This window comes from Pasteurella testudinis DSM 23072 (assembly GCF_900176075.1).
GTDB classification, from domain to species: domain Bacteria; phylum Pseudomonadota; class Gammaproteobacteria; order Enterobacterales; family Pasteurellaceae; genus Chelonobacter; species Chelonobacter testudinis.
Genome location: NZ_FWWV01000024.1, coordinates 1 through 57,671, shown reverse-complemented (window position 1 = coordinate 57,671; position 57,671 = coordinate 1). Strand labels below are relative to the sequence as shown.

The following is a 57,671-nucleotide window of genomic DNA, read 5'->3' as shown; positions in this document are numbered from 1 at the left end:
TCGCCGCCTTCGCTGACTTTCACGACAAAGGCTTTACCGTCCAATTCAACGGTATAAACCGCTGCGCCGGAGGCGGTCGCTTTTGTTGCTGCTGTTGCCGCTTTTTGCGTGGTTTTCGATTGTGACGTTGTCACTTCAACAGGCGCTGGCTCAAAGGCTGCCGGATTACCGCGGTTTTCCAAGAATTTCCAACCGACTTGTGGAAATAGCGCAACAATCAGCACATCGTCTATCGGATCGTCAGACAATGTTATCCCTTTCTCCGCCGCTTGTTGTTTCACTTCCGTTGTCAATTTTTGCATTTCCGGCGGCAAATGATCTGCCGGCCGATCGGTAATCGCCGCTTCGCCGTTTAACACTTTGGCTTGCAGCGCCGCGTCCACCGCCGCCGGCGTGCGTCCGTATTCGCCTTTCAAAATACCGGCGGTCTCTTTGGCAATGGTCTTATAACGTTCGCCCATCAGCACATTGATTACCGCTTGCGTGCCGACAATTTGCGAAGTCGGTGTAACCAACGGTATATAGCCTAAATCTTTGCGTACCCGCGGAATTTCTGCCAATACCTCATCCAGTTTTTGCGACGCATTTTGTTGTTTCAATTGGCTTTCCAGATTGGTCAACATACCGCCCGGCACTTGCGCGACTAAAATACGGCTGTCTGAACCCTTCAGTTGTCCCTCGAAGGCTTGGTATTTTTTGCGTATTTCACGGAAATACGCCGCAATTTTCTCTAGTTTATGGATATCCAGCCCGCTGTCATATTGCGTACCTTGCAAGGTGGCAACCAACGCCTCGGTCGCTGGATGTCCGTAGGTTCCGCTCATCGAAGAAATGGCGGTATCCACACCGTCCACTCCGGCTTCAATCGCTTTCAACAGCGCCATTTCCGCCATGCCCGTCGTTGCATGGCAATGCAAATGCAGGCGCACATCGTAGCGTTTTTTGATTTCACTCACCAATTCATAGGCCGCCATCGGGGTTAAAATGCCGGACATATCCTTGATCACCAGCGAATCCACGCCGATTTCCAACAATTGCTCGGTCACGTCCAACCACGTTTCCAGCGTATGCACCGGACTGGTGGTGTAACTCAGCGTACCCTGCGCGTGTCCGCCCTGTTTGCGCACCGCTTGCAAGGCACAACGCATATTGCGCGGATCGTTCATCGCATCGAACACGCGGAACACGTCCATGCCGCCGGCAACCGCTCTTTCCACAAAACGCTCGACCACATCATCGGCATAATGGCGATATCCGAGCAAATTTTGTCCGCGCAGCAACATTTGCAACGGTGTTTTCGGCATGGCTTTTTTCAGTTCGCGCAAGCGCACCCAAGGATCTTCCCCCAAAAAGCGAATGCAAGAATCGAACGTCGCTCCGCCCCATGATTCCAGCGACCAATATCCGATTTGATCGAGTTCGGACGCAATCGGTAACATATCGTCTAGGCGCAGACGGGTTGCAAACAGGGATTGGTGGGCATCACGCAATACCACATCGGTAATCGCAATCGGGTGTGCTGATCTTGTCATGAGAAAACTCCATTAATGTGATAAAAAAATTAATTATGCTGGCGACGGTGGTGCGCAATTGCGGCGACAATAATCGGACGCAACGCTTCAATGTCATTGACACCAGATGAAGCAACTACGGTAGTGTTTGCGGTAGTACTTGCGATAGTCGTTGCTTTGTTGCGGAGAGGCTTAATCGGTTCAGGAAAAAATCGGTTGGTGAGATAAGACATCAGGCGGATAGCGAAAATGAGAATAAAGAGAAACAGTAATACGAAGCCCATTCCCGAAACCATTAAAGAAATGCCTTCCCCCATCAATTCTGCAGCTGTCATCATAGATAAACCTCAAGAGATTATAAAATTATCGCAGTTGTTATAGCATACTTAAAATTCAATTGACAAATGTTGTGATAGATCAATTCGGCTTTAAGTCTTTACCGTCATTTGATTAATCAATGCCACCCTCTATTTTTATTTACCGCAACTCTTGCTAAAATGCAAATTAATTTTCGTACTCAAATTAAACATCAAGGTCTGACAAAACACTATGGATTTTCAATTTACTTTCGATTATCGCGGCAAGCCGATCGCCCGTTGCAGCATGGATCATGAGGCAGTCGCCAGTTGGATTAACAGCGAAATTGACGGCGATTTAGCGGCGCTCGATACTGTTTTCAGCACAATCACACAAGCTAAAAACAGTACCGTACCGCACTTTGAACAACGTATCGAAGGGCGTGAATTTTCCATTTCGATCAATGCGGAAGAAGTGATGGTGCAAGCCAACAGTTTGGGCTTTGAGATGGAAGAAGCACTGGAGGACGGTTTCAGCTATTACGATCAAGAAAGTCTGGCATTTTGCGGACTGGACGATTTCGAACATTTTTTAAGCCGCTATCGAGATTTTATCCGCAGCAAATAACCGCACTTGGTTTTTGTCAGGTTTTCTACCGCACTTTTAACGTGCACTATTTTTAAATAGTAAAGTTTTAAATAGCAAAGTGCGGTGTTTTCAATTAGAAAAAAACCACACTAAATAACACCACAATATCGCGCATAAAATAAACACACCATCAGAGTGATTTAAATTTAACCAGTCAAAAAACAGACAACTTACGCTTTTAAAATATAAAACAACCTATTCTTTTTAACAAATTATGCAACATATTTAACCATCCCACATTTATATTGTCGGCAAGATCACAAATTCCAAATTCCTTATTTGTATTTAATACCGCACTTGCCTATTATCGCGCCGTCGTAGCATAAGCCTACCAATCAAATTTCATAATTTGATTAAAATTAATTCAAATAAGGATAAGAAAATATGGAACTCAGTGATATTAAGGCAGCACCGCTGGCTGAAAGTAAGAAATGGAATAAATTTGACAGCGCTTGGGTGCTGAATCTTTTTGGAACGGCGGTCGGTGCAGGCGTACTGTTTCTACCGATTAACGCCGGTATGGGCGGATTTTGGCCATTGGTCTTTATGGCGTTGATTGTCGGACCGATGACCTATTTGGCGCACCGCGGATTAAGCCGTTTTGTGCTGTCTTCAAAAAATCCGGGCAGTGATATTACCGAAGTGGTGGAAGAACATTTTGGCAAAACCGCCGGAAAATTAATTACTTTGCTTTACTTCTTTGCTATTTTCCCGATTCTGTTGATTTATGGCGTCGGTATTACCAACACCGTCATCTCTTTTATGGAAAACCAACTCCATCTCGCCGCACCGCCGCGCATAATACTGTCCGTCGTCTTAATCGCCGCATTAATCGCAGTTATGCTGATGGGCGAAAAATTCATGTTGAAAGTAACGGAATGGTTGGTTTATCCGTTGGTTGCGATTTTATTCGCCCTTTCGCTTTATCTGATCCCCGAATGGACAACCGCATCTTTGCAGCAACTGCCTAGCGGCGGCGCATTTTTATCGACATTATGGCTGACCATTCCGGTATTAATTTTCTCGTTTAACCACTCGCCGGCAATCTCTTCCTTCACTTTGTCGCAACGACGCAAATATAAAAACGACGAAACGACCGAATACCACACCAATAAAGTGTTGCGCGGTACGTCCGGCTTATTATTGTTATTTGTAATGTTATTCGTTTTCAGCTGTGTATTGACCCTGACACCTGAAGAATTAGTATTGGCCAAACAACAAAACATTTCTATTCTGTCGTTTTTAGCCAATAAATTTGATAACCCGTATATCTCTTATTTCGGTCCGTTAGTTGCCTTTTTAGCCATTACCAGTTCATTCTTTGGTCATTATTTAGGTGCCAGAGAAGGTTTGGCCGGATTAATCGTTAAAATGAACCGTGATGCGGGAAAAACAGAAATTAACCATAAAAAATTAAATTATATTACCGCACTTTTCTTCCTGATTTCACTGTGGATTGTCGCTACAATTAATCCGAGTATTTTGGGCTTAATCGAATCCTTAGGCGGCCCGATTATTGCGATGATTCTCTTTATCATGCCGATGTACGCCATTCGTAAAGTGCCGGCGATGCAACGCTATCGCGGCAAATTCAGTAACGTTTTTGTCACTGTGATGGGCTTGATTGCGATTTCAGCAATCGTTTATGTCCTATTCCGTTAATGTAAAATTCGCGTATAATCGCGCGGCAACAAACCTCTGCTTATTCGGCGGAGGTTTTATACATAATAAGAACGACATTGGATAAATTATGATTAGTGTTTTTGATATTTTTAAAATCGGCATCGGGCCGTCCAGCTCGCATACCGTCGGCCCGATGAAGGCCGGAAAACAGTTTCTTGACGACTTGGCGCAACAAGAGCTGTTAGCGCAAATCGATCAAATCAAAGTTGATGTCTACGGCTCGCTTTCCCTGACCGGCAGAGGGCACAGCACCGACACCGCCGTAATTATGGGGCTTGCCGGTTATTTGCCGGAAGATGTCGATATCGAAGGCATTCCTGCGTTTATTGACAATCTGAAAAAAACCGCACTTTTAGCGATTGCCTGCGGACAATATCAGGTGAAGTTTGATTTTGAGCAGGATTTGGTTTTTCAGCGTGAATTTTTACCGCTGCACGAAAACGGCATGAAAATTCACGCCTTGCGGCAAGGAAAAGTGCTTTACTCGCAAACCTACTACTCTATCGGCGGCGGATTTATTGTCGATGAAGCGCATTTTAACCAAGTGGTGGAAAACGAAATCAACGTGCCGTTTCCGTACCGCAACGCCGCCGATATTCTGAAACAGTGTAAAGACAACGGCTTGTCGATTTCCGGTTTAATGCTGAAAAATGAAATTGCCCTGCACGGCAAAAGTGCGGTCAACGACTATCTGCAACGCATTTGGCAAACCATGTGGGATTGCATGCAACGGGGTCTGAATACCGAAGGGCTGCTGCCGGGGCCGCTAAAAGTCACTCGCCGCGCGACCGCACTGCGCCATATGTTGGAGTCTAACAACAGCCTGTCGAACGACCCGATGAAAATTATCGACTGGGTGAATATGTTTGCCTTGGCAATCAACGAAGAAAATGCCGCCGGCGGACGGGTGGTGACTGCGCCGACCAATGGCGCTTGCGGTATCGTTCCGGCAGTTTTGGCGTATTATCAACAGTTTATCGCCCCACTCACCGAAGAAACCATCGCCCGTTATCTGCTGACCGCCGGCATTATCGGCTCGCTATATAAAATGAACGCCTCGATTTCCGGTGCCGAAGTCGGCTGTCAAGGCGAAGTCGGCGTGGCTTGTTCGATGGCATCGGCCGGACTGACCGAAATCTTGGGCGGCACGCCGGATCAAGTTTGTATCGCCGCCGAAATCGGCATGGAACACAATTTGGGATTGACTTGCGATCCGGTCAACGGACAGGTGCAAGTGCCGTGTATCGAACGCAACGCCATCGCATCGGTCAAAGCGATCAACGCCAGCCGCATGGCGCTGCGCCGCACCAGCAGCCCGTCGGTCAGTTTGGACAAAGTGATTGAAACCATGTACGAAACCGGCAAGGACATGAACTCCAAATACCGTGAAACCTCCACCGGCGGCTTGGCAATCAAAATTTTGCCGTGCGATTAATGCCTATTTCTCTATTAAAAGCGGTCTGCGGATCGCTTTTTTTTATCTTTGCGATCCCGCTTCCGCTTTTTTTCGCCAATTCTCGCCTTTAACGCTGCGTTCTATACCTACGCTGTTTAACACATAAATTATCAATGATAACAATGGCAATGGACATCTGGCGAGGCTTTTTAACGCAGCAGATGCGTTTTCAGGGACGAAAAACAACCGTAAAATCGAATTGTCAGGAAGCCCTAGCCTCTAAGCATAATGTTAGTTAAACTAGGCACTTATTTTATTTCGTCATCAATCAGAAGCTATGAATACCCTATTCTCCTTAAATTTACCGCAAGCGGCGGCGGATCATAAACGGCTCGGTAATGTTATCGCCGACAGCGATGTATTGGCGATTGCCCAAATCGCAGAGCAACATCAGGGTTTAACGGTGGTCGTGACCGCCGATACCCGTCATGCGTTGAGTTTGGAAAAAAAATTAAGCCGTTTCAGCCAACGCAAAATCTGCTTTTTCCCTGATTGGGAAACCCTGCCTTACGACAGCTTCTCTCCGCACCAAGATATTATTTCCGCCCGTTTAAGCGCGCTGTTTTTCCTGCAACAACCGCAACAAGCGATTTTTGTCTTGCCGATCAACACGCTGATGCAACGCCTGTACCCGCCAAAATTTTTAAGCAACAATGTTCTGTTGATCAAACAGGGCGACAAACTGGTGCTGGACAAATTGCGCCTGCAATTGGAAAATGCCGGTTATCGCGCGGTGGAACAGGTGTTGGAACACGGCGAATATGCGGTGCGCGGTTCGTTGTTGGATCTATTCCCGATGGGCAGTGACGAACCGTTCCGCTTGGATTTTTTTGATGATGAAATTGATTCGATCCGCACTTTTGATGTCGACAGCCAACGCACGCTGCATAAAATCGAGCAAATCAACCTGCTGCCGGCACATGAATTTCCGACCGATGACAAAGCAATCGAGTTCTTTCGCGGTCAGTTCCGCGAACGCTTTGAGATTCGTCGCGATCCGGAGCATATCTATCAACAAATCAGCAAAGGCACGCTGGTTTCGGGGATTGAATATTGGCAACCGCTCTTTTTTGCCGAAATGGCGAATCTGTTTGACTACCTGCCGGACAACACCCTGTTTGTCGATTACCAACACAATGACGAGCGCAGCGAACGGTTTTATCACGATGCGCAACAGCGTTTCGAAAGCCGTAAGGTCGATCCGATGCGACCGCTGTTGCCGCCGGAACAGCTTTGGTTACGCAGTGATGAAATCAATCGTCACCTGAAAAACTACCCTCGTTTAACCCTGCATAACGAGAAATTACGCAATTCGGTGCGCCAAAATAATTTACCGGTCAGCCTGTTGCCTGAGCTGACCATTAACGCCCAACAAAAAGAGCCGCTGAAATTATTGCGCCAATTCGGCGAACAGTTTGACGGGCATATCCTGTTTTCGGTTGAAAGCGAAGGGCGGCGCGAAACGCTCTTAGAACTGCTGCGCCCGTTAAAACTCAAACCGCACTTTATCCAAACCCTGTCACAACATTCCGAACATCATTACAACCTGATTATCAGTGGCTTGGATAACGGTTTTATTGTCAATTGTGACCAAAGCCAGAACCAAAAACTGGCACTGATCAGCGAAACCAATTTATTGGGCGAACGGGTACAGCAACGCAAACGCGATCAGCGTAAAACCGTCAATCCCGACACCTTGATTCGCAATTTAGCCGAACTGAAAATCGGACAGCCGGTGGTACATCTCGATCACGGCGTTGGGCGCTACGGCGGCTTAACCACGCTGGAAACCGGTGGCATTACCGCTGAATACCTGATTTTAGACTACGCCGCCGATGCCAAATTATATGTGCCGGTCTCCTCGCTCTACCTGCTCAGCCGCTATGTCGGCGGCAATGAAGAGAGTGCGCCGCTGCATAAACTGGGCAGCGATGCTTGGAGCAAAGCCCGTCACAAAGCCGCAGAAAAAATCCGCGATATCGCCGCCGAATTGCTTGATATGTACGCCAAACGCGAAATGCAGAAAGGCTTTGCTTTTCAATATAATAAAGAAGAATTCAAACAGTTCGCCGACACTTTCGCCTTTGAGGAAACCCTTGATCAGCAAACGGCAATCAATGCGGTGATCAGTGATATGTGCCAGCCGAAAGCAATGGATCGCTTGGTATGCGGCGATGTCGGCTTCGGCAAAACCGAAGTGGCGATTAGAGCGGCGTTTTTAGCTGTGAATAATGATCGCCAAGTGGCGATTTTAGTGCCGACTACTCTGCTGGCGCAGCAGCATTATGACAATTTTAAAGATCGTTTTGCCAACTTGGCGGTCAATGTGGAAATGCTGTCCCGTTTTAAAACCGCCAAAGAACAAAAAGCGATTTTAGCGCAACTGGAGCAAGGCAAAATCGATATTCTGATCGGGACGCATAAATTGTTGCAATCCGATGTGAAATTTAAAAATTTGGGCTTGTTGGTGGTTGATGAAGAGCACCGTTTCGGCGTGCGGCAAAAAGAGCGGATCAAACAACTGCGTGCCAACGTGGATATCCTGACCCTGACCGCAACGCCGATTCCGCGCACGCTGAATATGGCGATGAGCGGTATGCGCGATCTGTCGATTATCTCCACTCCGCCGGCACGCCGTTTGACCATTAAAACCTTTGTGCGTGAAAACGATGATCTGCTGATTCGCGAAGCGGTGTTGCGTGAAATTCTGCGCGGCGGACAGGTGTATTACCTGCATAACGATGTCGCCACCATTGAAAATTGCGCCGAACAACTGGCGAAATTAGTGCCGGAAGCGCGCATTGTGATTGGGCACGGACAAATGCGCGAGCGGGATTTGGAACGGGTGATGAGCGATTTTTACCACCAACGCTACAATCTACTGGTCTGTTCGACGATTATTGAAACCGGCATAGACGTGCCGACCGCCAACACGATTATTATCGAACGGGCGGATAAATTCGGCTTGGCGCAATTGCACCAATTGCGCGGCCGTGTCGGGCGCTCGCACCATCAGGCCTATGCCTACCTGCTGACCCCGAATCCGAAACGAATGACCAAAGACGCCTTAAAACGTTTGGAAGCGCTGGAAAGTCTGGACAATCTTGGTGCCGGCTTCGTACTGGCAACCCACGATTTGGAGATTCGCGGCGCAGGCGAACTGCTCGGCAGCGAACAGAGCGGACAGATCGAATCGATCGGCTTCTCCCTTTACATGGAATTGCTCGAAAGTGCGGTCAACGCGCTGAAAGAGGGGCGCGAGCCGTCATTGGACGAACTGACCCAACAACAAGTCGAGATCGACCTGCGTATTCCTGCCTTGCTACCGGAAGAGTATCTGGGCGATGTCAATATGCGGCTGTCGTTCTACAAACGCATCGCCAGCGCCATCAATCAGCAAGAACTGGACGAATTGAAAGTGGAATTAATCGACCGCTTCGGTTTATTGCCGCAAGCCGGTAAAAACCTGTTGCAAATCGCCGAACTGCGCCTGTTGGCAAAACCGCTGGCGATCCAAAAAATCGAAGCCCACGCACAAGGCGGCGCATTGGAATTCAAAGCCAATGCAGAACTGGATCCGCTTAAATTCTTGGCGTTAATCCAACAACAACCCAATATCTTCCGCTTCGACGGCCCAACCAAATTCCGTTTCAACAAAACCACCGAAACGGCACAAGAACGGTTGGCGTTCGTGGAAGAGCTGGTGAAAAGTTTGTTGGATTGAGTTGAGATATAAACCGCACTTTTGTGGTCTGAACAGCGACTGATTTTGACCGGAAAGTGCGGTATCTGTAAATATTACAAACGATAAACCAGCCATGCTCCCTGAGCGCACTTGCTGTCCTCCTATGAAAATGGCTTTGGATTTAATGACGTCCTCTTCCCCAAAAGGTTTATATCGTTTCCGACGGTTTATAGCTGTCGTCAATGAGGGTAAAACAACGTATTAAAGCTAATAATAACTACCCTTTTAATCATTTTGCATGGATAAAATAAACCTTTTATCCATACCATTCCCTCCGATTATGTTTTACAATGCAAGTGCTAAATCTCACCGGAATTGAGGAAAAAATTATGTACTTAGAACAAATTAAAGCGGAATTAAACGAAGCAGCAGAGGTATTGGAAAAATTTATCAATGACGAAAACAACATCTGGCTTATTCAACAAGCCGCGTTGTTGCTTTCGGACAGTTTCAAGCAAGGCGGCAAAGTGCTGTCGTGCGGCAACGGCGGTTCGCATTGCGATGCGATGCATTTTGCAGAAGAGTTGACTGGACGTTATCGCGAAAACCGCCCGGGCTATCCGGCGATTGCGATTTCCGATGTCAGCCATTTGAGTTGCGTCAGTAACGATTTTGGTTATGACTATGTCTTTTCGCGCTTTGTCGAAGCCGTCGGCAACAAGGGCGATGTGTTGTTCGGGCTGTCCACTTCCGGCAATTCGCAAAACGTGTTGAACGCGATTGAAGCAGCAAAAGCCAAAGGCATGAAAGTGATTGCGATGACTGGCAAAGACGGCGGTAAAATGGCGGGCTTGGCCGATGTGGAAATCCGCGTACCGCACTTTCGCTACGCCGACCGAATTCAGGAAATCCATATCAAAGTCATTCATATTCTGATGATGTTAATCGAGTTTGAGATGGCAAAATCGGCTTAATATTCCATTAGGCATTTATTTTCAGCAAGGAGAACCGTAATGAACGATTTATTCAGCCAATTACAAAGCCGTCTTGGCAATATGATGAAAGATGAAAATTTTTCCAAAATAGCCAAAAGTGCGGCAGTCGGTGGTCTGGCAGGTTTGATTTTAGGCAATAGCGGCGCACGCAAAGGCGTGGCAAAAGCCGGTAGCTACGCCGCTTTGGCCGGTGCAGCGTGGTTGGCCTATCAAAAATGGCAGCAACGTAAAAACGGTGGCGTGGCACAAGAGTTAGACTTTGATCCGCAAACCCAGCAAGAAGCCATCACCTATGCGAATAATACTTTGTCTGATGACAAAATTGTCTTGTTAACGCAAGCAATGGTTTTTGCCGCGCGTGCCGACGGGCAAATTGATCAACAGGAGAAACAGCAAATCCATAAAGGATTGGCGCAGTTAGGCCATGCCGCTGATGCCGAGCAACTGATTAACCAGTGGTTAAATGCGCCTTTAGATCCGCAAACACTGGCGCAGCAGGTGCAAGATCAGCAACAGGCTGCCGAGGTCTATATGGCGTCCCTTTCGGTGATTGATCCCGATCACTTTTTAGAACAAGCCTATATGCAACAACTGGCACAAGCCTTGAATTTACCGTCGGACTTGAAACAGCAGTTGGAGCTGACCGCTAAACAATAAAATTGTTTCTGTCATTAAAGGGAAGTCGGCACTTCCCTTTTGTTTTTCTGCCAAACAACCGCACTTTTTTTATTCAATTTTATATTTCATGCGCTAAATCTGAATTTTTATGCGATTTTGTTCGCGTTTTATGAGATTTTATTTGCATGACGCATTTTTTATTATTACTATTCCGCATTATTTCTTTTATCCTATTTTAGATACTTTGGCGACATGACGATCAGTATTAAAAACCTCAATTTTTTCTACGGCAGCAAGCAAGCCTTGTTTGACATCAATTTTGAATCCCAAGACGGCGATATTATCGTATTGCTAGGACCAAGCGGTGCCGGAAAAAGCACGCTGATCCGCACGTTAAACCTGTTGGAAGTGCCAAAGAGCGGTCAGCTGACGATTGCCGGCAATCAATTCGAGCTGTCCGCCAATACCGATGCGAAAAAAATCCGTAAATTGCGCAAAGACGTCGGCATGGTGTTTCAGCAGTATAACTTATGGCCGCACTACACCGTATTGGAGAATCTGATTGAAGCGCCGATGAAAGTGCTGGGTTTGAGTAAAACGGAAGCGGTCGAACGTGCCGACGGTCTGTTAAAACGGTTGCGGGTAGAGGATCATGCCCACCGCTTCCCGCTGCACCTCTCCGGCGGACAACAGCAACGGGTGGCGATTGCCCGCGCGTTGATGATGAAACCGCAAGTGTTGCTGTTTGACGAACCGACCGCCGCCCTCGATCCGGAAATCACTGCGCAAGTGGTCGCCATTATCGAAGAATTGCGCGAAACCGGTATTACGCAGGTGATCGTCACCCACGAAGTGGCGGTGGCGCGCAAAGTGGCGACCAAAGTCATCTATATGGAACAAGGTAAAATTATTGAAATGGGCGGAGCGGATTGTTTCCACAAGCCGCAAACCGCCGCATTTGCGCATTATTTATCGCATTAAGTTCGTTTTACTTCTCTCTTTCTTCTGACATTAAGGAGCTTACCATGAAAAAATTACTCGCAACCGCACTTTTGGCAACCGCTTTCTCTGCCAATGCGTTAGATATCACCTTTGCTACCGAACCGACCTACCCACCGTTTGAAAACACCGATTCCAACGGCAACATCGTCGGGTTCGACATTGATATCGCCAATGCGATCTGCGCTGAAATTCAAGCGAACTGCAAATTCCAAAGCCATGCGTTCGACAGCTTGATTCCCAGTTTGAAATTCAAACGTTTTGACGCTGCGATTTCAGCGATTGACATCACCGAAGAGCGCGCCAAGCAAGTCAGCTTCAGCAACCCTTACTATGACAGCTCCGCCAGCTTTATCGTGGTAAAAGATAAAGCCGATTTAAGCAGTGCAAAAAATATCGGCGTACAAAACGGCACGACATTCCAACAATATATTGCGGAAAACGGCAAACAATACAGCGCCAAATCTTACGCCACCTTGCAAAGTGCGATTCTCGATCTGAAAAACGGCCGAATTGACATTATCTTCGGCGACACCGCCGTGTTGGCAGACTGGATGAAAACCGATGACAGCCTGACGTTCACCGGTGAAAAAGTCACGGATCCGAAATATTTCGGCAACGGTTTGGGCATTGCCGTGAATCAAGCCAGCAGCGAGTTACTGGCAGAATTGAACAAAGGTTTGGCGGCAATCAAAGCCAACGGCGAATACCAAAAAATTTATGACACTTGGATGTCAGGAAAATAATCATCATCTATGTTTAGCAATTTTCTTTCGCTAATGCTTTCAGCCACCCTGATGACGTTGGGGTTGGCTGTTTGCGCATTAATTTTAGGTTTGTTGTTGTCCATGATTTTCGTGGTGCTGGAAACCGCCAAATTAAAATGTATCCGTAACACCACCTCGGTGGTGTTAACCCTGTTGCGCGGTTTGCCGGAAATTCTGGTGGTGCTGTTGATCTATTTCGGCTCGACCCAAGTGCTGTTTATGCTGACCGGCGATTTTATCGAATTCAGCCCGTTTTGGTCTGGGGTGGTGGCGCTGGCGATCATCTTCTCCGCTTACGCCTCGCAATCGTTGCGCGGTGCGATTCAAGCCATTCCGTTGGGCCAATGGGAGTCCGCCTCTGCACTCGGGCTAAACCGTGCGCAAGCCTTCATAGCGATTATTATGCCGCAAGTCTGGCGTCATGCTTTGCCCGGCTTGAGCAATCAATGGTTAATTCTGCTGAAAGATACCGCACTTGTGTCGCTGATCGGCGTCAATGATCTGATGCGGCAAGCGGAGCTAAGCAATGCCAACACGCATCAGCCGTTCACTTGGTACGGCATTGCGGCACTGCTGTATTTAGCCGTGACGATTTTGAGTAAAATCGGCATCGCCCGTTTAGAGCAACGCTTCACCCGATTTGAACGGGAGGCGGCATGATCAGTGATTATTTTGCCACGATTGCGCAAGGGATTCCGACCAGCTTGGCATTGACGGCGGTCGCCTTAATCATCTCCTTTATTCTGGCGGTGCTGTTTACCTTTATCCTATCGCTGGAAAACCGCACTTTGAAAGTCTTGGTCAACGGCTATATCACGCTGTTTACCGGCACACCGCTGTTGGTGCAGATTTTCTTAATCTATGCCGGCCCGGGGCAATTCCAATGGATTATCGACAGTTCGGCTTGGTCACTGCTGTCCAATGCGTGGTTTTGCGCAATGTTGGCATTGGCGTTGAACAGCGCCGCCTATTCGGCGCAACTGTTCCACGGCGCCGTGAAAGCGATTTCCAAAGGACAATGGGAAAGCTCCGCCGCCTTGGGCTTAAGCCGCTGGCAGACTTTGCGTATTTTGGTACCGTTCGCTTTAAAACGCGCTTTGCCGTCTTACACCAACGAAATCATTTTGGTGTTTAAGGGCACCTCGTTGGCTTCCACCATCACCATTATGGATATTATGGGTTACGCCAGACAGCTGTACGGCACACAATATGACGCCTTGCTGATTTACGGCATCGCCGGCGCGATTTATCTGGTAATCACCGGCATCGCCACGCTGTTTTTACGCCGTTTAGAGAATAAAGTGCTGTCGTTTGAACGCTTAGAAACCAGTAAAAGCCATTAAATTCAATATGCTTTAAGCTTGTTATTTGCATTTTAGCGGTGTAGTATGGAGTCAGTAGTTAACTTAACTACTTATCAAATCCCTAAAACTTAACGCAGGAGAAGTTACGATGAAACTGATTTGGACTCTGATTTTAGCTGCAACTGTAGGTGTATTATCCGCCTGTAATACCGTAAAAGGCGCGGGACAAGACATTCAATCCGCCGGCGAAGCCATTGATAACAGCGCCACCAAAGTACAAAATAAAATGTAATCGCACAGTATCTTGTGCGATTTACCCGCTATGCCGAACGGAGATCTGTTCGGCATTATTTTTTGCCTTATTTACTGCAATAAACGGCATTTTAATCGGTCAATAATGCCGCCACGCCGATAAACACCGCAAAAATCAGCAACCAGATAAGCTGTAATTTAGCGCTTTTACGGTTAACTTCTTTTTTATGTTCACGCAGGCGTTCCAACTGTTGCTTGTAACGTTCCAAATCCTGCGGATCAAATGAAAAACCACAGGACGGACAAGTTTTGGCGCTATCGCTGACTTTATGCCGACATTCCGGACAACGGGTTAACATAAATCCTCTCCTTACGCTTACCCGCGAGGAAAAATTTCATTTTCACTGAAAAAATACTCAATTTCCCGTTTGGCAGAAGCCTCTGAGTCGGAGCCATGCACCGCATTAATACTTTTGCTGGTGGCAAAATCAAACCGGATCGTGCCTGCCGCCGCCGCTTGCGGATCCGTTGCGCCGATCAATTCACGGTATTGCGCGATCACATTCTCCCCTTGCAACACCGACACCAGCACCGGCCCTGATGTCATAAATTGCACCAGATTGTCATAAAACGGTTTGCCTTTGTGTTCGGCATAAAATCCACCGGCCTGCTCTGCGCTCAAGTGCACCATTTTACTGGCTATAATCGTAAAACGGGCGCTTTCAAAACGGGCTAGAATCGCACCGATCAGATTTTGTTTTACCGCATCAGGCTTAATAATGGAAAGTGTTTGCTGCATAGCGAATCCTTTTGGTTCAGGGAAAGTGCGGTCTGACCGCACTTTCGGCATAATCTAGTTTATTTATATGGTGGTCGGATACAAATTCCCGATCGGGCATTAATCGTTATCGGCCTTGCTTAACAATAAATTTGCCAAGCTGTTAACCCCGATTCCGGTGGCACCGGCTGCCCACAGCGGACTGGCGGATTTCCTAAAGGTGGCGGAACAATCGATATGCAGCCAATTTTTCTGATATTCTTTCAAAAAGTGGGAAAGAAACGCCGTTGCCGTACTCGCGCCTGCCCCCATTCCGGTCGGAAGCGATGAGGTGTTGCTGATATCGGCAAAAGCGGAGCTGACCTGCCCGCGATGGAAACTTTCAAACGGCAAGCGCCAAAACGGTTCATTTTCTTCTTTGGCGGCGGCAAACAGCGCATTGACCAAATCATCGTCCATTGACAACACCGAATGGTAGTCATTGCCGACCGCCATTTTCGCTGCGCCGGTCAAGGTGGCGCAATCAATGATAAATTGCGGCTGTTGCGCCTCGGCATCAATCAAGCCGTCCGCCAACACCAAACGCCCTTCGGCATCGGTATTCAACACTTCCACCGTCACGCCGTTGCGATATTCAATGATATCGCCCAGTTTAAACGCACGGCTGCTGACCATATTCTCCGCACAGCACAAGTACAGTTTCACCCGTTTGTTCAAGCCACAGGCTATCGCCAAGCCTAATGCGCCGGTTAACAGTGCCGCACCGCCCATATCGGAACGCATGGAGTCCATCGAATTGCTCGGTTTCAGGCTGTAACCGCCGGTATCAAACGTGATCCCCTTGCCGACCAGACACGCCATCACCGGCTCGTCCGGATTGCCGCTCGGGTTGAAATCCAGTTGCAGCATTGCCGGCAAATTGGCCGATCCTTTGCCCACTGTCCAAATCCCGTTATAACCGCGCGCTTTCAGTTCTTCACGGGCGACAATATGGTAAGAAACCGCACTTTCCACTTCGGCATGTTGTGCCTGCTGTAAAATGAAATCGGCGGCACGATGCGCCAGTTCTTGCGGCGTGATCACATCGGACGGCAAATTGATCAGCTCGCGTACAAAATCACCGCACTCCAGCAAACGGAACAGTTGCTGTTGATCGGCATCACTCAATTCCGACGGAAATTCAATCGCGAAATCCTGTTTTGCACCGTAAAAGCCTTGATAAAACGCCCAACAAGTTTGTAAGTTCCAGTGTTTTCCGTCCAGTTCGACATCATTAATCCCCTGCGTACGCAATTTGCGCGCCGCTTGCTGGATTTTATGCAAGGATTTCTCGTCCCCGAAATGGACTTTTGCCACGCCGTCATCAAAACTCAACACCGCATTTTTTCCCCAAATGTCGGCGGCTTGTTTTTTAGTTAAATTAATTTTCATATTCATACTGATACTCTCCGTCCTGAAATTGTTATTGTTTATAGCATAAACCCATGTTTAGTAAATGGTAAATGTTATTTTTTTGTAATACTTTGAATCAAATCACCATAAACTGAGCTGTTGTGCCGTTTTTTTGTGCGGCAGGCTGACATTTAAGCCGATTAAACGGACACCGCGGCCGTTCGCACGCTGCCAAATTTGCTGTAGTAATAACCGGAACGCCTGCTCGTTCAGCAGATGTGAACCGCTTTCCAGCGTGGTGGTCTGAAAATCGCTAAATTTCAGTTTGACACCGAGTTTGCGGTAATCGCGCAGCGGAATATCCGGCTGTGCACGCTGCAAACGGAAAATCAGTTTTTGATACAGCGAATGCACAATCTCGACCGCTTGTTCTTGCCGTAGAATATCGTGCGGTAAGGTGGTTTCCACCCTGATCGATTTGCGCTCCCGTTCCGGCTGCACCGCTCTTTCATCAATCGCATGGCTGAATTGCCAGATCCGCTGCCCTAATTTGCCAAATTGATCCAATAAAATATGTTGTTGCTGGCGGCGGACATCGGCGCAAGTCACCAAGCCCATCGCATTTAATTTTTGTGCGGTCACCGGTCCGACACCGGGAATTTTTTTCAGCGGCAGTTTAAGCACAAACTCATCGACCTGTTCAGGCGTCAGCACGAATTGTCCGTTCGGTTTATTGAGATCGGAGGCAATTTTTGCCAGAAATTTCAACGGAGCGATACCGGCGGAAGCCGTCAATTGTAATTCGTCGAAAATCGCCTGTCGAATTTCACTCGCAATCCACGTTGCCGAGCCGTTGCATGCCTGACAATCACTCACGTCCAAATAAGCCTCGTCAAGTGACAACGGTTCGATTAGCTCGGTATAACGCTGAAAAATATCATGTACCTGCTCGGAAACCTGCTTATACAACGTCATATTGCCGGGCAGCAGAATCAGGTGAGGGCATTTTTTTAACGCAAGTGCGGTCGGCATCGCACTGTGCAAACCGAATTTCCGTGCTTCGTAATTACAGGTGGAAAGCACGCCGCGACTCGCCGCCGCCCCACCGACCGCCACCGGCTTCCCTTGCAAACTCGGATCTTGCCGCATTTCAACCGCCGCAAAAAAACAATCCATATCAATATGGATAATTTTACGCATCAGTTTTTGTTCGGGTAACGATATCGCCTGCATAACGGGGTTAAAATGTTGGTAACTATGACGAAATTATAACACAAAATACTGTATAAAAAAACAGTATTAGAATATATTAAAACCGCCCCAACAGCATGACGCCGTTAAATACCAGCGGTGCTAAAACCGAGCTGATAATGCCGCATAATACCAACGAGATTGAGCTGTAAATACCGGCTTGTTGGTCGATTTCCAATGTACGGGCGGTGCCGAGTGCGTGCGACACTGCGCCGATGGACAAGCCGATCGCTTCGGGGTGTTTCAAACCGATTTTTTTCAACAGGACATAACCGAAAATAGAGCCTTGCAGGCCGGCTAAAACCACGCCGACCGCCGCAACGGACGGTACGCCGCCGACGGTTTCGGCGACTGCCATTGCAATCGGCGTGCTGATCGATTTTGGTAAAATGGTGGCGACAATTTCAGCTTCGCCGCCCAATAACAGTGCCAACAGTGCGCCGCTGAACATCGACAGTAGCGAAGCGCTGGTGGTGATCAACAAAATACTGCGCCAACGGCTGCTGATCTGGCGTAGTTGTTCGTACAGCGGCAGCGCCAACGCCACGATCGCCGGTCCGAGCAAACTGTTTAGCGGCGCATTGCCCTGCATATAACCGTCATACGGCAGATCCAGCAACAGCAACACGCCGATTAAGAGTAGAATCGTCAGCACAAAGGAGTTAAACACTATCGACTTCCAGCGCTTGCTCAGCCAAACCGCGGCGAAAAACGCTAAAATCGTCAACAGCGAATAGAGATAAAGCGCCATATCTTGCAAGATTGATAACATCATTTCCTCCGCTTAACCGCGTTGTTTCAGCCGTTTTTTAGCCACTTTGCGCCGTAATTTACGAATGCTGTGGCGTTCGAACAGATAATCGCCCATCAAACCAACCAGCAACAAACTCATCATGGTGCTGATAATATTCGGGATCACCAATTGTTTGGCGTTGGCGAGCAGCAGATCGGCATATTTGACAATTCCGACGCTGACCGGCACGAACAGCAGCGCCATATAACGGATTAACAGGCTGGAGCCGAACGCAATCCATTCGACTTTAATCACTTGCGAGGTTAGGCAAAGAAAAAGAATCAACAAGCCCCAAATACTGCCTGGCACCCCGATCGGAATCAGGTGTTGCAGGAAGATACCGAGATACAAAATTGCATATAAAATCGCGANCGAACGCAGCAAATTTATGATTTTTTGTTTCATCTTGATTTGAGATAACGAAAATGTGTGAAATAATTCTCTCTCAAATTGTGATCAATGTCACTGTATTTCCCCTTTTTTTGCCGGAATAGATAAGGTTTTAAAGTGTCGATAACACGTTTTTTCTTTTTGTTTTCATTTCTGTTACTTTCCGCCGCCTTTGCTGCGGCAAAATCCATGCCCAGCCAATTTCAATGCCGTGTGATTCATATCAGCGACGGCGACACCTTCACCTGTCTGAGCGGCAACAACAAGCGGATCAAAGTGCGGTTATTGGGCATTGATGCGCCGGAAAACGGACAGGCTTACGCCAATAAAGCCAAGCAGTTTTTGGCGCAGTTGATCCATAAACAGTCGGTTACGCTGAAAATCGACGGAATCGATCAATACGCCCGACGATTGGCGACGGTTTACGACAGCCGGCAACGCAATATCAATTTACTGATGATCGAAAACGGCTGGGCGTGGGCATACCGCTTTTATAAAAAAGATCCCCGTTACCCGCAGGCACAGCGGTCGGCACAGATGAAAAAAGCGGGTTTATGGCAAGATGACAAGCCGCAAGAGCCTTATTTGTGGCGCAAGCAACAGCGTTGAGTTTATAATGCGACTTCTTTTTTCGAATGGTGTAAGCAATGTCTAAACTACAATCCGATTTCAACCCTGCCCTATTCCGCCAAGCCTTTCCGTACTTTTGCCAAAACGGATCGTTGACCTATTTGGACTCCGCCGCCACGGCGTTGAAACCGCAGGTGTTGCTCGACAGTACGCTGGCTTTCTACCAAAGCGCCGGTTCGGTGCACCGCAGTCAGCATGAGGCGCAACAGACCGCACTTTACGAACAAGCACGCCGTTTGACCGCCGAGCTGATTAATGCGCCGTCGGTCGAGAGTATTATTTGGACTTCGGGCACGACGCAGGCGATCAATACGGTCGCCAACGGTTTGGCGCACTTCATCGCAGCCGGTGATGAAATCATTATCAGCGAAGCGGATCACCATGCCAATTTCGTCACTTGGTCGATATTGGCGCAGCAGCGGGCGGCTAACTTGATCGTGTTGCCGATTAATGAGCAGTGGCTGATTGAAAGTGCGGTTTTGCAACAAGCGCTGTCGCCGCGTACCAAATTAGTGGCGCTGAATTATGTCTCCAATGTCACCGGCACCGAGCAACCGATTGCCGATTTAGTCAAAACCGTGCGCCGAACTGCGCCGCAAGCGTTGGTTTTAGTCGATTGCGCACAGGCGATCGCCCATCTTCAATTGGATATGCAAGCGCTTGATGCCGATTTTTATGCCTTTTCCGCGCACAAACTCTACGGCCCGAACGGACTGGGGGTGTTGAGCGGCAAAACCGAATCGCTGGAAAAACTGTCGCCGCTGGTCTACGGCGGCAAAATGGTAGATCGGGTCAGTAAACAGGCGATCAGCTTTAGTCCCCTGCCTTACCGCCTTGAAGCCGGCACGCCGAATATTGCGGCGGTCATCGGTTTTGGCGCGGTGTTAAACTGGCTGAAAACCCAAGATTTAATTCAAGCGGAACAGCATGCGGTCACGCTTGCCGAACAGGTTAAAGTGCGGTTGCGGCGCTATGACAACGTGCGCTTGTTCAACTCGCCGCAGTCAAGTTCCGTCGTCTGCTTTGTGTTTGACGGCATTGCCGTTTCCGATCTGAATACGTTACTGAGTGAACAAAGCATCGCCCTGCGCGCCGGCGAACATTGTGCGCAACCTTATTTGACCCGTTTAGGGCAAAAAAGTACCTTGCGCCTCTCTTTCGCCCCTTATAACACCGCTGCGGAAGTCGAGCAATTTTTTGCAGCGTTAGATAACGCTTTAGCGCTGCTGCGTTGAATGGCGTATTAAACACCCTGTTAAATGTGACAAGATAAATATGGAAAATATTAAACAACTTCAACAACAATTTGCTACGTTACCGGGTTGGGAAGAACGCTACCGTCTGCTGATCCAACTGGGCAAAAAACTACCGCCGCTTGACACCGACGAATTGAGCCGGATGCCGTTAATTCACGGCTGCGAAGTCGAAGTGCGGTTTACGGCACAAAAACAGCCCGACGGCGGTTATCGTTTCTCCGCCTACAGCGAAGCACGGATTATGAACGGTCTGCTCTATCTGCTGCTAAGCGCTTTGCAATCGTTGCCGTTAAGCGAGATTCGGCAGTTTGATATGACCGCACTTTTGCAATCCTGCGGCATTGCCCCACGCTTGAGCGAAACCCGCTTAAACGGCTTGAAAAATATTGAATCTTTGCTACACCAATTGGATTGACACCATGAAAAAAACCGTTTTGATTACCGGCTGTTCCAGCGGCATCGGCTATGCGACCGCACTTTACCTGCAACAACACGGTTGGCAGGTGATCGCCAGTTGCCGCAAGGCGGAAGATGTGGTCAAGCTGCAACAACAAGGGCTGGAATGCGTACAACTGGATATCACCGATTCGGCACAAATTCGGCAAGTGCTGCAAACCCTCAGCGCCGAACGCACCTTAGATGCGATTTTCTGCAACGCCGGTTACGGACAAACCGGTGCGGTGGAAGATATTTCGCGCGCTGCGTTGCGTGAACAGTTCGACACCAATGTGTTCGGCACTTGGGAATGTATTCAACAGGCAATGGCGGTTTTCCGCCGCCAAGGGCACGGACGGATTATCGTCAACAGCAGTATTTTGGGCTTTGCCGCGATGCCGTGGCGTGGGGCGTATAACAGCAGTAAATTTGCGCTGGAGGGTTTGTGCGATACCTTGCGAACAGAGGTGCGCGACAGCCGGATTTTCGTCAGCCTGCTGCAACCCGGTCCGATTACCAGTAAATTCCGTCCCAATGCGCTGGAAAAATTTCATCAGCACATCGACTGGCAAAACAGTTTCCACGCAAGCGCTTATCAACATCAATTGCAACGGCTGAACAGCAAAGGCAACGCCAATCCGTTCACCTTGCCGGCGGAAGCCTGTGCCAAAGCGGTGTTGCAGTGTCTGAACAGTGCCAAACCGAAAGCCCGTTACCAAGTCACCTTTCCGACCAAATTGTATTGGTGGTTGCGGCGTGTGCTGCCGACCCGTGGTTTCGATTGGGCGAACTGGCAGGGCGGGAATAAATAATCGAGCAAAAGTGCGGTATGCAAACCGCACTTTGCCCTATTGCTGCAAGATATTATCCTCTGCCAAAATCCGGCGAGTATTATCATCGGTTTCGATTTGAATTTTGTGCTCGACTTCCACATTCATGTTAATCGTGATCCCCTCTTTCGGGGTTTCCAGTTGGATTTTCGGCACGCAACCAAGCAACACAGGCAGGCTGAATAAAAGTGCGGTAAACTTGAAATTGAATAACATAATCGCTCTCTATTGTTCGCGTCGTTGATATAAACGGTATTCTAAATTTTGTTGCAGTTCCGAACCAAAATTAATCGACTGCCACAAATCAAAGGCGTTCTCTTTATGATTGTAATTCAAAAAGATCGGATTTTGTAACGCATTATTGGCTTTGATTTTGGCATTCAGCAAACCCGTACCATCTTGCAACAAATTCACGTTGATATTGGAATCGTACACGTCCATCGTTTCCATCAGGTTAGTCAGAATCCGCTCGGTAATACCGCCGCCCTGCTCAATTTTACTGATCAATTCATCGCTTAAATGAATCCGCCAGTCGCTGCCCTGCTCAATCACGCCGTCACAAATGATACAAGGCGAATTTTCAATCCAAAACGGCAGATCGGCATTGACTTTTCCGACCATTTCCAATTGGTTATATTGCATTAACTCTAAAATCTCGCTTAATTCGATATTGCTCAAACGCAAATAAGCCGGATTGTGCTGCGGCAGGGAAAATTTATCCACATTCAGCTCGCCGCCCAACAGTTTTAAATTCAGTTTGGTCAGGGATAACGGACTTTTGCGCGTGTAAGGATAATAGCCTTGCACCTGTAACGACACGTCTTTTAAATGCACGCCGTTATCCAAGCTGGCAATTTTCACTTCGACCGGCTCTTTCACCCCCAATTGGAAACGTTGGTTTTGATAGCGGTAGGGTAAGGAGAAATTGATACCGCTGATTGCACCGTTCGGCAAGGCGATACTGCCGTTTTCAATGGCAATATGTCCACCTGCGATCAAGCCCTTTTCCGGCGTAATCGAAAAGGCGGTTTGGCCACGAATAGAGCCGCGTTGAATCAGCCAATTCCAACGCTTGGGAAAGAGCGGTTGAAACACATTGGAAGACTGCTGCGGCCAATAAACGTTACCGCGTAACGCACCCTGCTGATAGGTGGCGAACAGGCGGATCGGCCCTAAGCGATCTGCAGTCAACTCGCTTTTCAAATTCAAGTCGGAAAAATCTTTACCCTCTATGCCGACACTGATATCCGGTTTTAAAATCTGCCCGCCGTAATCCAATTGGATTCGCGGCGTGTTGACCGCCAATGCACCGCTCAGGCGCTGCTGTTGGTAATCCCAGCTGATGGTTTGCGACAACGACAACAGCAGTGGTTCGACCTGTACCCCAGGCAACGCGAAACGCCCTAGTTCGCCGTCTAATAACTGAATATTAATCAGGTTGTCATGCCAAAACCCACGCCCGCGCAAACTGACCACATTGCGCAGGCTCGGAATATCGGCATAGCCCCAAAAATTCCAGTTCCAGCGGTTTGTTGCCGCAGCCGCCGACAAACGGGACGGCACTTCTTGCGCCGAACGAATGTTAAAAATGGAGTGAATACCGGCGATAAACTCGTTAGCCCGTCCGTCAAGCCGCAAATCAATCCGTTCAAACTGACGGGTTTTACCTTTTAAAATCGCCTGCAACCGCCCTTTGATCCCGTATTGTCCGACCACCACGCCCGCAAGCGGCAAACGTAACTCTGCGATATCAATGTATTCGGTGTTGCCGGTCATACGCAGCAGTGAGCCGCTCAAAAAACGCAAAATCGGATCGTGTAGCGGGCCTTCGATCCGCATCGGCAAATCGGTATAAAAAATGCTGTCGAAAGATTTGACTTCTCCGTTAACCTGCAACGGAATCTGCAAGGCTTGCCGATCAATTTTGCCGTTTAAACCTTGAATCACAATCAAGCCTTTACCTTTGTCACCGCTCGACAACAAAGAAAGCCGGAAATTGATATTGAGCGGAAAACTGTTCCAAAAAGTGCGGTCAGGCTGCTCCGCTTGCAAATCCAGATCGAGAAAACCGTTCATCGGTTGCGGCAAATCTTTTGCCCAATTAAATTGCGCCTTGCTGACTTGTAACTGTCCGTTTTTTATATCAAAAGGCAAATCCAGCAGTTGATGCTGTTCCTGCCCCGCCACTTCGTACAGCTGCAACTGCGCCTGTTGATCTTTCCATGTCAGGCTGATACCGCCCTGCGGAATAATCATGTCGGCAGAACGCCAACGGTAATCCAGATCGGCATTCAGCGGCAGCTGTTCGAAACTGTCCGCCAGCTCGGCATTCAAAGTCACTTGATTGTATTGGTGCTCATCCGGCTGATAAATCAGAAAGGCCGTCAGTGTATTTTCAAATAAAATCCCGTCCAGATTTGCCAGCTTACGTGTTGTATCGGCGTCTTGTTGTTCCGTCGCCTGCAGCTGCAGCCGCAATTGCGATCCTTGCCGAACGGCTCTGGCATGGGTTGTTGCGTGGAGAAGTTGTTGCAGTTGCGGATGGGTTACCGCTTCGGCGTTCTGCCAATCAAGCCCGGCAATTTCAACTTCCCCTAGCGGCAACAAGGCGAATAAGCGAGTGAGGGTAAAAGGTTGGCTATCGATCGATTCGTTCGGTTGATTCATCAGCTGTTGCAAACAGGCGTAATCCAACCGCACTTTTTCCAGTGTCAATTTGCGCTGCCACCACGCCAAACGGATCTGTTCGCCGTCAACCAAACGGCAAGCCTGATGCGCCGAATTTTGCGCGCCGGCGACAGTGATTTGCGGCAGTAAAATCCCGTCCGTATCGATATCAATCGGCTCAGCGAGGCTGATGTGATAATCCGGCGCCAGAAAATAGTTCGCCGTGGTTTGTATGCCGTTGCCGAATAGCAGCCAAACGACTGTTGCCGCCAACAGCAACAGAATGGCAATACACACGGCAAGGCATTTTTTCCACATAAATAAAATCAGGTTAGAGGTAAATTAATAAAAACGGTAGCCCCATGCTCAACAGCAGCAACAGCGATAACCATGCTAAATCCAATGTTTTACGGCTTGAAATCAGCCAAAACAGCAGCGCCGCCAACAGCAAATGCAGCGCAAAATAGCCGGCAAATGCGCCGGTGCTGAGGGGAAGCAGAGTTAAATTCCAATGTAGCAATAATAAAACCACCACGCTGTAAAGCGCATTCAACAACAGGCTTAACAACATCAGGCGCGGCAGCAGTGCGATAAAGCCCTGCAAGCGGTTACGCGACAAACGCAGCTGCCAAGCGCTCAACACCAAACCGAGCAACAGTTGGCTGAACGGGCTGTACGCAAACCAGTCTTGCCGCGGCAAATTCCATAAAATCGCCAAATAGCACAACACGCCCAATCCGCCGCAGATTGTACCGAATAACAAAATACCACGCCGCAGACGTTCATCGTCTTTCGGCTGCTGCCATACCGTGACCAGCAATAAGATGGCTGCGCCAATCAGCAACGCCAACGGCACATAACGTTTTTGCGCCAGCGCGCCGAGCAGAAACAGCCCGATCCAATACAGCAGCAAAAACAGATTGGCGCGGACTAAACGCGAGCGCTGCCCGTTGCAGATTTCGCCTTTGCTGAACACCACATGGGTCACTAGCTGGCAACAGAGTACCGCAAAGGCAAAATAGGCGATAAAGCTGGCGAGGGCTTGTGAATCATCGGGCGGCAATAAGAAAAGTGCGGTTTCCGCCCCCAACAGCACAAGCGGCGGCAACAGCGCAAGCAGCGTAATCTGAATTTTGTTTTCGTTATGGTCTGACATAAAACGTCCAACATGCTAAAATTAATGGCAGTAACTGATAAATTGACATTATAATGCCATATTTGTTGTTACGTTAACAATTTAGGAGACTAATCATGCGAATTTTACATACCATGCTGCGCGTCGGCGATTTGGACCGTTCAATCAAATTTTATACCGAAGCGCTGGGAATGCGTGTTTTGCGCACCAGTGAAAACACCGAGTATAAATACACCCTGGCATTTTTGGGTTACGACGACGAGGACAAAAGTGCGGTTTTGGAACTGACCTACAACTGGGGCGTGGAACAATACGAACTGGGCACGGCATACGGCCATATTGCGATCGGCACCGACGATATCGCCGCCACTTGTAACAAAGTGCGGTCAGCAGGCGGTAACGTGACTCGCGAACCGGGTCCGGTCAAAGGCGGCACGACCGTGATCGCTTTCGTCGAAGATCCGGACGGCTACAAAATCGAATTTATTGAAAACAAAAGCGCCAAAGCCGGTTTAGGCAACTAATTCCATTACTTCCATTTAGTTACCGGCGCAACCATTAGCGCCGGTTTGATACTGCCAATACAGGATCTTCATTTGTGACCACATCTGCACAAACACCCGTTCAAACCGACTTCAACCTGCTGAAAAACCGCTTCCGTGAATATTTTCCGGTGATTATTGATGTCGAAACCGCTGGTTTCAACGCCAAAACGGACGCGCTGTTGGAACTTGCCGCCGTCACCTTAAAAATGGACGCACAAGGACAACTGCAACCCGACGAGAAATGCCATTTTCATATCACGCCGTTTTCGGGGGCGAATATCAATCCCGAATCGCTGAAATTCAACGGCATTGATATTGATAATCCGTTGCGTGGGGCGGTGAGCGAAGAAACCGCACTTGGCGACCTATTCAGACTGGTGCGCCGCACACAAAAAGCCGCCGACTGCAAACGCTCGATTATCGTGGCGCATAACGCCGCGTTCGATCACGGATTTTTAATGGCGGCGGCGGAACGCTGCCAACTGAAACGCAATCCGTTCCACCCGTTCGGCACGTTTGATACCGCCACCTTAGGCGCATTTATGTTCGGCAATAATGTCCTGATCAAAGCCTGCCATGCCGCCGGTATTACGTTCGATGCAAAACAGGCGCATTCCGCCCTGTATGACACCGAAAAAACCGCCGAATTATTCTGTTATATGGTCAATCGCTTAAAAGAACTGGGCGGATTTCCGTTATTTAACGGCAATAACCAATAAATTGCGGAAAATAATTGAATTTTGTTTTAGAATCTCGCTTTATATTTTTTTGTTTGTTTTTGATTTTTCATTAAGGAACTAACCGCTATGTTACTCACCAATAATGTGGTGCTGTCCATTATCCTGCTGTTGGCGCTCAGCCTGATGCGGGTAAACGTGGTCATTGCCCTGATTATCTCCGCCCTTACCGCCGGTCTGCTCGGCAGTATGGATATTCAAACCACCATCAATACCTTTACCAACGGCTTGGGCGGCGGCGCTTCGGTGGCGATGAACTACGCCATTTTGGGCGCGTTTGCCGTGGCGATCTCCAAATCCGGCCTGACCGATTTGTTGGCGATGCAAGTGATTAAAAAACTGGGTAAACAGCCGAGTGAAAAGGCTCTATTCTGGTTTAAATATTTAGTCTTACTGCTGCTGACCCTGTTCGCCGTTTCTTCACAAAACCTGCTGCCGGTGCATATTGCCTTTATCCCGATTGTCGTACCGCCGTTGTTGGATATTATGAACCGCCTAAAACTGGATCGCCGCGCGGTCGCCTGCGTGTTGACCTTTGGTTTAACCGCGACCTATATGATTTTGCCGGTCGGCTTCGGAAAGATTTTTATCGATAACATTCTGGTTACCAAAATTAATGAAGCCGGTGCAGCGCTCGGCTTGCAAACCACGGCGGCGCAAGTCTCCGCCGCGATGTTGATTCCGGTTTGTGGCATGATTTTGGGGCTTTTAACCGCAATGTTCTATACTTATCGCAAACCACGCCAATACTTGGTCGCTACGCCCGAACCGACGGCGGACGACATTGAACGTCGGGTGGCGCAAATCAGCCCGACACATGTCGCTATCAGCCTGTTGGCGATTTTCGTCACTTTCGCCTTACAACTTTATACCGATTCGATTATCGTCGGCGGTTTGGTCGGACTGATGATTTTTGCCGTGGGCGGTATTTTCAAACTGAAAGAAAGCAACGATCTGTTCCAACAAGGCTTGCGCTTAATGGCGATGATCGGCTTTGTGATGATCGCCGCCTCCGGCTTCGCCAATGTGATTAAAGAAACCGACGGCGTGGCGGCATTGGTGCAAACCTTCAGCGAAACCATCGGCAGCGACAATAAAGGCTGGGCCGCGTTGATTATGCTGTTAATCGGCTTGTTTATCACCATGGGAATCGGTTCTTCGTTCTCTACCGTACCGATTATCGCAGCCATTTATGTGCCGATTTGTATCAGTTTGGGCTTCTCCGAAATGGCAACGGTTTCACTGGTTGCAGTATCCGCGGCACTGGGCGATGCCGGTTCTCCGGCTTCCGACTCCACACTGGGGCCGACTTCCGGTTTGAATGTGGACGGCAAACACGATCACATCTGGGATTCCGTCGTACCGACCTTTATCCACTTCAATATTCCATTGGTCATCTTCGGTTGGATTGCGGCAATGGTGTTGTAATGCCAACTTTGAAATTAAATTGCCCGCTACTGGCGGGCTTTTTTGTCTTCTCTCTTCTGATTTTACGACCCCAATCCCCTGAATAAACTATTTTTCAACGGTCTCAAACAAGATCAAAAATGCCGCATCGCCGCCCCACTCTTTCGGCGCTTGATGCAGCGCACGCACTTTCGGGTGTTGCACCAGCCAGCGGGGAATTTGCTGTTTCAAGGCAAATGTGCCGTAGCCGGTCATAATACTGGCGCAATGTATATTTTCTTTCTCACAGGCGTGTAAAAGTGCGGCTAATTCGGTTTTGGCTTGCTCACGGGTTAAGCCGTGCAGATCCAGAAACAGTTCCGGCGCAAAATCGCCACGGCGCAACTGTTTCAACAAATGGGAATCCTCCCCTTCGCGCAGATACCGCACTTTCTGATCTTCTTGCAACAGCGGTTCGTATTGATCGGAAAAATAGAACAGATTGTCCTGCTGCTGCACCAGTTCTTTATACTGCTGTTTACGTTTGGATTTCAGCCGAGGCGCAACATAAGTATCCTGCGTTAACCGCTTCGCCCCTTTAATCTGCTGATGAAACAGCTTAATATCGTCCGCTTCCACTATCACAACGCTACCGCACTTGTGGTTTGCGCTTTCTTTTGGCTGACGAACGGTTTAATGTGCGAAGTGCGGTTGTTTTTCAGCTGCCATAAATCGTATTGTGTTTGCAATGAAAGCCAGAAACTTGCGGTACTGATGCCCGCTTCCTCCAAACTTAACGCTAAATTGGCTGTCATCGGGGTTTTAGCGTGCAGCACACGCGACAAGGTTTCGCGCGAAAAGCCGAGATGCTCAGCCAACGCTTTTATTTTAATATTTTTTTCTTCAACGAAAGCATTCATCAACACTTCGCCGGGGTGTGGAGGATTAAACATATTTTCTCCTTTTCTAATGGTAATCTTCGTAATTCAAAATATAGGCATTGCCGTCAATAAATTCAAAGGTAATCCGCCAATTTCCTGAAACTGTCATCGAATAAATCCCTTACCGATCACCTTTTAATTCGTGAAATTGATAGATATCTGCCAGTTGCTCTATACTACTGGCAACATGAATCGTGGCTAATATAAAACGAATCTTTTTAGCATGATCCGCCCGAATTCCTTTTGTCGTACCGCGTTCAAAAAACTGCTTCAGTCCTTTGTGTTTAAAACTTTTGATCATCTGTAAACCCCGCATAAACGTGATATAATCATATCACAAAAATAAAGCCTGAAGCAATAAAGTCAAAACAGCGAAAATATGGTATAAATAACACTTTATTTATAAAGTGCGGTTTTCACAAGGTACTCAATTTATGTCCGAAAATATTACATACAATCCCGAATTAGTCGAAGAAATGCAACTTTCCGCCAATCGGGACGATCTCAAAACCATTCAAGATTTTCTGCGTTGGATATACAGCTGCTTTAACGCGTCCGATATTTTTTACGGACACGGGCAGGACAACGCTTGGGACGAAGCGGTGCAACTGGCGTTATCGGTGCTGCACCTGCCGCAAGACGTGCCGACCGCACTTTACACCTCCAACCTGACCTCTTACGAAAAACAGAAACTGTTTAATGCTGCGATTCAACGGATTGAAACCCGCACGCCGGTAGCCTATTTGACCAATAATGCCTGGTTCTGCGGCTTGGAATTTTATGTGGACGAGCGGGTGATTGTGCCGCGTTCACCGATCGGCGAATTGATTCAGGACGGTTTCACCGGTTTATTAAAAGAAGAACCGCAGCGAATCTTGGATATGTGTACCGGCAGCGGCTGCATTGCGATTGCCTGCTCGGCAAAATTTCCCCATGCGGAAATTGATGCAGTGGATCTGTCGCCAGCGGCGTTACAAGTCACCGAAATCAATATCGAACGCCATAATGCGCTGCACCATGTTTTCCCGATTCAATCGGATCTGTTTACTGCGCTGCCGCAAGACCAATACAACCTGATCGTCACCAATCCGCCGTATGTCGATGCCGAAGACCTGGACGAAATGCCGGCGGAATTTTACCACGAACCGATGATGGCGCTGGAAGCCGGACAAGACGGCTTAATCTTGGCAAAACGCATTTTAGCACACGCCGCCGATTATTTAACCGACAACGGTGTGTTGGTGTGCGAAGTCGGCAACAGCATGGTGCATTTAATCGAGCAATTCCCAAGCGTGCCGTTTAACTGGATCCGCTTCGAAAACGGTGGCGACGGCGTTTTCTCGTTGACCAAAGCCCAGCTGGTCGCCAACAGCGCACTGTTCGAAGCCTACAAATAACGCGGTGTTATCCGTCTGCGATCGCCATCAAGCGACGGATAACTCGTGAGTTTTCCCGAGATAATTGCTATAATCAATGCCGTTTTTTATTGTTGTAGGACGAACTATGCCTGTTAATTTTGCCAAAATTTTCCAAGACAGTTGGAATTTTATTCTGAATCAAAAACAAATGGTGTTGTTTTTTTTGGCGCTTTTAGTGATTGATAATCTGCTTTTCCGCTCTCTGCTGAACTCTGTCGATATGCAAACCGATCAAGGCGGCCGCACTTTCGTGTTTTTCACCCTTGCCGGACAAATCGTCAACTCGCTTTTGATCCTCTGGTTTCTCAGTATGATCACCTTTATCAGTAATCAGCAAGCGGCGCAACTGACAACCGCACTTTCTTATGCGGTGAAGAAAACGCCGGTGTTTTTATTACTGAATTTTATCATCGTGTTGCCGTTCAGCTTAGCGGCGGCAAGTTACGTCGCCAACGGTGGCGGCTCGCTCCTTGCCCTGCTGTCGGTAATCATCGGCTGCTATCTGTTTATCCGCCTGTGTCTGGCGCCCTACTCTTATGTGCTGGAAAACAGCTCTTTTTCCGCCGCCCTAAAACTGGTGTGGCTGAACGGTATCAAACGTGTGCTGCCGCTGTTTTTGTTTACGCTGCTGGTGTATCTGCTGCCCTTGGTTATCACGCTACAGTTGGCAAAAATCGCGTCGTCTCTGCCCGGCAGTATTATTGTCGCCGTCATCAGCGCCGCCATCAGTATTTTCACGCTGGTATTCACCTATCGTTTCTACCAACTGTTTATCGATAAAAATATCCTACGGAAGTTTCAATGAAACAACTACTCGAATTTATCCCTTTAATTCTGTTTTTTGCCGCCTATAAAATTTACGGCATTCAAGCCGGCGCGATCACCCTGATTGTCGCCACCGTGCTGCAACTGATTATTTTAAAGCTGAAATTCGGCGGTATCGAAAAACAGCAGAAAATCATGGCGGCGGCGGTGGTTTTCTTCGGTTTGCTGACGGTTTATTTCAACGATTTGGAATTTTTGAAATGGAAAGTCACCATTGTGTATGCCGTTTTTGCGCTTGCCTTGTTGGTCAGCCAATACGGCTTTAAAAAACCGTTGGTCAAAAGTCTGTTGGGAAAAGAGATCAACCTGCCGCAATTTGTGTGGAACAATCTCAACTTAGGCTGGGCGCTGTTTTTTGTACTCTGTATGCTGGTCAATCTGTATATCAGCAACTATATGTCCGATGACGCATGGGCAACCTTTAAAGTGTTCGGCGTAATCGGCATGACCTTGGTCGCCACCGTGATAACCGGCGTTTATCTGTATAAATATTTGCCGAAAGATAATGAACCAAATAATAACTAATCAGGATTAATGATGGAACACGAATTTGTTGAAACCGCACTTGGTGCGAATCCGGGGCGAATTTCCAAAGGCAGGCTGCTGTTGCGCACGCTGGCGATGCCGTCCGACACCAATGCCAACGGAGATATTTTCGGCGGTTGGATCATGTCGCAAATGGACATCGGCGGTGCGATCATGGCCAAAGAGATTGCACAAGGTAAAGTCGTCACCGTTTCCGTCGATAAAATCAATTTTATCCGTCCGGTGTCGGTCGGCGACGTGATTTGTTGCTATGGCCGTTGTGTCAAAGTCGGTAACAGTTCAATTAAAATCGAAGTGGAAGTTTGGGTGAAAAAAGTCTCGACCGAACCGTTTAACGAGCGCTATTGCGTCACCGATGCGGTATTTACCTTCGTCGCCATCGATCAAAACGGGCGGCCGAAAGCGATTCCGAAAGAGAACAATCAAGAATTGGAACAAGCCGTTCTGGAACTGAAAGCCTATCAAGCCAATCAAACCGTAAAATAAGGGGAAAACAGAGATGTACTATGTTATTTTTGCACAAGACAAACCGAACACGCTGCAACAACGTCTGGCGGCTCGGGAAGCCCATTTGGCACGTTTGACCGCACTTCAAGCGCAAGATCGCTTGCTGGTTGCCGGTCCGAATCCGGCGATTGACGATGAAAATCCGGGCGAAGCCGGCTTTACCGGTTCAACCGTCATCGCCCAATTCGACAGTTTGGAGCAAGCCAAACAGTGGGCGCGCGAAGATCCCTATGTGGCTGCCGGCGTGTATGGCGAGGTGGTGGTCAAGCCGTTTAAACGGGTATTCTAAATTCCGCTTAAAGCGGGCTTAAAAGTGCGGTCGGCGGTTTTCACGCCGACGCCGCATAGCTCCAAACCTGCATTAAGCGCGGCACGACCGCACTTAATGCTTCGTCATCAAGATTTCCGAATCCGAATAAAATATATTTTTTATCGCTGTCCGGCAACGGATAGACCTTAATCCCGACCGACTCGGCAAGCTGTGACAACTGCGCCGTCGTGCGCACTTCGCGGTATAACTCCAGCAATAGATACACCCCTGATTGTTCGCCGTAATAACGGATATCCGTCTGATACGGGCGCAAAAGCTGACACAAACGTTCCATCTTTTTACGGTAACGGGTGCGCATTTTGTGGATATGCTTTTCAAATTCGCCGGACTGCATAAATTGGGCGAGCAAGTGCTGGTTTAAACGTGGCACGGTGCAATTGAACAGTCCGCAAGTGCGCTGATAAACCGCCAACAGTGACGGCGGCAGCACCATAAAGGTGATCCGTAGGGACGGCATCAGCAATTTGGAAAACGAACCGAGGTAGATCACTTTGCCGCTCTGATCCAAACTTTGCAGCGCCGGAATCGGTTTGCCTTTGTAACGGAATTCGCTGTCGTAATCATCTTCGATAATGTAGCGGTCAGGCTGACGGTTCGCCCATTCCAACAGCTGATGGCGTTCGTTAATCGGCAAGATCGAACCGTAAGGATATTGATGCGAAGGCGTGACATACAGCACATTGACCGCACTTTGCTGCAACAGCGCAATATCAACGTTCAGTTTATCATCGAGCAGCGGCAATTTAAGCGTCTTTTTCCGAAACACCTGCAACAGCTTTTCCACCATCGGATAACCATGCTGCTCCATCGCATAATGCAAAGTCTGCCCGTGCAGCGCATGGTCGAACAACAAAATCAACTGACTGATACAGGTTTCCACCCCTGCACCGATAACAATCTGCTCAAGGCTGCAATCCACGCCGCGCGAACGGTAAAGATACTGCCGAATCTGGGTGCGCAGCGCGGTTTCGCCCTGTTTGTCGCCAAGCCCCAACCATGCCTGCTGCGCTGGATTCAGTAGGTTTTTCATCTGTTTGCGCCACCACGCAAACGGAAAAAGTGCGGTATCGATTTGATTGGGATCTAAATCATAGCGAAAAGACTGGCTGGCGATTTTGGCGCTCGGCTGCGGCTTGACCGTTTTCACCGCAAAAAAATGATCCGCATTGAAACTGACAAAAAATCCGCTTCGGGCTTTCGATTCGATGTAGCCCTCCGCCAACAATTGCCCGTAAGCCGTTTCCACCGTATTTTGGCTGACCGCCAAATACTCGGCGATTTTGCGCTTGGAAGGCAATTTTTCGCCGATACGCCAGCGCCCGTTGACGATATTTTGCTTAAGGTGTTGATACAATTGTAAATACAACGGCTGTTTTTGTGTTTTATCCAACGGTGAAATTCGGTTTTGCATTCATCTGACCTGATTAAGTTAATCAAAACTGAGCCTTTTAATCATACCTGAATAGGTGAAAATGACCGCACTTTATCACACAACCTGACAAAATCAATCAGAGGAAAACAACATGAGCAAAATAATCGGCAGTGATGTTATCAAGCGCGGCATGGCACAAATGCAAAAAGGCGGCGTGATTATGGACGTGGTCAACGCCGAACAGGCACGCATTGCAGAAGCAGCGGGAGCGGTTGCGGTGATGGCGTTGGAGCGTGTACCGTCGGATATCCGCGCTGCCGGCGGCGTGGCAAGAATGGCGAATCCGCGCATTGTGAAAGAGGTGATGAACGCAGTTTCGATTCCGGTGATGGCAAAAGCGCGGATCGGACACATCAGCGAAGCGCGCATTTTAGAAGCAATGGGGGTGGATTATATCGACGAAAGCGAAGTGCTGACCCCTGCCGACGAAGAGTTTCATTTATTGAAAAGTGACTACACCGTGCCGTTTGTCTGCGGTTGCCGTGATTTGGGCGAAGCATTGCGCCGTATCGGCGAAGGGGCGGCGATGCTGCGCACCAAAGGCGAACCGGGCACCGGCAATATCGTCGAAGCCGTGCGTCATATGCGCAAAGTCAACGCACAGGTGCGCAAAGTCGTCGCCATGCAGCCCGATGAATTGATGAGCGAAGCCAAATTGCTCGGCGCACCGTTTGCGTTATTACAACAAATCAAACAAGACGGCAAACTGCCAGTGGTTAATTTCGCCGCCGGCGGCATCGCCACACCGGCAGATGCGGCGCTGATGATGACACTGGGCGCGGACGGCGTGTTTGTCGGATCGGGAATTTTTAAATCTGAAAATCCGGAAAAATTCGCCCGTGCCATTGTGCAGGCGACCACCCATTATCAGGATTACGATTTGATCGCCCGTTTATCCGAAGATCTGGGCGAAGCCATGCGCGGTTTGGAAATTACCCGACTTGCGCCCCATGAAAGAATGCAGGAACGGGGGTGGTAGTATGCCCGATAAACCACCTTACACCGTCGGCGTGTTGGCGCTGCAAGGGGCGGTCAGCGAACATCTTCGGCAATTGGAGGCATTAGGGGCAAGCGCCGTTGCCGTGAAAAATATCGAACAGCTGCAACAGATCGACGGCTTGATTTTACCCGGCGGCGAAAGCACGGCAATCAGCAAATTAATGCGTGAATACGGCTTTGTCGAGCCAATCCGCCGTTTTGCCGCCGACGGCAAGCCGCTGTTCGGCACTTGCGCCGGCATGATTCTATTGGCAAAAGAGATTGCCGGCAATGCCTCGCCGCATCTGGCATTAATGGATATTCAAGTGCAGCGCAATGCGTTCGGACGGCAGATTGACAGCTTCGAGACCGCACTTTCGGTCAAATTGCTGTCAGCGCCTTTTCCGGCGATCTTTATCCGTGCACCTTACATTCGCCAACGCTTATCCGACAGCGTGGAGGTGCTGGCGGAAATGGACGGCAATATCGTTTTGGCACGGCAGGACAACCTGCTTGCCTGCGCGTTTCACCCTGAATTGAGCCACGATACGCGCATTATGGCGCTGTTTTTAGATATGCTGAAATAAAAAATACAGGTTTTGCTCACTGTGAGCAAAACCTGTACTTTAAAAGTGCGGTTCTACGCCAACGCTAGAAAACCCGCAAAATTAGAATTTATAACCTAAACCGATAAAGTAAACCATTGGATCAAGGGTAACATTCACTTTATGTTCATCACCATTCAACTTAAAGCTGGCTTTACTTTTGATTTTTGCATACCAAACAGAGGTATTTAAATATAAATTATCGGTTAAACCGATATCCACCCCGGCATTAACAATTGCTCCCCAAGAGTCTTTTAATTTAAGATCAGTCACTGGCGCAAAACTCTCTTTTTCACTAAAGAAAGAGGTGTAATTGACACCGGCGCCAAGGTACGGACGTGCTTTCGCATCTTTATCCAAGAAATAATATTGTAAATACAGGCTTGGCGGCAAATGCTTGGTTTTCCCGACTAATGTATTACCTAATTTGATTTCGTGGCTAAATGGGGTTGCCGCCAATAACTCGACCCCGATATTATCGGTGATCATATAGGTTCCGGTTAAACCCAATTGCGCATTACTGTTTACATCAAATTTAAAGTCACTGCTATTGGTCGATGCATCCGGCACAACCAAAATCGGACCGCCACGCACAACCACGCTACCCGCTTCGTGTGCTAAAGCCGAACCGCTCACTAATGCTGCCGCAGCAACTAATGCTAACGTTGTTTTTTTCATATTGGATTCCTCATAAATAATCATAAATCTTGTTATATCAACTTCAATTGCTTCAACTCCATTAGAAGCACACCCAATATAACTCTTATTGGGTATATCAAGAATGACATAGATCAAATTTAATTTTTTTAATCTAAATAAAATATTGATTTATCTTTATTTACCCAAGAAACCAGTGTTCCGCTAATTGATTTATATCAATAATCAAAAAATACGTTTAATTTATAACCACATTAACGTTCGGATATAAAAAAACCACTCGCCTGAGTGGTTCAAATTTAGCCGGTTTAATCGGGTCAGATTTTATTCTTTGCGCTAAAAATAGCGACTACGCCTTCCACCTGAATGTTTACATCGACAAAAAAGGCCGATAGCGCCTCCTGCAAACTCTCTGACGAATCATGATAATTACTGAAAATACCTTTTTTATTATAGACTTGCATTAGCTTCCTGCCAAAAGTATTGTGCTGAATGCCTTTTCCCAGAATGGTTGCACCATATAGCACCCCGTCAGGTTTTAACGCCGCAGCAATATGTTGTATGGCGGTTTTTTTATCTTGCATCGTCCCGGGTAAACAGTGTAATAAGTAAAAAAGCGAAATCGAGTCAAATGTCCCGTTCATATCTTTTGGCAAAGGGTTAAAAATGTCGTGCAATACACACTGTTTGATCTTGTTATCTCCTATGCTCTTTCTTGCATAAGATAAGCTGTGCGGATTCAAATCTACGAATGAAATTTGATTAATTTGCTCTCGAACCATTTTAGGGTAAAAACCGGTTCCAACCCCGATATCTAAATGGTTGGCTCGAATATTTTTCTTAAAATGCGACAAAAGAAAGCGGTGCGTATTGCAACGCCACGCATATCGGTTAGAAATTTCAAGTACCCACCAATCGTATAGTTTTAAAGAAAGGGGTGTATAAATTTTTGTACCATCTTTGGTATTTAACGCCATGATCATTCCTTGATTCACTGATGTGCCGAAAGCACAAAGTAAAGCCCATTATTCATAATGGGCTTTGGTGTATTGTTGCTTTATTTAACAATAAAAATTAGAAGCCGCCTTTCGTCGTTGGATCAAAACCGTCCAACCGCCCATCAATCGGGCGTTGTTCCAGCTCTAGCATTCCGCCTTTCGTTGCCGGGTCAAAGCCGTCTAACCGACCGTCGATCGGGCGTTGTTCCAATTCTAACATTCCGCCTTTCGTTGTCGGATCGAAACCGTCCAACCGACCATCGATCGGGCGTTGTTCCAGCTCTAACATTCCGCCTTTCGTTGTCGGGTCAAAGCCGTCCAATCGACCGTCGATCGGGCGTTGTTCCAGCTCTAACATTCCGCCTTTCGTTGTCGGATCAAAGCCGTCCAACCGACCGTCGATCGGGCGTTGTTCTAACCCGTTCGCCTGTGCACTCAACGTCAACATGCTGAATATGGCTGTAGCTAATAAAGATTTGCAGTTCATTTTCGGAACTCCTTTTCAAAAAGATTATCGGACCAAAATAAACTCGCTAGGTGTTTAATTTATAATACTATTCCACTGCTCAGTAAAGATAATTATTATAATTTAATTTCTCGTTTTGTAATTATTTCAATGATGTTCGTTATTTTATTTGAATAGTGTTTTTAACTTATTAATATTTAATTTAGAAAATGATGTTTTTTATCCGTAATAGCAGCAACCGCGCCACAATACTTTCAATAATGCCAAAATATAAAAAACATAGCAAAAATTTTTTTACTTTAAACAAGATTATTTTAAACTCGGCACCAGCATAGCTGGATTTATGCAGATCGGGATATATTCCCTTTAATTACTATGGCAATATACTTTGTGTAATTATTGGTATAAGCTTACTTACTGCGGCGATAAGCTATTTTGTCGATGAAGATTTTGTTTCTGAATTACGCAAAAAAGTTGAGCGTAGTTTTAGAAAAATAAATAAAACAACCAATACAGAAAAAGGCTGTAAAAATACATAACGAAGAGTTGTTACATGATGAGAGTATTTAAGAGTATCTCTATATTGTGAACTGTATTTTCGGTCAATGCGTTGATAGATATAGTTAAGTACAATAGGATAAAACGGTAGGTTGATTGTTAATACCATCATAATAATACCCCAAACATTCCAATTAAAGTGATCATTCCCCCTAGGTAGGAAGTAAACAATAATAGGAAGAAGTAAAGCAATAAGATAGTAGAACAGGGGATCACCCCAAAATATCTTTTTGTATTGTTTTCTAGATAGGCTAAAGATCTTAAGAAATTTATCAAATAACGTTGGCTCGACTTGTTTTAAGACGAGTTTTCGGCGTGGCCTTCGCTTTTTTGTTTTTTTCATCGCATTTTCCTTCTGCAATTAAGTTCAGATTATAGCGAATCTAATCAGAATGAACATCTTCTATTAATGGATAGTTATTCAGCAATTAGGAATACTCGATGAACAGGTAGAGTCCGAAAGCCAAGATCAGCGTAACTAATCACGCTTTTAACATTGATTTGGAATGGTTGTAAGCTGTAGTGACTGAGAGTAATGTATTCTGAAAAGCTGTGATTTAGATGATGGTGCGACCGGGTGGACTCGAACCACTGACCCCCACCATGTCAAGGTGGTGCTCTAACCAACTGAGCTACGGTCGCATTTTGAAGTGGCGCTATAATAGCGATTTTCGTATTCGGGAACAAGCATTTTTTCAGAATAAAAGACCGTTTGTTAATTTTTTAAACAATGTGCTGTAAAAGCCAGCGCTTTAACCTGAACGTTGCGGCTGTTATAGCTGATTGGAATAATTTATCAGCTATTTTAATTTGTCTTTTTAGCACAAACGGTTATGCTAACCGCCTTAATTATCTGAATGAAGGAGTTCATTATGACTTTTTCCCTGCTGCTGAATTTAGCAGTATTTATTGTGTTGTTGGCAGTGCTCTATCGCTTTAAAAAACACGGAAACTCATTGTCCGTAACGGTATTGCTTGCCTTGGTATTGGGGCTGGTATTCGGAGTGGCGCTGCAAAATCTGTACAGCGGCAATCCAAGTGCGGTCAGCCAAAGTATCGATTGGATTAATTTGGTCGGCAACGGCTATGTGCGCTTGTTACAAATGATCGTGATGCCGCTGGTATTTGTCTCGATTTTATCGGCGATCACCCGCTTACACGACGCTGGATCGCTAGGTAAAATCAGTTTCAGTATTTTAGGCGTGTTGCTGTTTACCACCGCCATTGCAGCGCTGGTCGGTATCGGCTTTAGTATTTTATTCGATCTGAATGCGGAAGGCTTAATCGCCGGTGCTCGTGAAGTGGCGGCACAAGAACGGGTTTTAGGTCGAGTCGATCAGGTCGCCAATCTGACTATTCCAAGTATGCTGCTCTCCTTTATTCCGCGCAATCCGTTTGCCGAATTGACCGGTGCCAATCCGACCTCGATTATCAGCACGGTGATTTTTGCGGCGTTTTTAGGTATCGCCACCTTGCGTTTGCGCAAAGATAACGGCGATATTGCTGAGCGTATTTCGCAGGGCATCGACAGCCTGAATAAGTTGGTGATGAGTTTGGTCCGCATTATTATCAGCCTGACCCCTTACGGGATTTTGGCACTGATGACCCGCATGGCGGCGACCTCAAGCCTGAGCGATATTCTGAACCTGCTTAACTTTATCATCGCTTCTTATCTGGCAATGGCTGTGATGTTTGCAGTACACGCACTGCTGTTGGGTTTAAGCGGTATCAATCCGTTGACCTACTACAAAAAAGTGCTGCCTACCCTGCTGTTTGCCTTCACCTCCCGCTCCAGCGCGGCGACTATTCCGCTCAACATCGAAACCCAAACCAATAAATTGGGTAATTCCGGTACGATCGCCAATTTTTCCGCCACGTTCGGCGCAACCATCGGACAAAACGGCTGTGCCGGAATTTATCCGGCAATGCTTGCCTTTATGGTCGCACCGTCGGTCGGCATTGATCCGCTTGCACCGCAATTTATTCTGTCGTTAGTGGCGATCGTCACCATCTCCTCGTTCGGGATTGCCGGTGTCGGCGGCGGCGCAACGTTCGCTGCAATTGTGGTGTTATCGACAATGGGTTTGCCGCTGACATTGGTCGGTTTGCTGATTTCAATCGAACCGTTAATTGATATGGGACGCACCGCACTTAACGTGAACGGCGCAATGACCGCCGGAACATTAAGTAGCAAATGGTTAAAACAGACCGATTTGCAGGTGTTGGCAAATCCTAAAGCGGAATAAACCGCACTTTATAACTGAAGCCCGATTAATATTGCATAATCGGGCTTTATTTATAGCTGAAAACCGCTAAACCTCTTCAATCACATAATCAAACCATTCAATCACATCTTTTTCATGAATGCCGTTTTCGATTGGAATTCGGGCGAGTTTAACTGAATCGGGGTTGCCGGAAATCAGCGGGTGCCAATCAAAGAGCGGTTTGCCCTCGTATAATAAACGGTAAGCGCAGGTTTTCGGCAACCAGCCGAAATCGGGCAGGTTCTGTTTGGTGAGTTTGGTGCAGTCCTCTTCCAACTGAAAACGTTTCGGGTAATTTTGGCATTTTCCCGTAGCAAGATTCAACTGGTTGCAGGCAATGCGGGTGAAATAGATACGCTCGTGTTTGCCGTACCCGTCAAGAATCTTGCGGTAACAGCACAGGCCGCAGCCGTCACACAGCGCCTCCCACTCTTGATCGTTCATTTCCAGCAGCGATTTGCTTTGCCAAAACCGCTCTTCTACCGCACTTTGCAATTTTTTGTCCTTAACTAAGCTCAATCAATAAAAAACAGGCATATCGAAATATACCTGCTTCTTTTTATCGTGTTTTTACCACAACTGTGACGTTGTCACTATATATTTGGCTAGCGGTTTAAAAGTCCGAACTCTCTTTCAAACTCACCGTCAGATTAAAAATCAAGTGCTCAGGGTGAGAATCTTTGCTGTCGGCACAGAAATAGCCTTCGCGTTCAAACTGGTAAGCCTGTTCGGCAACGGCAGTTGCCAGATTGACCTCGGCAAAACCATGCACCACACGCAATGAATTCGGATTCAGCACCGCTAAAATGTCGTCTTCTGCGCCCGGGTTGGCAACAGTGAACAGACGATCGTATAAACGGAATTCCGCCGCTTGATTGTGAGTGGCGGAAACCCAGTGAATCACGCCTTTCACTTTGCGTCCGTCCGCCGGATTTTTACCCAACGTTTGCGGATCATAACTGCAATATAAAGTGGTGATGTTGCCGTCCGCATCTTTTTCCACCCGTTCGGCTTTGATCACATAGGCATTGCGCAAGCGTACTTCTTTACCCAGCACCAAACGTTTGTACTTTTTGTTGGCTTCTTCACGGAAATCCGCCTGATCGATATAAATCTCACGCCCGAACGGCAATTGACGCTCGCCTAATTCAGGGCGGTTCGGGTGGTTCGGCGCATTAACCCATTCGTCATCGCCGTCATAATTTTCGATCACCACTTTTAACGGATTCAACACTGCCATCGCACGCGGCGCATTAATGTTCAAATCGTCACGGATACAGGCTTCCAGCGCACTGAATTCGACCATATTGTCCTGTTTTGTCACGCCGATACGGTCACAAAACTCACGCAACGCCGCCGGTGTATAACCGCGACGGCGCAAACCGGATACTGTCGGCATACGCGGATCGTTCCAACCGTCAACAATATTATTGTTGACCAATTGCAACAGTTTGCGCTTGGAGGTTAAGGTGCTTTCCAGATTCAAGCGGGAAAATTCGTATTGGTGCGGTAACGGCCGCTCAATCGAAATGTTTTCCAGCACCCAATCGTATAAACGACGGTTGTCTTGGAACTCCAACGTACACAGCGAATGGGTAATCCGCTCAATCGCATCGGAAATGCAGTGGGTGAAATCGTACATCGGATAGATACACCATTTATCGGCGGTTTGATGATGGTGGGCAAATTTAATCCGATATAACACCGGATCGCGCATCACCATAAACGGCGACGCCATATCGATTTTGGCACGCAGACAAGCGGTGCCTTCGGCAAATTCGCCGTTGCGCATTTTTTCAAACAGCGCCAAATTTTCTTCAACCGAACGATCACGATACGGGCTGTTTTTGCCGGCTTCGGTCAGCGTGCCGCGGTATTCGCGGATTTGTTCCGGCGACAATTCGTCCACATACGCCAAACCTTTGTTAATCAGCTCGATCGCATAGCCGTACAGTTGATCAAAATAGTCCGATGCATAGCGCACTTCGCCCTGCCATTTGAAGCCGAGCCACTCCACGTCCTGTTTGATCGAATCGACATATTCCACGTCTTCCTTCACCGGATTGGTGTCGTCAAAGCGTAAATTACACAACCCCTGATAATCTCTGGCAATCCCGAAATTCAGACAGATGGATTTGGCATGTCCGATATGCAGATAGCCGTTCGGCTCCGGCGGGAAGCGGGTGTAAACATTTTTCACCTTGCCGCTTGCCAAATCTTCATCAATAATATGGCGGATAAAATTGGTTGGACGATGCTCTGCTTCGGTTTCCATGACCGCAGATACTTCATGCTCGCTCATAGCACTCCTCAAATAATAAATTCTATTTTGTTATAGGTCATTTGTTATAGATAATTGGTCTATTCTACACGGTTTGTCGGCAGAACAAAACCTAGCGGCGCGAATTCGGCGCGAACGCAACAAAGATTAAGTAATTCTTAAGAATTTAATGCTATATTGTGCACACTCGAAAAATAGCATAATTTGATCAAACGTTATGAAATTAAACAAAACCAAGACTATTACCCTCGCCGTTGTTGTGTTGGCAGCACTGTTCGGCGGCTATCACTATCTGCAAAATAGCGACGGCGAAAACCGCCAAACCACCTACATGACCGAAAACGTCAACCGCACTTCCCTTTCCGACAGCGTGATCGCTACCGGCACGGTGCGCAGCAATAATCGGGTGCAAGTGGGGGCACAGGTTTCGGGGCAATTGACCAAAATTCACGTCAGCTTGGGGCAAAAAGTCAAAAAAGGCGACTTGATCGCAGAAATTGATTCGAAAAATCAGGATAATGCGTTGAGTACCGCACTTTCACAACTGTCATCTTATCAGGCGCAATTGAAAGCGGCGCAAGCCAATTTAACGGCAATGCAATCATCGTATAACCGGATTAACCGCTTGTATCAACAGAAATCAGCGACCCAAGACAGCTTGGAATCCGCCCGTGTTAACCTCGCCAACGCACAATCCAACGTCAGCCAACTGGAATCATCCATTCAGCAGGCGGAAATCTCGGTGGCAACGGCGCAAACCAATTTAGGCTATACCCAAATTTTAGCGCCGATTGACGGCACGATTATCTCCATTCCGGTGTCCGAAGGGCAAACCGTCAACTCCAACCAAGCCACGCCGACCATTGTGCAGATTGCCGATCTGAGCAAAATGTTGATCAAAGCGGAAATTTCCGAAGGCGACATCACCAAAGTCAAAGCCGGTATGAAAGTGCGGTTTACCACACTGGCGGAACCGGACGAAGTGTATCACGCCACCATTTCCTCGATCGATCCGGCATTAACCACCTTGACGGATAATGAATATAGCGAATCCTCCAGCGACAGTAGCGCCGTCTATTTTTACGCCAATATCTTGGTTGATAATCCGCAGGAGAAATTGCGTATCGGCATGACCACCCAGAACACTATTACCATTGCCGATGTGGAAAATGCTCTGACCGTTCCGACCATGACGATTCAAAAGGTCGGCGACAAGTACCAAGTGCGGGTGCTGACGGCAGATAATAAAACCGAAATCCGCGATATTGAAATCGGTATCAGCGACGATATCAACACCCAAGTGCTGTCCGGTCTGCAACAGGGCGACAAAGTGATTTCCGCCGAAATGCAGCAAGGCGAATCGGTGGGCGACAGCGGCAGAATCCGGCCTCGTTTTTAACAGATGACTGCCTTAACAGAAATGAGTAGTGCAATGAATATTATTGAAGTCCACGCGTTAAACAAATATTTCGGCGCAGGCGAGAATCGGGTTCATATCCTTAAAGAGATCAATCTGCAAATCAAAAAAGGCGATTTTATCGCGATCATGGGCGCGTCCGGTTCCGGCAAATCGACCTTGATGAATATTTTGGGTTGTCTCGACACCGCCAGCGACGGCTCTTATAAAATCGACAGCACCGAAACCTCGCCGCTGTCGCGTGATCAACTATCCGATTTACGTCAGAAAAAATTCGGTTTTATTTTCCAACGTTATAACCTGCTCTCCGCCTTAAGTGCGGTTGAAAACGTAGCGCTGCCGGCGGTATATGCCGGTCTGCCGCACGAACAACGGCTGCAAAAAGCCAAAACCTTATTGGAAAAACTGAATCTGGGCGACAAGCTCAACAACAAACCGAATCAGCTTTCCGGCGGACAACAACAGCGGGTCAGTATCGCCCGCGCGTTGATGAACGGCGGCGATATTATTTTGGCCGATGAACCGACCGGTGCGTTGGATTCAAAGAGCGGTTTGATGGTGATGCAGATTTTGCAAGATCTGCACCGTGAAGGGCACACCATTATTTTGGTCACCCATGATAAAGATGTCGCCAACTACGCCAACCGCATTATCGAAATTAAAGACGGACAAATCATTCAAGACACGCGCCGTGCCGATGATATCGTCGATAAACCCGCCAGTGTCGCGCTGAAAAAAAACCGTTTTTCGCAGTTGAAAGATCAGCTTCTGGAATCGTTTAAAATGTCGGTCAATGCGATTTTGGCACACAAAATGCGCTCGTTATTGACCATGCTGGGGATTATTATCGGCATCACGTCCGTCGTGTGCGTGGTGGCGATCGGCAACGGCTCGCAACAGAAAATCCTGTCGAATATCAATTCACTCGGTACCAATACGATGGATATTTATAACGGTACGGGCTTTGGCGATCGGCGGGCAAACCGCAGCAAGAATCTGACCATTCAAGATTCGGAAGTGCTCGCCAGACAAAATTATATTGAAAGTGCCACGCCCAATAGTGCGGTCAGTGGTACGTTGACTTACGGCAGCCGTGCAGTGACGGCACAGGCGCGCGGCGTGGGCGATCAATTCTTTAACGTCAAGGGGCTGAGTTTAAAACAAGGCAACGTTTTCACCGCTGATGATGTGAAAAATAACAGTCAGGTGGCGGTGATTGATGAAAATACCCAAAAGGAATTGTTCCCCGACAGTTCACCGTTGGGGCAGATCATCATGATTGACAAAAAACCGTTAAAAATTATCGGCGTGGCGGCAACCAATAACAATATGGGCATGGCGAGCAGCAATTTGAACGTTTGGCTGCCCTACACTACCGCAATGAACAAAATCTCCGGTGAAAAAACCATCGATTCGATCACGGTGAAAGTCAATAACAATGTCAATACCCAAATTGCCGAGAAGAATCTGACCCAGCTGCTGACCATGCGACACGGCAAAAAAGATTTCTTCGTGCTGAATACCGACACCATTAAACAGACTATCGAAAGCACTACCAACACCATGACGTTGTTGATCTCCTCGATTGCGTTGATTTCATTAATTGTCGGCGGCATCGGCGTAATGAACATCATGCTGGTTTCGGTCACGGAGCGCACCAAAGAGATCGGCGTGCGCATGGCGGTGGGCGCACGGCAGTCGAATATTTTGCAGCAGTTTTTAATCGAAGCCACGTTAATTTGCGTTATCGGCGGTTTGGTGGGGATTATTCTGTCCTATTTCATCGGCTTGTTATTCAACTATTTTATGACGGATTTTACTATGCTATTCTCAATCGGCTCGATTGTCGCCGCCGTGATCTGCTCTACGCTGATCGGGCTAATTTTTGGTTTCTTACCGGCAAAAAATGCATCACAATTGAATCCGATTACCGCACTTTCAAGGGAATAAAAGATATGATCGTTTCAAAAACACTCATTTTAACACCGCGCTTCAGCCGTACTGCCGCGGCGCTGTTTTGCAGCGGATTATTGACCGCATGCGTCAGCGGACAGCAGCAAAACTACCAACAGCAAATGCAGCAGTTTGAGCAATATCAGCAGCTCAGTGAGCAATACCGCATTAATCAAAGCTGGTGGACACAGTATAACGATGCCCAGCTCAACCGCTTGATTGATACCGCACTTGCCAATAATCTGAACTTGGCCAAAGCCGCAATCAGCGTAAACCGCGCATTGTATAATGCCAACTTATTAGGCGCGGATCTAGTACCGACCTTCAGCGGCTCCGTATCCGGCGGCGTGCAAAAAAACACCGAAACCGGTATTTCAACCCGCACTTACGGTTCTGCGCTTGGCGTCACTTACACCCTCGATCTGTGGCGCAAACTGGCTGACAGCGCCAGTGCGGCGGAATGGGAACATCAAGCCACCGCCGCCGATTTGGAAGCGGTTAAATTAACCTTGATCAATCAGGTCGTCGACGGCTACTACCAAATCGCCTATTTAAAACAAGCGATTGACATTGTTAAACGCAATATCCAAACCTATAACCAAATTAGCCGCATTACGCAAAATCAGGTGAATCAAGGCTTAACCCTGCAACTGGACGCCGATCAATCCAAACAGTCGGTGTTATCGGCTGAAAATCAACTGATCACCTATCAATCTCAATTGCAGACTGCCGAAACCACCTTGCGCAACCTGCTGAATCTACAGCCGCAACAAAATTTGGGGCTGGCGCCACTTAACCTAAAAAACCTCAAATTACAAAAAGTCGATCTGAACGTCCCCTTATCCACCATCGCCAATCGTCCGGATTTGAAAGCCTATCAATTCCGCTTGACCTCCGCATTTAAGGATTTGAATGCCATGGAAAAAAGCTGGTATCCGAGCATTACCTTGGGTGCCAGTCTAAAAACCAGCGGCGATCGTACCAGCAATATGTTTGATGTGCCGCTGACCGCCGGCAATATCGGGATCAATCTGCCGTTTTTGGATTGGAATCGGGTAAAATGGAATGTGAAGCTGTCGGAAGCGGCTTATGAAACTGCCAAACTGAATTTTCAACAGGGTATCACCACTGCCCTAAATGAAATCGATAACAATTATAAAGCGTATCAATTGGCGCAACAAAGCTATGCCAACCTGAACCAAAAATATCAGTATGATCGTAATATCAGCAACACTTATCGTCTGCAATACAATGCCGGTGTCACCGCGATGAAAGATTGGTTGGCGGCATTGGCAACCGAGCAAACCTCTGAATTGAGTATCTTGCAGGCGAAATACGATTTGCTACGTTATGAAAATGCGATTTATCAAAGTATGGCAGGGAAATATCAGCGCTAGACAGGGCTTCAATACAACAGTTCAATACACCAGTTTAATACAATAATAAAAAAACGGACATTCGACAGTCCGTTTTTTTACTACTCTTGGATTTTACTCTAGTGGCACCGGAATAATTTTGGTGGCGTGAGATCCCTTGTCACCATGAATAGCCTCAAACTGAACTTTCTGGCCGGCTTTCAAAGAGCGATAACCATCCATTTCAATTACTGAATAGTGCACAAAAATATCTTCTGCACCACCATCTTCAGCAATAAACCCAAATCCTTTTGCGTTGTTAAACCATTTGACTGTTCCGATTTGCATATTGCAACCTCTTTTTTTACTGAACCGGTTATCTGGTTAACCGCGCTATAACATAAATGGTCAACCTGTTGTTATAGTTCAATAAATTGGAAGATTTTACAACAATCAAAACAGAAAAATATGTTCTGGATCACAAAATTAATGCAATATTATCATTTAGTTGCCGAGAAATGCGAAAAAAGAGAGGCAAGCCTCTCTTGATTGGTTTTTACACAAATTTTCTTAAACTGATTTAAACAGACGGTTATTTCTTGCGTTCCTGCCATTTACCGTCGATATAATCGGCGATCCATTTGGTGGCTTTGCCATCTTTTTCCGACGTCACATATTGCCGTTTTTCCTTGCGGCTAAAGCGCACAATGGTCTTGTTGCCGTCTGGGTCCACTGTCGGCGCTTCGGTCAGATAGTGGAATTTTTCCGGCAAACGCGCTTTGAATCGCACCAGTTCTTCCACATAAGGCGCACGGGTTTCACGCGATTTCGGGAAATTGTGGGCAGACATAAAAATGCCGCTCGCACCGTCACGCAACACAAAATAGGCGTCGGATTTTTCGCACGGCAGTTCCGGAAATGCAACCGGATCTTCTTTCGGCGGCGCCACTTCGCCGTTTTTCAGGATTTTACGGGTGTTGCTGCAATTGGTGCAGCCCATATATTTGCCGAAACGCCCCAGTTTCAGGTGCATGTCTGCACCGCACTTGTCACATTTAACGACCGGTCCGTCATAACCTTTGATTTTGAACTCGCCGGCTTCGATCGTGTAACCGTCACAATTCGGGTTATTCCCGCAAATATGCAATTTACGCTGGCCGTCAATCAAATAGCTGTCCATTGCGGTATGGCATTTCGGGCAGCGTTTGCGTTTTCTCAGCGCATCGGTTTCCGAATCATCGTCCAACACATTCAATAATTCCGCTTCCGGAATCAGGTTAATCGTGGTTTTACACCGCTCTTTCGGCGGCAAAGCATAACCGGTACAGCCTAAAAACACACCGGTACTGGCAGTCCGAATCGCCATATTACGCCCGCAAGTCGGACATTGGATTTCGGTTTCCACCAAGCTGTTCGGCTTCATACCGCCTTCCAGTTCTTCCAATTCAGCGGTAGTCAGTTTTTGTGAAAAATCGGCAAAGAACTGATTCAATTCCGTTTTCCAATTGGCATTGCCGTTGGCGATCTGATCCAGCAGATCTTCCATCTTGGCGGTAAAATCATAATTCATCAATTCGCTGAACGATTGATTCAAGCGATCGGTGACAATTTCCCCCATTTTTTCCGCATAAAAACGGCGGCTTTCGACACGGACATAACCGCGATCCTGAATGGTCGAAATAATCGCTGCATAAGTGGAAGGTCGTCCGATGCCACGTTTTTCCAATTCACGCACCAACGCCGCTTCGGTATAACGCGCCGGCGGTTTGGTGAAGTGCTGTTGCGGCAAGACATCTTGCAAGTTCAATTTCTCGCTGACCGCCACGTCCGGCAATACCTGATCTTCTGCCGTTTTGCCCATAATCGGCAATACTTTGGTCCAACCGTCAAAGCGTAAAATCCGCCCCTTGGTTTTCAATTCGTAATCCCCTGCCTGCACGGTCAAGGTGGTGGAATCATACTGTGCCGGCGGCATTTGACAAGCCAAAAACTGGCGCCAAATCAAATCATACAACCGCACCGCATCTTTATCCATGGCGTTCAAATCTTTATCCTTAACGGCCACATCGGAAGGGCGGATCGCTTCGTGCGCTTCTTGTGCATTACCTTTGCTGGAATAAAAATTAGGTTTCTCCGGTAAATAAGGCTTGCCGAAATTTTTCTCAATATAACTGCGCGCCATAACCAACGCCTCTTGGCTCAAATTGGTTGAGTCAGTACGCATATAGGTGATGTAACCGGCTTCATACAAACGCTGCGCCAACATCATGGTTTTCTTCACGCCGAAGCCCAAACGGGTGCTGGCGGCTTGCTGCAACGTCGAGGTGATAAACGGCGCTTTGGCGCGCGAACTGGTCGGTTTGGTTTCCAGACTGCTGACGATATAATCGGCTTGTTGTAACGCCGCCACCGCCGTATCGGCTTGCTGTTGATTGACCGGCTCGAATTTTTTGCCGTTGAATTGGCTTACGTCCAGCCGAATCGCCTGATGTTGCTGCGTTTGGGTATCGACGGCGACTTCCCAATACTCTTTCGGATCGAACGATTTAATCTCTCTTTCACGTTCAACCAACAATTTCACCGCTACCGACTGCACCCGTCCGGCGGACAAACCGCGCGCAACTTTTTTCCACAGCAACGGCGATACCATAAACCCAACCACCCGATCGAGAAAACGGCGGGTTTGTTGGGCGTTGACCCGATCCAAATTCAATTGCTCCGGCTGTTCAAACGCTTTTTGAATCGCATTTTTGGTGATTTCGTTGAATACCACACGGCTGTAACGCTCATCATCGCCGCCAATCACTTCGCGCAAATGCCAGGCAATCGCCTCCCCTTCTCTATCCAAGTCGGTTGCCAGATAGATATGGTCGGCTTTTTTGGCTAAGGATTTCAGTTCGGATACGACTTTCTCTTTACCCGGCAGAATCTGATAGTTGGCTTTCCAGTCGTGATAAGGATCGATCCCCATACGTTTCACCAACGCTTCCTGATCGCGTGCGGCTTTCAGCGTGGCTTTTTCCTCCACGCTCATGCCTTTGGTCGAAACCGCCTTGCGTTTTTCTCCGGTTGACGAACCGGCTGTCGGCAAATCCCGAATGTGCCCGACGCTGGATTTCACTACATAATCTTTCCCCAGATATTTATTTATCGTTTTTGCTTTCGCCGGAGATTCCACAATAACTAATGATTTACTCATCTCTTTCCTATTCATTATGCGTTAATTCGTTCAAATGCTGTCTTGCGTCTGCTTTCATTACTTATTCTCAGACGTCTCAACCCGACAACGACAGGCTGCACCACTCTCAAGACATCATAAAATGCGGTGACAATAACAAGGTTTGAATAGGATTACAATAGCTTTTCCGCCAAAGGCGGCAATTCAAAACCGGCTTGCTGTTTTAATCCCCGTATTTTTCCCTTGTGCTACACCGCACTTTGACCCAAAATAAGCGCAAACCAGTCCATCATTACAGGAAAAACTATGCAAACAGCCATTTTTGCCGGCGGATGTTTTTGGTGCATCGAAGCGGTTTATAATCAAATCAAAGGGGTACAATCTGCGGTTTCCGGTTATATCGGCGGACACCTTGCCAACCCGACCTACCGTCAGGTTTGTGATACCGATAGCGGCCATGCCGAAGCGGTTAAAATCGAATTCGATCCGGATATCATCGGTTATCAAACCCTGCTGGATATTTTCTTTTCGATCCACAACCCGACCGAACTCAATCGGCAAGGTAACGATATCGGCAGTCAATACCGCAGTGAAATTTTTTACCTCGACGAACAGCAAAAACAGTTGGCACAGCAAACTATCGCCGAGCTGCAACCGCACTTTGCCCAGCCGATTGTGACGAAAATCAGCCCTGTCACAACCTTCTATCCGGCGGAAGAATATCATCAGGGTTATTTCAAACAAAATCCCAACACCGGCTATTGCAGTATGGTTGTCGCACCAAAATACTTGAAAGCCAAGGTGAAATTTTCAGATCTTTGGAACGCTTGACTGCAAAAGTGCGGTTTAACGTTATCCCTTAGCAAGCGCAAGCATAAAAAAACCTGTCTGTCTCAACAGAGAAAGACAGGTTTGATACACCGTTCGATTATAGGTTGACCGGTTATGCCCAGTATTTGTCAATCTCGGCTCTAATCGCTTCGGCGGTGGCTTTGCCTTTTTCACCGACTAAAGCGCGTCCGGCAATAAACGCTTTGGCATTCTTGATTGGCGCAAACAGGTGCAAATCTTCCGGTACGATACCGCCGGTGATCGAGAGTTGCAGCCCCAAATCGGACAGTTGTTTCATTTTCACCAAATCGGCTTCCGTCCAGCCCACACCGGCTAATTCCGCATCACGCGAACGGTGGTAAATCGCTTGGGTGATGCCTAAATCAACCCAGCTTTGCGCATCGTCCAATGTCCAGTTACCGTATAATTCGATTTGGATTTCACGGCCGAAATCATCGGCGACTTTTTTACAGGCGCCAATGGTGGCAATGTGCGCAGCGGCGGAAACGGTGATCCAATCGGCGCCGGCTTCGAATGCCATTTTCGCCAAAATTGCGCCGCCATCGGTGGTTTTCATATCACAAACCAAAATATGCTTCGGGTGTGCTTTTCTCAACGCACTCACTGCCGGCATTCCTTCGGCAAACGCCAAAATCGTGCCGATTTCGATAATATCCACATAGCCCGCCACATTTTCTGCGGTCTCAAGTGCGGTTTCTAAATTTAACGAATCTAATGCGATTTGCAGTAATGGTTTAGTCATACATCCTCTCTTTTTAGTCATAAAATAAATCGGTTAGGCTTTATTCAGTGCGTCATCAATCATGCGGTAAATATCTTCTTTACTATTACAAGCTTTTATTTTTGCCAAGTCAACGCCTGTTTCGCTTTCTTCGTCATCAAGCACTTGCGTGATTTCCATAAGCCCTTGCATGTGTTGATCAGAATTGCTGCCTGCCAGCGTAATCAGCACATCAACCGGCGTTTCTTCGCCTTCAAACAGCACCGGCTCTTGCAAGGTTACTAAAGCAAAGGCGGTTTTATTCACCCCGTCTTCCGGACGGGCATGCGGCATTGCCAAACCCGGCGCCAAAATAATATAGGGTCCGAGTTCGTTAATACTGTTGACGATTGCCGTATAGTAACGCGCTTCAACCGCACCGGATGCCACCAGCATATCGGTGCCGATTTTTATCGCTTCCTGCCAATTGCTCGCGTGTTGGTTCAATTTGATTGAATTATTTTCAATCAGTGACTGTTTTAAATCCATCTCTTACTCTCCCTTCATGCCGCCGGTAGTGAAAACCACTACCGGAGTCGGATTATCGTTAGCTTGCACTGAAACGTTGTTGAATGATGGCAATCAATTCATCGCCAAACGAATTCGGATTCAGCATGTTTTGTACGCCGAGAATAAATTTTCCGTCCGGCACCTGCATTTCGCCAGCCAAATGTTTCGAGGAAACGATAATGTCGGTGCTGTCCAGTTTAGATTTATAATCGGAAATCGCACACGAATCCATAATATTCGGAATGCCTTTTTTATCCAGATAAGCGCCGATTTTCATTTTCATCATCATTGAGGAACCCTGACCGTTACCGCACACCGCCAGTACCCGAACCGGTTTGATTTCACTTAATGCCTCGTCCACCACACTGTCATCTTCATCTTCGATTGCGGCTTCGTCCACGCCATAACCATCCATTTGATCCAAGGTTTTACCAGCTGCGGCCGCGGCGGCTTCATCGGCACGCAATTTTTTAGACGCATAGACCATATAGACCATAGCGGCGGCGATAATCACAAAGAAGAACAAAGGAATGCTATTCAACCCTTGTAAAATCGGTGGGAATACCAATGCCCAGTCCGCCATTCCCATCCAACCGTTAAAAGCCGTGCCGTTATCGGCAAAAATTTGAATCGCCCATGCAGAACCCAAGACTTCGATGATCCCCATCACGAAACAGATTTTCATCACCGATTTCCAGCCGCCGAAATGGTTGGCAAATACCCCGATAGTCGCGTTCGAGAAGAACATCGGGATAAAGCCCGGAATAATCATGATCGGCGAGCTGAACATCAACAGACCGATTACCGCCACAAACTGCCCGATTGCGCCCCACATAAAACCAAATACCATCGCATTCGGCGAATAAGCATAAATCGCGGCACAGTCAATCGCCAACACCGCATTCGGAATAATGCGCTCGGAAACGCCTTTGAAGGCTTCGGAAAGCTCGGCAACGAACATGCGCACCCCGGCAACAATCACTTGGATTGCCACCGCAAATTTCAAACCGGTTTCCAAAATGTAAATCGTCCAGTGGGTCTTCCCTGCCATCGCCTGCAGATTATCCAAGCCAAACGAAAGCAAAATAATGCCAAAAAAGACGGTCATCACAATTGCGGTCGCCGAAATACTGTCATGGAAGATATGCAGCCATTTCGGTAATTTCAAATTATCAACCGAATCGTTTTTATCGCCTAATTTAGGTGCGATTTTGGTCGCAATCCACGAGGCGAATTGCTGTTGGTGTCCGATAGAAAAGCCGGCGCCGCCGGTCACGGCCTGCGTGGCTTTATACATGATATTCGATGAAATGCTCCAATAAAGCGCCATCAAAATCGCGGTATAAATAATGGTTTCCCACATTGAAGCGCCAATCACCAAATAGAATACGGCAACCAATCCCGCTTGTTGGAACATGATGTGTCCGGTGAGCATAATTGTACGGATACCGGTGAAGCGGCGGAATACCACAAGCAAAATATTCAATGCCAGCGCCAGCAATACGGCGTATCCCACCCAAGAGTAATCATCTCCCATGGTTTCCATGGTTGCCATCATACTAGTGTAAGGATCAATCACCGAACCGGTCAACTGATGATACTCGGATAATTTTTCAATCACCGGTTTGAAGCCGCCAACCAAAGTAGAAGCACCAACTTGCACCAACATGAAACCAACAATCGTTTTGATCGTGCCTTTTAATACCGTCGTCGTGTCTTTACGCAAAAGAATATAGCCGATACATGTTACCAAACCCAACAATAATGGGGCTTTTGTCATAACTTGGCTATAGAATATGTAAAATATGTTATATAGTGTTTCCATAATTCACTCCATAGAGGTGATAGGATTGTGAGCAAAAATGATAATATTTTTGTGTTTAAACCGATAAATACCGCACTTTGGTCATGCATACGATTTCGGAACACAGAATAGGTCATTTATTATGATTAAATAAAGATCATTTTTGATTTTATGTGAGCCAGATCTAAATTTTTTTAGTCTTGAACACATTTAAAAACATAGAAAAGCAAAGTTTAAATTTATTTTTAACAGATAAATCAATTGGATAAATGAGAATAGTCAATATTTGAGCTGTTTTGATTAAAAAATCATTGATAATCATATGTGTGATTTGTTATATTAATAAAAAATCACACATAATCATTGTGAGGTTTTTATGACGGAATTAAAAAGACAAAATGCACTGTTAGAGCTGTTGCAACAACAAGGTTCAATCACGGTTACGGAAATTGTGAATACCTTTGGTATTTCACCGGCGACCGCTCGGCGTGACATCACCAAATTAGATACACAGGGAAAACTGAAAAAAGTCCGTAATGGGGCATACCCGTGCGAAGAGAGTAAAAATAATAACTGGTCGCCGCTAACCATTTATGAAACTGCCAATTATGACGAAAAAGCGCGCATTGCAAAACAGGCGGCAAAAATTTGCAAAAACGGCGACAGTATTGTGATTAATTGCGGTTCAACCGCATTTATGTTAGGACAAGAAATCTGCGGAAAACCGGTACAGGTGATTACAAACTATTTTCCGCTGTTAAATTATTTGATCGAACAACAGCATGAAAATTTGGTGGTACTGGGCGGTCAATACTACAAAGAGAGAAATCTGTTTTTAACCACGGATCAAAAAGCCGATACCTACTATGCCGGACATTATATGTTCACCAGTGGTAGCGGCTTGAGCGAAGAAGGGCTATTTAAAGTCGATTTGCTTTCTGCCATGGTGGAGCAAAAAATGCTGAATCATGTCAATAAGGTGGTGGCTTTAGTCGATAGCTCGAAAGTCGGACAGCGAATAGGCACACTATTCTCACTGGCAGAAAAATTGGATATCGTTATTACCGGCAAAGATGCCAATCCTACGATTATTTCAGCACTGCGCAATAAAGGCGTTGAAGTGATTTTAGTGTAATCAATTCCGTGATAGCGAGTCATATCAACCGTTCGTTAATCTAAAAAAGGTAATTATTATGAGCAAAGTTAATGAAATCACTCGCGAATCATGGATTTTAAGCACGTTTCCTGAATGGGGAACCTGGCTGAATGAACAAATCGAACAGGAGCAGGTACAAAAAGGCACATTTGCCATGTGGTGGCTGGGCTGTACCGGGATTTGGCTGAAAACCGCAGGCAATACCAACATTTCCGTTGATTTCTGGTGCGGCACCGGTAAACGCAGCGGCAAAAATCCCTTCATGAATAAACAACACCAAATGATGCGAATGGGCGGCGTGCGTAATTTGCAGCCGAACTTGCGCACCTCTGTTTTTGTGTTGGATCCGTTTGCGATCAAAGAAATTGATGCGGTGATGGCAACCCATGATCACGCCGATCATATCGATCCGAATGTGGCTGCCGCGGTTTTGCAAAATTGCAGTGACAAAGTGAAATTTATCGGGCCGAAAGCCTGTGTGGATTTGTGGACAAAATGGGGCGTGCCTGCCGAACGCTGCATCACCGCTAAAGTCGGCGATGTAATTGAAGTCGGCGATGTCAAAGTGCGGGTTTTGGACGCTTTTGACCGTACCGCACTGGTCACGCTGCCGCAAGGTGTCTCCTCAAAAGATAAAAGCATTCTTGACAGCATGGACGAACGTGCCGTGAACTACTTGTTTGAAACCGACGGCGGCAATTTATATCATTCCGGCGATTCCCATTACTCTAACTATTACGCCAAACACGGCAACGATTATAAAATTGATGTGGCATTAATGTCTTACGGCGAAAATCCGCGCGGCGTAACCGATAAAATGACCTCTTCGGATATTTTGCGTGCCGCCGAATGCCTGAACACGCAAGTTGTCATTCCGATCCATCACGATATTTGGTCAAATTTCCAAAGCGATCCGCGCGAAATCGAAGTGTTGTGGAATATGAAAAAGAATCGCCTAGGCTATCAATTTGCACCGTTCTTCTGGCAAGTCGGCGGCAAATACACCTTCCCGACCGATAAAGCCAAAATGCATTTCCAACACTGGCGCGGTTTCGACGATATTTTTACCGACGAACCGGAATTACCATACCGCTCTTTCCTTTAACAGCTAACAGCAAACAACATGCCGAGCAAATTGCTCGGCATTCTTTTTATAGGCAGACGAAGACTGCCTATAAAAACCATACGCTATGCGTATGGAATCAAAGAGCTTAAGCGATGAAAAGAAAAAATCCTCCGATATAATGAATAAGGCTGATAACCAAAATTCAAAATATAGGAGGATATGCCAATGGCAAATAAATCCAATGACGATTCGAGTTTATCACACACAAGATGGAACTGTAAGTATCACATAGTCTTTACCCCTAAATTCAGACGAAAAGCGATTTATGGGAAATTACGAATGGATATAGGCAGCATATTAAGGCAGTTATGTC

At 47.3% G+C, this 57,671-nt stretch carries 59 protein-coding genes and 1 tRNA gene (1 of these 60 running past the window's edge); 33 read left to right on the top strand and 27 right to left on the bottom strand.

The window, feature by feature from the left end; translation table 11 throughout:
- Positions 1-1,532 carry the 5' portion of a sodium-extruding oxaloacetate decarboxylase subunit alpha gene (oadA, locus tag B8880_RS09080; protein ID WP_084257296.1) on the bottom strand. 283 nt of this gene lie to the left of the window's left edge, so the window shows 1,532 of its 1,815 coding nt (coding positions 1-1,532); it begins with the start codon at positions 1,530-1,532; its stop codon lies beyond the left edge, outside the window.
- 29 nt (positions 1,533-1,561) lie between these two features.
- Positions 1,562-1,846 (bottom strand): oxaloacetate decarboxylase subunit gamma, encoded by a 285-nt coding sequence (locus tag B8880_RS09075; protein WP_084257381.1) that lies wholly within the window; start codon positions 1,844-1,846, stop codon positions 1,562-1,564.
- A gap of 214 nt (positions 1,847-2,060) precedes the next feature.
- Here B8880_RS09075 and B8880_RS09070 point away from each other — a divergent pair, with 214 nt between their 5' ends.
- The 11 genes from B8880_RS09070 to B8880_RS09020 all read left to right on the top strand — a co-directional run bounded on the left by B8880_RS09070 (position 2,061) and on the right by B8880_RS09020 (position 14,255).
- Positions 2,061-2,435, top strand: coding sequence for a YacL family protein (locus B8880_RS09070; RefSeq protein WP_084257295.1), 375 nt, complete (start codon positions 2,061-2,063; stop codon positions 2,433-2,435).
- A gap of 405 nt (positions 2,436-2,840) precedes the next feature.
- Entirely contained in the window at positions 2,841-4,118 is a 1,278-nt protein-coding gene (locus B8880_RS09065) for an HAAAP family serine/threonine permease (protein ID WP_084257294.1), read from the top strand.
- A gap of 88 nt (positions 4,119-4,206) precedes the next feature.
- Positions 4,207-5,574 (top strand): L-serine ammonia-lyase, encoded by a 1,368-nt coding sequence (locus B8880_RS09060; RefSeq protein WP_084257293.1) that lies wholly within the window; start codon positions 4,207-4,209, stop codon positions 5,572-5,574.
- 298 nt (positions 5,575-5,872) lie between these two features.
- Entirely contained in the window at positions 5,873-9,319 is a 3,447-nt protein-coding gene (gene mfd / locus B8880_RS09055) for a transcription-repair coupling factor (protein ID WP_084257292.1), read from the top strand.
- 350 nt (positions 9,320-9,669) lie between these two features.
- A complete protein-coding gene (gene lpcA, locus B8880_RS09050; protein ID WP_084257291.1) occupies positions 9,670-10,254 on the top strand; it encodes a D-sedoheptulose 7-phosphate isomerase in 585 nt (194 codons plus the stop codon).
- Positions 10,255-10,293: 39 nt separating this feature from the next.
- Positions 10,294-10,932: a tellurite resistance TerB family protein gene (locus tag B8880_RS09045; protein WP_084257290.1), complete on the top strand. Its 639-nt coding sequence runs from the start codon at positions 10,294-10,296 to the stop codon at positions 10,930-10,932.
- Positions 10,933-11,145: 213 nt separating this feature from the next.
- Positions 11,146-11,874, top strand: a complete 729-nt coding sequence (gene artP, locus B8880_RS09040) for an arginine ABC transporter ATP-binding protein ArtP (protein ID WP_084257289.1) — start codon at positions 11,146-11,148, stop codon at positions 11,872-11,874.
- A 44-nt stretch (positions 11,875-11,918) separates the two neighbouring features.
- The gene (locus B8880_RS09035) at positions 11,919-12,638 is read left to right on the top strand and encodes an arginine ABC transporter substrate-binding protein (protein WP_084257288.1); all 720 of its coding nucleotides are present in this window, start codon (positions 11,919-11,921) and stop codon (positions 12,636-12,638) included.
- Between the two features lie 9 nt (positions 12,639-12,647).
- Positions 12,648-13,319, top strand: coding sequence for an arginine ABC transporter permease ArtQ (gene artQ / locus B8880_RS09030; RefSeq protein ID WP_084257287.1), 672 nt, complete (start codon positions 12,648-12,650; stop codon positions 13,317-13,319).
- Entirely contained in the window at positions 13,316-14,002 is a 687-nt protein-coding gene (gene artM, locus B8880_RS09025; protein WP_084257286.1) for an arginine ABC transporter permease ArtM, read from the top strand. Before artQ ends, artM begins: the two co-directional genes overlap by 4 nt.
- Positions 14,003-14,111: 109 nt before the next feature.
- The gene (locus tag B8880_RS09020) at positions 14,112-14,255 is read left to right on the top strand and encodes an entericidin A/B family lipoprotein (protein WP_084257285.1); all 144 of its coding nucleotides are present in this window, start codon (positions 14,112-14,114) and stop codon (positions 14,253-14,255) included.
- Between the two features lie 91 nt (positions 14,256-14,346).
- Here the strand turns inward: B8880_RS09020 and B8880_RS09015 are convergent, their stop codons facing one another.
- From B8880_RS09015 to B8880_RS08990, 6 genes are all read right to left on the bottom strand, one after another.
- On the bottom strand, positions 14,347-14,574 hold the full coding sequence (locus B8880_RS09015) for a zinc ribbon domain-containing protein (protein ID WP_084257284.1): 228 nt from the start codon (positions 14,572-14,574) through the stop codon (positions 14,347-14,349).
- 17 nt (positions 14,575-14,591) lie between these two features.
- Complete coding sequence (ndk, locus tag B8880_RS09010; RefSeq protein WP_208610903.1) at positions 14,592-15,014, bottom strand: nucleoside-diphosphate kinase; 423 nt, start codon at positions 15,012-15,014, stop codon at positions 14,592-14,594.
- Between the two features lie 99 nt (positions 15,015-15,113).
- Positions 15,114-16,424, bottom strand: a complete 1,311-nt coding sequence (gene pepB, locus B8880_RS09005; RefSeq protein WP_482811875.1) for an aminopeptidase PepB — start codon at positions 16,422-16,424, stop codon at positions 15,114-15,116.
- Between the two features lie 102 nt (positions 16,425-16,526).
- A complete protein-coding gene (gene dinB / locus B8880_RS09000; protein WP_115306380.1) occupies positions 16,527-17,585 on the bottom strand; it encodes a DNA polymerase IV in 1,059 nt (352 codons plus the stop codon).
- 109 nt (positions 17,586-17,694) lie between these two features.
- Positions 17,695-18,411: a CidB/LrgB family autolysis modulator gene (locus tag B8880_RS08995; protein ID WP_472857735.1), complete on the bottom strand. Its 717-nt coding sequence runs from the start codon at positions 18,409-18,411 to the stop codon at positions 17,695-17,697.
- Between the two features lie 9 nt (positions 18,412-18,420).
- The gene (locus B8880_RS08990; protein ID WP_084257280.1) at positions 18,421-18,834 is read right to left on the bottom strand and encodes a CidA/LrgA family protein; all 414 of its coding nucleotides are present in this window, start codon (positions 18,832-18,834) and stop codon (positions 18,421-18,423) included.
- A gap of 102 nt (positions 18,835-18,936) precedes the next feature.
- Between B8880_RS08990 and B8880_RS08985 the strand changes: the two genes are divergently transcribed.
- Genes B8880_RS08985 through B8880_RS08970 form a run of 4 tightly spaced genes read left to right on the top strand, consistent with a single transcriptional unit; the run spans position 18,937 to position 21,952 of the window.
- The gene (locus B8880_RS08985; RefSeq protein ID WP_244165623.1) at positions 18,937-19,428 is read left to right on the top strand and encodes a thermonuclease family protein; all 492 of its coding nucleotides are present in this window, start codon (positions 18,937-18,939) and stop codon (positions 19,426-19,428) included.
- A 38-nt stretch (positions 19,429-19,466) separates the two neighbouring features.
- Positions 19,467-20,684 carry a cysteine desulfurase gene (locus B8880_RS08980; protein WP_084257279.1) on the top strand — a complete coding sequence of 406 codons (1,218 nt, stop codon included), beginning with the start codon at positions 19,467-19,469 and terminating at the stop codon, positions 20,682-20,684.
- A 40-nt stretch (positions 20,685-20,724) separates the two neighbouring features.
- Complete coding sequence (locus B8880_RS08975; protein WP_084257278.1) at positions 20,725-21,120, top strand: SufE family protein; 396 nt, start codon at positions 20,725-20,727, stop codon at positions 21,118-21,120.
- 4 nt (positions 21,121-21,124) lie between these two features.
- The gene (locus B8880_RS08970; RefSeq protein WP_084257277.1) at positions 21,125-21,952 is read left to right on the top strand and encodes an SDR family NAD(P)-dependent oxidoreductase; all 828 of its coding nucleotides are present in this window, start codon (positions 21,125-21,127) and stop codon (positions 21,950-21,952) included.
- Positions 21,953-21,988: 36 nt separating this feature from the next.
- Here the strand turns inward: B8880_RS08970 and B8880_RS08965 are convergent, their stop codons facing one another.
- From B8880_RS08965 to B8880_RS08955, 3 genes are read right to left on the bottom strand one after another with little or no spacing between them, the layout of a single operon-like run.
- Entirely contained in the window at positions 21,989-22,186 is a 198-nt protein-coding gene (locus B8880_RS08965) for a YnbE family lipoprotein (RefSeq protein WP_084257276.1), read from the bottom strand.
- A gap of 9 nt (positions 22,187-22,195) precedes the next feature.
- The gene (locus B8880_RS08960; protein WP_084257275.1) at positions 22,196-24,955 is read right to left on the bottom strand and encodes a YdbH family protein; all 2,760 of its coding nucleotides are present in this window, start codon (positions 24,953-24,955) and stop codon (positions 22,196-22,198) included.
- Positions 24,956-24,968: 13 nt separating this feature from the next.
- Positions 24,969-25,793, bottom strand: a complete 825-nt coding sequence (locus B8880_RS08955) for a hypothetical protein (protein ID WP_084257274.1) — start codon at positions 25,791-25,793, stop codon at positions 24,969-24,971.
- A gap of 95 nt (positions 25,794-25,888) precedes the next feature.
- Between B8880_RS08955 and gloA the strand changes: the two genes are divergently transcribed.
- The 3 genes from gloA (at position 25,889) to B8880_RS08940 (ending at position 28,482) form a co-directional block, all read left to right on the top strand.
- Entirely contained in the window at positions 25,889-26,296 is a 408-nt protein-coding gene (gloA, locus tag B8880_RS08950; RefSeq protein WP_084257273.1) for a lactoylglutathione lyase, read from the top strand.
- 74 nt (positions 26,297-26,370) lie between these two features.
- Entirely contained in the window at positions 26,371-27,036 is a 666-nt protein-coding gene (gene rnt, locus B8880_RS08945; protein WP_084257272.1) for a ribonuclease T, read from the top strand.
- Positions 27,037-27,123: 87 nt separating this feature from the next.
- Complete coding sequence (locus B8880_RS08940) at positions 27,124-28,482, top strand: Na+/H+ antiporter family protein (protein WP_084257271.1); 1,359 nt, start codon at positions 27,124-27,126, stop codon at positions 28,480-28,482.
- 87 nt (positions 28,483-28,569) lie between these two features.
- Here the strand turns inward: B8880_RS08940 and smrB are convergent, their stop codons facing one another.
- The 3 genes from smrB to B8880_RS08925 form a co-directional block, all read right to left on the bottom strand.
- Positions 28,570-29,082, bottom strand: a complete 513-nt coding sequence (gene smrB / locus B8880_RS08935) for an endonuclease SmrB (protein WP_084257378.1) — start codon at positions 29,080-29,082, stop codon at positions 28,570-28,572.
- Positions 29,082-29,393, bottom strand: a complete 312-nt coding sequence (locus B8880_RS08930) for a HigA family addiction module antitoxin (protein ID WP_084257270.1) — start codon at positions 29,391-29,393, stop codon at positions 29,082-29,084. Before B8880_RS08930 ends, smrB begins: the two co-directional genes overlap by 1 nt.
- A 109-nt stretch (positions 29,394-29,502) precedes the next feature.
- Positions 29,503-29,682 carry a type II toxin-antitoxin system RelE/ParE family toxin gene (locus B8880_RS08925; protein ID WP_425272999.1) on the bottom strand — a complete coding sequence of 60 codons (180 nt, stop codon included), beginning with the start codon at positions 29,680-29,682 and terminating at the stop codon, positions 29,503-29,505.
- 133 nt (positions 29,683-29,815) lie between these two features.
- Here B8880_RS08925 and prmB point away from each other — a divergent pair, with 133 nt between their 5' ends.
- From prmB to B8880_RS08900, 5 genes are all read left to right on the top strand, one after another.
- Entirely contained in the window at positions 29,816-30,778 is a 963-nt protein-coding gene (prmB, locus tag B8880_RS08920) for a 50S ribosomal protein L3 N(5)-glutamine methyltransferase (protein ID WP_084257269.1), read from the top strand.
- 106 nt (positions 30,779-30,884) lie between these two features.
- Complete coding sequence (locus B8880_RS08915; protein ID WP_084257268.1) at positions 30,885-31,604, top strand: hypothetical protein; 720 nt, start codon at positions 30,885-30,887, stop codon at positions 31,602-31,604.
- Positions 31,601-32,149, top strand: coding sequence for a septation protein A (locus B8880_RS08910; protein WP_084257267.1), 549 nt, complete (start codon positions 31,601-31,603; stop codon positions 32,147-32,149). The genes B8880_RS08915 and B8880_RS08910 overlap by 4 nt, the downstream gene beginning before the upstream one ends.
- 12 nt (positions 32,150-32,161) lie before the next feature.
- Positions 32,162-32,656, top strand: coding sequence for an acyl-CoA thioester hydrolase YciA (yciA, locus tag B8880_RS08905; protein ID WP_084257266.1), 495 nt, complete (start codon positions 32,162-32,164; stop codon positions 32,654-32,656).
- A gap of 13 nt (positions 32,657-32,669) precedes the next feature.
- Positions 32,670-32,966 carry a YciI family protein gene (locus B8880_RS08900; protein WP_084257265.1) on the top strand — a complete coding sequence of 99 codons (297 nt, stop codon included), beginning with the start codon at positions 32,670-32,672 and terminating at the stop codon, positions 32,964-32,966.
- 40 nt (positions 32,967-33,006) lie between these two features.
- On the opposite strand, the gene pdxR is transcribed toward B8880_RS08900, so the two are convergent.
- Positions 33,007-34,419, bottom strand: coding sequence for a MocR-like pyridoxine biosynthesis transcription factor PdxR (gene pdxR, locus B8880_RS08895; protein ID WP_084257264.1), 1,413 nt, complete (start codon positions 34,417-34,419; stop codon positions 33,007-33,009).
- 112 nt (positions 34,420-34,531) lie between these two features.
- Between pdxR and pdxS the strand changes: the two genes are divergently transcribed.
- Together pdxS and pdxT are read left to right on the top strand one after the other, a co-directional pair.
- Positions 34,532-35,419 carry a pyridoxal 5'-phosphate synthase lyase subunit PdxS gene (pdxS, locus tag B8880_RS08890; protein WP_084257263.1) on the top strand — a complete coding sequence of 296 codons (888 nt, stop codon included), beginning with the start codon at positions 34,532-34,534 and terminating at the stop codon, positions 35,417-35,419.
- A gap of 1 nt (position 35,420) precedes the next feature.
- Positions 35,421-36,005, top strand: coding sequence for a pyridoxal 5'-phosphate synthase glutaminase subunit PdxT (gene pdxT / locus B8880_RS08885; RefSeq protein ID WP_084257262.1), 585 nt, complete (start codon positions 35,421-35,423; stop codon positions 36,003-36,005).
- An 81-nt stretch (positions 36,006-36,086) separates the two neighbouring features.
- Here the strand turns inward: pdxT and B8880_RS08880 are convergent, their stop codons facing one another.
- From B8880_RS08880 to B8880_RS08860, 5 genes are all read right to left on the bottom strand, one after another.
- On the bottom strand, positions 36,087-36,701 hold the full coding sequence (locus tag B8880_RS08880) for an OmpW family outer membrane protein (protein WP_084257261.1): 615 nt from the start codon (positions 36,699-36,701) through the stop codon (positions 36,087-36,089).
- A 296-nt stretch (positions 36,702-36,997) separates the two neighbouring features.
- Complete coding sequence (locus tag B8880_RS08875; protein ID WP_084257260.1) at positions 36,998-37,657, bottom strand: class I SAM-dependent methyltransferase; 660 nt, start codon at positions 37,655-37,657, stop codon at positions 36,998-37,000.
- A 97-nt stretch (positions 37,658-37,754) separates the two neighbouring features.
- Positions 37,755-38,165 (bottom strand): hypothetical protein, encoded by a 411-nt coding sequence (locus B8880_RS08870; protein WP_084257259.1) that lies wholly within the window; start codon positions 38,163-38,165, stop codon positions 37,755-37,757.
- A 409-nt stretch (positions 38,166-38,574) separates the two neighbouring features.
- On the bottom strand, positions 38,575-39,045 hold the full coding sequence (locus B8880_RS08865) for a hypothetical protein (protein WP_084257258.1): 471 nt from the start codon (positions 39,043-39,045) through the stop codon (positions 38,575-38,577).
- A 222-nt stretch (positions 39,046-39,267) separates the two neighbouring features.
- Positions 39,268-39,344 (bottom strand) — tRNA-Val (locus tag B8880_RS08860).
- A gap of 230 nt (positions 39,345-39,574) precedes the next feature.
- Between B8880_RS08860 and B8880_RS08855 the strand changes: the two genes are divergently transcribed.
- A complete protein-coding gene (locus B8880_RS08855; RefSeq protein WP_084257257.1) occupies positions 39,575-40,948 on the top strand; it encodes an L-cystine transporter in 1,374 nt (457 codons plus the stop codon).
- A 66-nt stretch (positions 40,949-41,014) separates the two neighbouring features.
- Here the strand turns inward: B8880_RS08855 and B8880_RS08850 are convergent, their stop codons facing one another.
- Together B8880_RS08850 and glnS are read right to left on the bottom strand one after the other, a co-directional pair.
- A complete protein-coding gene (locus B8880_RS08850) occupies positions 41,015-41,461 on the bottom strand; it encodes a YcgN family cysteine cluster protein (protein WP_084257256.1) in 447 nt (148 codons plus the stop codon).
- A 118-nt stretch (positions 41,462-41,579) separates the two neighbouring features.
- Positions 41,580-43,268: a glutamine--tRNA ligase gene (gene glnS / locus B8880_RS08845; RefSeq protein WP_084257255.1), complete on the bottom strand. Its 1,689-nt coding sequence runs from the start codon at positions 43,266-43,268 to the stop codon at positions 41,580-41,582.
- A gap of 196 nt (positions 43,269-43,464) precedes the next feature.
- Here glnS and B8880_RS08840 point away from each other — a divergent pair, with 196 nt between their 5' ends.
- From B8880_RS08840 to tdeA, 3 genes are read left to right on the top strand one after another with little or no spacing between them, the layout of a single operon-like run.
- Positions 43,465-44,646, top strand: coding sequence for an efflux RND transporter periplasmic adaptor subunit (locus B8880_RS08840; RefSeq protein ID WP_084257254.1), 1,182 nt, complete (start codon positions 43,465-43,467; stop codon positions 44,644-44,646).
- Positions 44,647-44,679: 33 nt separating this feature from the next.
- Complete coding sequence (locus tag B8880_RS08835; RefSeq protein ID WP_084257253.1) at positions 44,680-46,614, top strand: MacB family efflux pump subunit; 1,935 nt, start codon at positions 44,680-44,682, stop codon at positions 46,612-46,614.
- A 5-nt stretch (positions 46,615-46,619) separates the two neighbouring features.
- Positions 46,620-48,014: a toxin/drug exporter TdeA gene (gene tdeA / locus B8880_RS08830; RefSeq protein WP_084257252.1), complete on the top strand. Its 1,395-nt coding sequence runs from the start codon at positions 46,620-46,622 to the stop codon at positions 48,012-48,014.
- Between the two features lie 93 nt (positions 48,015-48,107).
- Here tdeA and cspD read toward each other — a convergent pair whose 3' ends face one another.
- Together cspD and topA are read right to left on the bottom strand one after the other, a co-directional pair.
- Positions 48,108-48,320, bottom strand: a complete 213-nt coding sequence (cspD, locus tag B8880_RS08825; protein WP_084257251.1) for a cold shock domain-containing protein CspD — start codon at positions 48,318-48,320, stop codon at positions 48,108-48,110.
- A 244-nt stretch (positions 48,321-48,564) separates the two neighbouring features.
- Positions 48,565-51,171, bottom strand: coding sequence for a type I DNA topoisomerase (topA, locus tag B8880_RS08820; RefSeq protein WP_084257250.1), 2,607 nt, complete (start codon positions 51,169-51,171; stop codon positions 48,565-48,567).
- 285 nt (positions 51,172-51,456) lie between these two features.
- Here topA and msrA point away from each other — a divergent pair, with 285 nt between their 5' ends.
- Positions 51,457-51,981 carry a peptide-methionine (S)-S-oxide reductase MsrA gene (gene msrA, locus B8880_RS08815; protein ID WP_084257249.1) on the top strand — a complete coding sequence of 175 codons (525 nt, stop codon included), beginning with the start codon at positions 51,457-51,459 and terminating at the stop codon, positions 51,979-51,981.
- Between the two features lie 112 nt (positions 51,982-52,093).
- Here the strand turns inward: msrA and B8880_RS08810 are convergent, their stop codons facing one another.
- From B8880_RS08810 to B8880_RS08800, 3 genes are read right to left on the bottom strand one after another with little or no spacing between them, the layout of a single operon-like run.
- Complete coding sequence (locus B8880_RS08810) at positions 52,094-52,744, bottom strand: 3-keto-L-gulonate-6-phosphate decarboxylase UlaD (protein ID WP_084257248.1); 651 nt, start codon at positions 52,742-52,744, stop codon at positions 52,094-52,096.
- Between the two features lie 33 nt (positions 52,745-52,777).
- Positions 52,778-53,251, bottom strand: a complete 474-nt coding sequence (locus B8880_RS08805) for a PTS sugar transporter subunit IIA (protein WP_084257247.1) — start codon at positions 53,249-53,251, stop codon at positions 52,778-52,780.
- A gap of 58 nt (positions 53,252-53,309) precedes the next feature.
- Complete coding sequence (locus B8880_RS08800; protein WP_084257246.1) at positions 53,310-55,097, bottom strand: PTS ascorbate-specific subunit IIBC; 1,788 nt, start codon at positions 55,095-55,097, stop codon at positions 53,310-53,312.
- A 355-nt stretch (positions 55,098-55,452) separates the two neighbouring features.
- On the opposite strand from B8880_RS08800, the gene ulaR reads away from it, so the two are divergent.
- The 3 genes from ulaR to B8880_RS08785 all read left to right on the top strand — a co-directional run.
- On the top strand, positions 55,453-56,211 hold the full coding sequence (ulaR, locus tag B8880_RS08795; protein ID WP_084257245.1) for an HTH-type transcriptional regulator UlaR: 759 nt from the start codon (positions 55,453-55,455) through the stop codon (positions 56,209-56,211).
- Between the two features lie 58 nt (positions 56,212-56,269).
- Positions 56,270-57,337, top strand: a complete 1,068-nt coding sequence (ulaG, locus tag B8880_RS08790) for an L-ascorbate 6-phosphate lactonase (protein WP_084257244.1) — start codon at positions 56,270-56,272, stop codon at positions 57,335-57,337.
- Between the two features lie 186 nt (positions 57,338-57,523).
- The coding region (locus B8880_RS08785; protein WP_208610904.1) for a transposase at positions 57,524-57,671 on the top strand (148 nt) is incomplete at its 3' end.

Bases quoted from the DNA above. Each gene is read 5' to 3' on its own strand.
- ulaG (WP_084257244.1), top strand. From the start codon at position 56,270: ATGAGCAAAGTTAATGAAATCACTCGCGAATCATGGATTTTAAGCACG.
- B8880_RS08975 (WP_084257278.1), top strand. From the start codon at position 20,725: ATGGAAAATATTAAACAACTTCAACAACAATTTGCTACGTTACCGGGT.
- ndk (WP_208610903.1), bottom strand. From the start codon at position 15,014: ATGCAGCAAACACTTTCCATTATTAAGCCTGATGCGGTAAAACAAAAT.
- B8880_RS08855 (WP_084257257.1), top strand. From the start codon at position 39,575: ATGACTTTTTCCCTGCTGCTGAATTTAGCAGTATTTATTGTGTTGTTG.
- B8880_RS08965 (WP_084257276.1), bottom strand. From the start codon at position 22,186: ATGTTATTCAATTTCAAGTTTACCGCACTTTTATTCAGCCTGCCTGTG.
- B8880_RS08970 (WP_084257277.1), top strand. From the start codon at position 21,125: ATGAAAAAAACCGTTTTGATTACCGGCTGTTCCAGCGGCATCGGCTAT.
- B8880_RS09035 (WP_084257288.1), top strand. From the start codon at position 11,919: ATGAAAAAATTACTCGCAACCGCACTTTTGGCAACCGCTTTCTCTGCC.
- B8880_RS09070 (WP_084257295.1), top strand. From the start codon at position 2,061: ATGGATTTTCAATTTACTTTCGATTATCGCGGCAAGCCGATCGCCCGT.
- B8880_RS08930 (WP_084257270.1), bottom strand. From the start codon at position 29,393: ATGTTTAATCCTCCACACCCCGGCGAAGTGTTGATGAATGCTTTCGTT.
- topA (WP_084257250.1), bottom strand. From the start codon at position 51,171: ATGAGTAAATCATTAGTTATTGTGGAATCTCCGGCGAAAGCAAAAACG.
- tdeA (WP_084257252.1), top strand. From the start codon at position 46,620: ATGATCGTTTCAAAAACACTCATTTTAACACCGCGCTTCAGCCGTACT.
- B8880_RS08980 (WP_084257279.1), top strand. From the start codon at position 19,467: ATGTCTAAACTACAATCCGATTTCAACCCTGCCCTATTCCGCCAAGCC.
- pdxS (WP_084257263.1), top strand. From the start codon at position 34,532: ATGAGCAAAATAATCGGCAGTGATGTTATCAAGCGCGGCATGGCACAA.
- B8880_RS08840 (WP_084257254.1), top strand. From the start codon at position 43,465: ATGAAATTAAACAAAACCAAGACTATTACCCTCGCCGTTGTTGTGTTG.
- B8880_RS08805 (WP_084257247.1), bottom strand. From the start codon at position 53,251: ATGGATTTAAAACAGTCACTGATTGAAAATAATTCAATCAAATTGAAC.
- dinB (WP_115306380.1), bottom strand. From the start codon at position 17,585: ATGCGTAAAATTATCCATATTGATATGGATTGTTTTTTTGCGGCGGTT.
- gloA (WP_084257273.1), top strand. From the start codon at position 25,889: ATGCGAATTTTACATACCATGCTGCGCGTCGGCGATTTGGACCGTTCA.
- B8880_RS09020 (WP_084257285.1), top strand. From the start codon at position 14,112: ATGAAACTGATTTGGACTCTGATTTTAGCTGCAACTGTAGGTGTATTA.
- mfd (WP_084257292.1), top strand. From the start codon at position 5,873: ATGAATACCCTATTCTCCTTAAATTTACCGCAAGCGGCGGCGGATCAT.
- artP (WP_084257289.1), top strand. From the start codon at position 11,146: ATGACGATCAGTATTAAAAACCTCAATTTTTTCTACGGCAGCAAGCAA.
- B8880_RS08880 (WP_084257261.1), bottom strand. From the start codon at position 36,701: ATGAAAAAAACAACGTTAGCATTAGTTGCTGCGGCAGCATTAGTGAGC.
- B8880_RS08875 (WP_084257260.1), bottom strand. From the start codon at position 37,657: ATGGCGTTAAATACCAAAGATGGTACAAAAATTTATACACCCCTTTCT.
- B8880_RS09075 (WP_084257381.1), bottom strand. From the start codon at position 1,846: ATGACAGCTGCAGAATTGATGGGGGAAGGCATTTCTTTAATGGTTTCG.
- pepB (WP_482811875.1), bottom strand. From the start codon at position 16,424: ATGAAAATTAATTTAACTAAAAAACAAGCCGCCGACATTTGGGGAAAA.
- B8880_RS09045 (WP_084257290.1), top strand. From the start codon at position 10,294: ATGAACGATTTATTCAGCCAATTACAAAGCCGTCTTGGCAATATGATG.
- pdxR (WP_084257264.1), bottom strand. From the start codon at position 34,419: ATGCAAAACCGAATTTCACCGTTGGATAAAACACAAAAACAGCCGTTG.
- B8880_RS08910 (WP_084257267.1), top strand. From the start codon at position 31,601: ATGAAACAACTACTCGAATTTATCCCTTTAATTCTGTTTTTTGCCGCC.
- B8880_RS09015 (WP_084257284.1), bottom strand. From the start codon at position 14,574: ATGTTAACCCGTTGTCCGGAATGTCGGCATAAAGTCAGCGATAGCGCC.
- B8880_RS08870 (WP_084257259.1), bottom strand. From the start codon at position 38,165: ATGAACTGCAAATCTTTATTAGCTACAGCCATATTCAGCATGTTGACG.
- B8880_RS09060 (WP_084257293.1), top strand. From the start codon at position 4,207: ATGATTAGTGTTTTTGATATTTTTAAAATCGGCATCGGGCCGTCCAGC.
- B8880_RS08800 (WP_084257246.1), bottom strand. From the start codon at position 55,097: ATGGAAACACTATATAACATATTTTACATATTCTATAGCCAAGTTATG.
- B8880_RS08900 (WP_084257265.1), top strand. From the start codon at position 32,670: ATGTACTATGTTATTTTTGCACAAGACAAACCGAACACGCTGCAACAA.
- B8880_RS08835 (WP_084257253.1), top strand. From the start codon at position 44,680: ATGAATATTATTGAAGTCCACGCGTTAAACAAATATTTCGGCGCAGGC.
- artQ (WP_084257287.1), top strand. From the start codon at position 12,648: ATGTTTAGCAATTTTCTTTCGCTAATGCTTTCAGCCACCCTGATGACG.
- B8880_RS08960 (WP_084257275.1), bottom strand. From the start codon at position 24,955: ATGTGGAAAAAATGCCTTGCCGTGTGTATTGCCATTCTGTTGCTGTTG.
- pdxT (WP_084257262.1), top strand. From the start codon at position 35,421: ATGCCCGATAAACCACCTTACACCGTCGGCGTGTTGGCGCTGCAAGGG.
- yciA (WP_084257266.1), top strand. From the start codon at position 32,162: ATGGAACACGAATTTGTTGAAACCGCACTTGGTGCGAATCCGGGGCGA.
- B8880_RS08865 (WP_084257258.1), bottom strand. From the start codon at position 39,045: ATGAAAAAAACAAAAAAGCGAAGGCCACGCCGAAAACTCGTCTTAAAA.
- ulaR (WP_084257245.1), top strand. From the start codon at position 55,453: ATGACGGAATTAAAAAGACAAAATGCACTGTTAGAGCTGTTGCAACAA.
- cspD (WP_084257251.1), bottom strand. From the start codon at position 48,320: ATGCAAATCGGAACAGTCAAATGGTTTAACAACGCAAAAGGATTTGGG.
- B8880_RS08810 (WP_084257248.1), bottom strand. From the start codon at position 52,744: ATGACTAAACCATTACTGCAAATCGCATTAGATTCGTTAAATTTAGAA.
- artM (WP_084257286.1), top strand. From the start codon at position 13,316: ATGATCAGTGATTATTTTGCCACGATTGCGCAAGGGATTCCGACCAGC.
- lpcA (WP_084257291.1), top strand. From the start codon at position 9,670: ATGTACTTAGAACAAATTAAAGCGGAATTAAACGAAGCAGCAGAGGTA.
- B8880_RS08995 (WP_472857735.1), bottom strand. From the start codon at position 18,411: ATGATGTTATCAATCTTGCAAGATATGGCGCTTTATCTCTATTCGCTG.
- B8880_RS09065 (WP_084257294.1), top strand. From the start codon at position 2,841: ATGGAACTCAGTGATATTAAGGCAGCACCGCTGGCTGAAAGTAAGAAA.
- prmB (WP_084257269.1), top strand. From the start codon at position 29,816: ATGTCCGAAAATATTACATACAATCCCGAATTAGTCGAAGAAATGCAA.
- B8880_RS08940 (WP_084257271.1), top strand. From the start codon at position 27,124: ATGTTACTCACCAATAATGTGGTGCTGTCCATTATCCTGCTGTTGGCG.
- B8880_RS08915 (WP_084257268.1), top strand. From the start codon at position 30,885: ATGCCTGTTAATTTTGCCAAAATTTTCCAAGACAGTTGGAATTTTATT.
- B8880_RS08925 (WP_425272999.1), bottom strand. From the start codon at position 29,682: ATGATCAAAAGTTTTAAACACAAAGGACTGAAGCAGTTTTTTGAACGC.
- msrA (WP_084257249.1), top strand. From the start codon at position 51,457: ATGCAAACAGCCATTTTTGCCGGCGGATGTTTTTGGTGCATCGAAGCG.
- B8880_RS08955 (WP_084257274.1), bottom strand. From the start codon at position 25,793: ATGTCAGACCATAACGAAAACAAAATTCAGATTACGCTGCTTGCGCTG.
- glnS (WP_084257255.1), bottom strand. From the start codon at position 43,268: ATGAGCGAGCATGAAGTATCTGCGGTCATGGAAACCGAAGCAGAGCAT.